Origin of the sequence: Kitasatospora sp. NPDC101235 (assembly GCF_044767505.1) — a bacterium.
Lineage (GTDB): Bacteria > Actinomycetota > Actinomycetes > Streptomycetales > Streptomycetaceae > Kitasatospora.
Window position 1 is genome coordinate 1 of the sequence record NZ_JBIWNZ010000009.1, and the last position, 57,217, is coordinate 57,217.

General features: G+C 73.0%; 48 protein-coding genes, 1 rRNA gene, 1 pseudogene and 2 riboswitches (1 of these 52 cut by a window edge). Of the genes and pseudogenes, 29 read left to right on the forward strand and 21 right to left on the reverse strand.

Annotated elements, in window-relative coordinates:
• The 12 genes from rrf to ACIRRH_RS17010 form a co-directional block, all read left to right on the forward strand.
• Positions 1–87: ribosomal RNA gene (gene rrf, locus ACIRRH_RS16955) — 5S ribosomal RNA — on the forward strand; the annotation flags it as partial.
• 100 nt (positions 88–187) lie between these two features.
• Positions 188–808, forward strand: a complete 621-nt coding sequence (locus tag ACIRRH_RS16960) for a CDP-alcohol phosphatidyltransferase family protein (protein WP_403067441.1) — start codon at positions 188–190, stop codon at positions 806–808.
• A 124-nt stretch (positions 809–932) separates the two neighbouring features.
• Positions 933–3,428 carry a mannose-1-phosphate guanyltransferase gene (locus ACIRRH_RS16965; RefSeq protein WP_224276616.1) on the forward strand — a complete coding sequence of 832 codons (2,496 nt, stop codon included), beginning with the start codon at positions 933–935 and terminating at the stop codon, positions 3,426–3,428.
• Between the two features lie 273 nt (positions 3,429–3,701).
• Positions 3,702–4,730, forward strand: coding sequence for a DUF881 domain-containing protein (locus ACIRRH_RS16970; protein WP_403067444.1), 1,029 nt, complete (start codon positions 3,702–3,704; stop codon positions 4,728–4,730).
• Positions 4,727–5,059, forward strand: a complete 333-nt coding sequence (locus ACIRRH_RS16975) for a small basic family protein (RefSeq protein WP_030062488.1) — start codon at positions 4,727–4,729, stop codon at positions 5,057–5,059. Before ACIRRH_RS16970 ends, ACIRRH_RS16975 begins: the two co-directional genes overlap by 4 nt.
• Positions 5,052–6,245 carry a DUF881 domain-containing protein gene (locus ACIRRH_RS16980; protein ID WP_403067446.1) on the forward strand — a complete coding sequence of 398 codons (1,194 nt, stop codon included), beginning with the start codon at positions 5,052–5,054 and terminating at the stop codon, positions 6,243–6,245. The genes ACIRRH_RS16975 and ACIRRH_RS16980 overlap by 8 nt, the downstream gene beginning before the upstream one ends.
• Positions 6,246–6,813: 568 nt before the next feature.
• Positions 6,814–7,356 carry an FHA domain-containing protein gene (locus tag ACIRRH_RS16985; protein WP_403067448.1) on the forward strand — a complete coding sequence of 181 codons (543 nt, stop codon included), beginning with the start codon at positions 6,814–6,816 and terminating at the stop codon, positions 7,354–7,356.
• A 179-nt stretch (positions 7,357–7,535) separates the two neighbouring features.
• Complete coding sequence (locus ACIRRH_RS16990; protein ID WP_403067927.1) at positions 7,536–8,231, forward strand: MerR family transcriptional regulator; 696 nt, start codon at positions 7,536–7,538, stop codon at positions 8,229–8,231.
• A gap of 97 nt (positions 8,232–8,328) precedes the next feature.
• Complete coding sequence (locus ACIRRH_RS16995) at positions 8,329–8,805, forward strand: bifunctional nuclease family protein (RefSeq protein ID WP_224276619.1); 477 nt, start codon at positions 8,329–8,331, stop codon at positions 8,803–8,805.
• A 223-nt stretch (positions 8,806–9,028) separates the two neighbouring features.
• On the forward strand, positions 9,029–9,673 hold the full coding sequence (locus tag ACIRRH_RS17000) for a MerR family transcriptional regulator (protein ID WP_403067450.1): 645 nt from the start codon (positions 9,029–9,031) through the stop codon (positions 9,671–9,673).
• 94 nt (positions 9,674–9,767) lie between these two features.
• The gene (locus tag ACIRRH_RS17005) at positions 9,768–10,490 is read left to right on the forward strand and encodes a vancomycin high temperature exclusion protein (protein ID WP_403067452.1); all 723 of its coding nucleotides are present in this window, start codon (positions 9,768–9,770) and stop codon (positions 10,488–10,490) included.
• Between the two features lie 73 nt (positions 10,491–10,563).
• Positions 10,564–11,985 carry a DNA polymerase IV gene (locus ACIRRH_RS17010; protein WP_403067454.1) on the forward strand — a complete coding sequence of 474 codons (1,422 nt, stop codon included), beginning with the start codon at positions 10,564–10,566 and terminating at the stop codon, positions 11,983–11,985.
• A gap of 141 nt (positions 11,986–12,126) precedes the next feature.
• On the opposite strand, the gene ACIRRH_RS17015 is transcribed toward ACIRRH_RS17010, so the two are convergent.
• The 3 genes and pseudogenes from ACIRRH_RS17015 to ACIRRH_RS17025 form a co-directional block, all read right to left on the reverse strand.
• Positions 12,127–13,623 carry an MFS transporter gene (locus ACIRRH_RS17015; protein WP_403067456.1) on the reverse strand — a complete coding sequence of 499 codons (1,497 nt, stop codon included), beginning with the start codon at positions 13,621–13,623 and terminating at the stop codon, positions 12,127–12,129.
• Between the two features lie 220 nt (positions 13,624–13,843).
• On the reverse strand, positions 13,844–14,758 hold the full coding sequence (locus ACIRRH_RS17020; RefSeq protein ID WP_403067930.1) for a YsnF/AvaK domain-containing protein: 915 nt from the start codon (positions 14,756–14,758) through the stop codon (positions 13,844–13,846).
• Positions 14,759–14,905: 147 nt separating this feature from the next.
• Positions 14,906–15,289, reverse strand: a pseudogene (locus tag ACIRRH_RS17025) (PRC-barrel domain-containing protein); the annotation flags it as partial.
• A gap of 223 nt (positions 15,290–15,512) precedes the next feature.
• A riboswitch (glycine riboswitch) is annotated at positions 15,513–15,616 on the forward strand.
• 238 nt (positions 15,617–15,854) lie between these two features.
• On the opposite strand from ACIRRH_RS17025, the gene gcvP reads away from it, so the two are divergent.
• Positions 15,855–18,755 (forward strand): aminomethyl-transferring glycine dehydrogenase, encoded by a 2,901-nt coding sequence (gene gcvP / locus ACIRRH_RS17030; RefSeq protein WP_403067458.1) that lies wholly within the window; start codon positions 15,855–15,857, stop codon positions 18,753–18,755.
• A gap of 120 nt (positions 18,756–18,875) precedes the next feature.
• Here gcvP and ACIRRH_RS17035 read toward each other — a convergent pair whose 3' ends face one another.
• Both ACIRRH_RS17035 and ACIRRH_RS17040 read right to left on the reverse strand, forming a co-directional pair.
• A complete protein-coding gene (locus ACIRRH_RS17035) occupies positions 18,876–19,067 on the reverse strand; it encodes a DUF5999 family protein (protein ID WP_188300053.1) in 192 nt (63 codons plus the stop codon).
• A 416-nt stretch (positions 19,068–19,483) separates the two neighbouring features.
• On the reverse strand, positions 19,484–20,056 hold the full coding sequence (locus ACIRRH_RS17040) for a hypothetical protein (protein ID WP_403067460.1): 573 nt from the start codon (positions 20,054–20,056) through the stop codon (positions 19,484–19,486).
• A 378-nt stretch (positions 20,057–20,434) separates the two neighbouring features.
• On the opposite strand from ACIRRH_RS17040, the gene ACIRRH_RS17045 reads away from it, so the two are divergent.
• Both ACIRRH_RS17045 and ACIRRH_RS17050 read left to right on the forward strand, forming a co-directional pair.
• Positions 20,435–21,940 (forward strand): glutamate--cysteine ligase, encoded by a 1,506-nt coding sequence (locus tag ACIRRH_RS17045; protein WP_403067933.1) that lies wholly within the window; start codon positions 20,435–20,437, stop codon positions 21,938–21,940.
• A gap of 94 nt (positions 21,941–22,034) precedes the next feature.
• Positions 22,035–22,823: a CPBP family intramembrane glutamic endopeptidase gene (locus ACIRRH_RS17050; RefSeq protein WP_403067462.1), complete on the forward strand. Its 789-nt coding sequence runs from the start codon at positions 22,035–22,037 to the stop codon at positions 22,821–22,823.
• Here the strand turns inward: ACIRRH_RS17050 and ACIRRH_RS17055 are convergent.
• From ACIRRH_RS17055 to ACIRRH_RS17080, 6 genes are all read right to left on the reverse strand, one after another.
• Positions 22,801–23,328 carry an HAD domain-containing protein gene (locus ACIRRH_RS17055; protein ID WP_403067464.1) on the reverse strand — a complete coding sequence of 176 codons (528 nt, stop codon included), beginning with the start codon at positions 23,326–23,328 and terminating at the stop codon, positions 22,801–22,803. The genes ACIRRH_RS17050 and ACIRRH_RS17055 overlap by 23 nt on opposite strands.
• Positions 23,329–23,428: 100 nt before the next feature.
• Positions 23,429–24,691, reverse strand: a complete 1,263-nt coding sequence (locus tag ACIRRH_RS17060) for an MFS transporter (protein ID WP_403067466.1) — start codon at positions 24,689–24,691, stop codon at positions 23,429–23,431.
• Positions 24,692–24,761: 70 nt separating this feature from the next.
• Complete coding sequence (locus ACIRRH_RS17065) at positions 24,762–25,463, reverse strand: dienelactone hydrolase family protein (protein WP_403067468.1); 702 nt, start codon at positions 25,461–25,463, stop codon at positions 24,762–24,764.
• Between the two features lie 57 nt (positions 25,464–25,520).
• Positions 25,521–26,933, reverse strand: a complete 1,413-nt coding sequence (locus ACIRRH_RS17070; protein ID WP_403067470.1) for a sugar porter family MFS transporter — start codon at positions 26,931–26,933, stop codon at positions 25,521–25,523.
• Positions 26,934–27,049: 116 nt separating this feature from the next.
• Complete coding sequence (locus tag ACIRRH_RS17075; protein WP_403067472.1) at positions 27,050–27,799, reverse strand: FMN-binding negative transcriptional regulator; 750 nt, start codon at positions 27,797–27,799, stop codon at positions 27,050–27,052.
• Positions 27,800–27,813: 14 nt separating this feature from the next.
• Positions 27,814–28,485: a pyridoxamine 5'-phosphate oxidase family protein gene (locus ACIRRH_RS17080; RefSeq protein ID WP_403067474.1), complete on the reverse strand. Its 672-nt coding sequence runs from the start codon at positions 28,483–28,485 to the stop codon at positions 27,814–27,816.
• Positions 28,486–28,519: 34 nt separating this feature from the next.
• Here ACIRRH_RS17080 and ACIRRH_RS17085 point away from each other — a divergent pair, with 34 nt between their 5' ends.
• Both ACIRRH_RS17085 and ACIRRH_RS17090 read left to right on the forward strand, forming a co-directional pair.
• Complete coding sequence (locus tag ACIRRH_RS17085) at positions 28,520–29,857, forward strand: aminotransferase class I/II-fold pyridoxal phosphate-dependent enzyme (protein WP_403067476.1); 1,338 nt, start codon at positions 28,520–28,522, stop codon at positions 29,855–29,857.
• Between the two features lie 284 nt (positions 29,858–30,141).
• The gene (locus tag ACIRRH_RS17090) at positions 30,142–31,344 is read left to right on the forward strand and encodes a GDSL-type esterase/lipase family protein (RefSeq protein ID WP_403067478.1); all 1,203 of its coding nucleotides are present in this window, start codon (positions 30,142–30,144) and stop codon (positions 31,342–31,344) included.
• Between the two features lie 57 nt (positions 31,345–31,401).
• On the opposite strand, the gene ACIRRH_RS17095 is transcribed toward ACIRRH_RS17090, so the two are convergent.
• Positions 31,402–32,760, reverse strand: coding sequence for an NAD(P)/FAD-dependent oxidoreductase (locus ACIRRH_RS17095; RefSeq protein WP_403067480.1), 1,359 nt, complete (start codon positions 32,758–32,760; stop codon positions 31,402–31,404).
• A gap of 192 nt (positions 32,761–32,952) precedes the next feature.
• On the opposite strand from ACIRRH_RS17095, the gene ACIRRH_RS17100 reads away from it, so the two are divergent.
• The 3 genes from ACIRRH_RS17100 (at position 32,953) to ACIRRH_RS17110 (ending at position 34,663) form a co-directional block, all read left to right on the forward strand.
• Entirely contained in the window at positions 32,953–33,708 is a 756-nt protein-coding gene (locus ACIRRH_RS17100; protein ID WP_403067482.1) for a HipA family kinase, read from the forward strand.
• On the forward strand, positions 33,705–34,121 hold the full coding sequence (locus ACIRRH_RS17105; RefSeq protein ID WP_403067484.1) for a DUF3037 domain-containing protein: 417 nt from the start codon (positions 33,705–33,707) through the stop codon (positions 34,119–34,121). The genes ACIRRH_RS17100 and ACIRRH_RS17105 overlap by 4 nt, the downstream gene beginning before the upstream one ends.
• 86 nt (positions 34,122–34,207) lie before the next feature.
• Positions 34,208–34,663 carry a MarR family winged helix-turn-helix transcriptional regulator gene (locus ACIRRH_RS17110; RefSeq protein WP_403067486.1) on the forward strand — a complete coding sequence of 152 codons (456 nt, stop codon included), beginning with the start codon at positions 34,208–34,210 and terminating at the stop codon, positions 34,661–34,663.
• Between the two features lie 44 nt (positions 34,664–34,707).
• Here ACIRRH_RS17110 and ACIRRH_RS17115 read toward each other — a convergent pair whose 3' ends face one another.
• Entirely contained in the window at positions 34,708–36,837 is a 2,130-nt protein-coding gene (locus ACIRRH_RS17115) for a HelD family protein (protein ID WP_403067488.1), read from the reverse strand.
• 109 nt (positions 36,838–36,946) lie between these two features.
• On the opposite strand from ACIRRH_RS17115, the gene purB reads away from it, so the two are divergent.
• The gene (gene purB, locus ACIRRH_RS17120; RefSeq protein WP_403067490.1) at positions 36,947–38,386 is read left to right on the forward strand and encodes an adenylosuccinate lyase; all 1,440 of its coding nucleotides are present in this window, start codon (positions 36,947–36,949) and stop codon (positions 38,384–38,386) included.
• Between the two features lie 7 nt (positions 38,387–38,393).
• Here the strand turns inward: purB and ACIRRH_RS17125 are convergent, their stop codons facing one another.
• On the reverse strand, positions 38,394–39,935 hold the full coding sequence (locus tag ACIRRH_RS17125; protein WP_403067492.1) for an MFS transporter: 1,542 nt from the start codon (positions 39,933–39,935) through the stop codon (positions 38,394–38,396).
• 354 nt (positions 39,936–40,289) lie between these two features.
• A riboswitch (cyclic di-AMP (ydaO/yuaA leader) is annotated at positions 40,290–40,425 on the forward strand.
• A 4-nt stretch (positions 40,426–40,429) separates the two neighbouring features.
• On the opposite strand from ACIRRH_RS17125, the gene ACIRRH_RS17130 reads away from it, so the two are divergent.
• A complete protein-coding gene (locus ACIRRH_RS17130; protein WP_403067494.1) occupies positions 40,430–41,404 on the forward strand; it encodes a peptidoglycan DD-metalloendopeptidase family protein in 975 nt (324 codons plus the stop codon).
• A 218-nt stretch (positions 41,405–41,622) separates the two neighbouring features.
• Here ACIRRH_RS17130 and ACIRRH_RS17135 read toward each other — a convergent pair whose 3' ends face one another.
• The 4 genes from ACIRRH_RS17135 to ACIRRH_RS17150 all read right to left on the reverse strand — a co-directional run bounded on the left by ACIRRH_RS17135 (position 41,623) and on the right by ACIRRH_RS17150 (position 44,849).
• Positions 41,623–42,342: a DUF2470 domain-containing protein gene (locus ACIRRH_RS17135; protein WP_403067496.1), complete on the reverse strand. Its 720-nt coding sequence runs from the start codon at positions 42,340–42,342 to the stop codon at positions 41,623–41,625.
• Positions 42,343–42,471: 129 nt separating this feature from the next.
• Positions 42,472–42,900: a RidA family protein gene (locus ACIRRH_RS17140; protein ID WP_403067498.1), complete on the reverse strand. Its 429-nt coding sequence runs from the start codon at positions 42,898–42,900 to the stop codon at positions 42,472–42,474.
• Between the two features lie 28 nt (positions 42,901–42,928).
• Positions 42,929–43,678, reverse strand: coding sequence for an IclR family transcriptional regulator (locus ACIRRH_RS17145; protein ID WP_224283450.1), 750 nt, complete (start codon positions 43,676–43,678; stop codon positions 42,929–42,931).
• Between the two features lie 31 nt (positions 43,679–43,709).
• Positions 43,710–44,849, reverse strand: a complete 1,140-nt coding sequence (locus ACIRRH_RS17150; protein WP_403067500.1) for a sugar kinase — start codon at positions 44,847–44,849, stop codon at positions 43,710–43,712.
• A gap of 206 nt (positions 44,850–45,055) precedes the next feature.
• Here ACIRRH_RS17150 and ACIRRH_RS17155 point away from each other — a divergent pair, with 206 nt between their 5' ends.
• From ACIRRH_RS17155 to ACIRRH_RS17175, 5 genes are all read left to right on the forward strand, one after another.
• Complete coding sequence (locus ACIRRH_RS17155; RefSeq protein ID WP_403067502.1) at positions 45,056–46,360, forward strand: alanine racemase; 1,305 nt, start codon at positions 45,056–45,058, stop codon at positions 46,358–46,360.
• Positions 46,360–47,970, forward strand: a complete 1,611-nt coding sequence (locus ACIRRH_RS17160; protein WP_403067504.1) for an amidohydrolase family protein — start codon at positions 46,360–46,362, stop codon at positions 47,968–47,970. The genes ACIRRH_RS17155 and ACIRRH_RS17160 overlap by 1 nt, the downstream gene beginning before the upstream one ends.
• Positions 47,967–48,611 (forward strand): bifunctional 4-hydroxy-2-oxoglutarate aldolase/2-dehydro-3-deoxy-phosphogluconate aldolase, encoded by a 645-nt coding sequence (locus tag ACIRRH_RS17165; protein ID WP_403067506.1) that lies wholly within the window; start codon positions 47,967–47,969, stop codon positions 48,609–48,611. Before ACIRRH_RS17160 ends, ACIRRH_RS17165 begins: the two co-directional genes overlap by 4 nt.
• Before the next feature lie 188 nt (positions 48,612–48,799).
• Positions 48,800–50,404 (forward strand): alpha-amylase family glycosyl hydrolase, encoded by a 1,605-nt coding sequence (locus ACIRRH_RS17170; protein WP_403067508.1) that lies wholly within the window; start codon positions 48,800–48,802, stop codon positions 50,402–50,404.
• A gap of 169 nt (positions 50,405–50,573) precedes the next feature.
• Entirely contained in the window at positions 50,574–51,626 is a 1,053-nt protein-coding gene (locus ACIRRH_RS17175; RefSeq protein WP_403067510.1) for a hypothetical protein, read from the forward strand.
• 115 nt (positions 51,627–51,741) lie between these two features.
• Here ACIRRH_RS17175 and ACIRRH_RS17180 read toward each other — a convergent pair whose 3' ends face one another.
• Genes ACIRRH_RS17180 through ACIRRH_RS17190 form a run of 3 tightly spaced genes read right to left on the reverse strand, consistent with a single transcriptional unit; the run spans position 51,742 to position 55,624 of the window.
• Positions 51,742–52,932 carry an acyl-CoA dehydrogenase family protein gene (locus ACIRRH_RS17180; protein ID WP_403067512.1) on the reverse strand — a complete coding sequence of 397 codons (1,191 nt, stop codon included), beginning with the start codon at positions 52,930–52,932 and terminating at the stop codon, positions 51,742–51,744.
• Positions 52,929–54,104 (reverse strand): CaiB/BaiF CoA transferase family protein, encoded by a 1,176-nt coding sequence (locus ACIRRH_RS17185; RefSeq protein WP_403067514.1) that lies wholly within the window; start codon positions 54,102–54,104, stop codon positions 52,929–52,931. The genes ACIRRH_RS17180 and ACIRRH_RS17185 overlap by 4 nt, the downstream gene beginning before the upstream one ends.
• Positions 54,101–55,624 carry an APC family permease gene (locus ACIRRH_RS17190; protein WP_403067516.1) on the reverse strand — a complete coding sequence of 508 codons (1,524 nt, stop codon included), beginning with the start codon at positions 55,622–55,624 and terminating at the stop codon, positions 54,101–54,103. Before ACIRRH_RS17190 ends, ACIRRH_RS17185 begins: the two co-directional genes overlap by 4 nt.
• 185 nt (positions 55,625–55,809) lie before the next feature.
• Here ACIRRH_RS17190 and ACIRRH_RS17195 point away from each other — a divergent pair, with 185 nt between their 5' ends.
• Together ACIRRH_RS17195 and ACIRRH_RS17200 are read left to right on the forward strand one after the other, a co-directional pair.
• Positions 55,810–56,562, forward strand: coding sequence for an FCD domain-containing protein (locus tag ACIRRH_RS17195; protein ID WP_363393413.1), 753 nt, complete (start codon positions 55,810–55,812; stop codon positions 56,560–56,562).
• A 51-nt stretch (positions 56,563–56,613) separates the two neighbouring features.
• Positions 56,614–57,217, forward strand: partial view of a hypothetical protein gene (locus ACIRRH_RS17200; protein ID WP_403067518.1) — the 5' portion only. It continues 149 nt past the right edge of the window; 604 of the gene's 753 nt are visible here — the first part of the coding sequence; its start codon is at positions 56,614–56,616; the stop codon falls past the right edge of the window.

The window sequence follows — 57,217 nt, forward strand, 5'->3', positions numbered from 1 at the left end:
GGTTACATTCCGAACCCGGAAGCTAAGCCTTACAGCGCCGATGGTACTGCAGGGGGGACCCTGTGGGAGAGTAGGACGCCGCCGAACAATTATTCTAGAGAAGCCCCCGCCGGGTGAACCGGTCGGGGGCTTCTCTGTTGTAAGGTCAACATGCAATTGTCGTCACACGGGACAGGAGGCCCCCCGGGTGGAGGTCCAGGAGACGCGGGTCCAGACCGATCGCGTCCTCACCATCCCCAACATGCTGAGCATGGGCCGGCTGGTCGGTGTTCCGCTCTTCCTCTGGCTCATCCTGTGGCCGGTCTTCGACGGTCCCAACAATGACGGTTGGGCGCTGTTGATCCTGATGTTGAGCGGGATCAGCGACTACCTGGACGGGAAGCTCGCCCGGCGGTGGGGGCAGATCAGCCGGGTGGGGCAGCTGCTCGACCCGCTGGCTGACCGGCTCTATGTGCTTTCCACGCTGGTCGGATTGACCTGGCGTGAGATTCTGCCATGGTGGCTCACTGCGATCCTGTTGGCCCGTGAGGCATTCATCGCCACGCTGCTGCCGATTCTGAACCGGCACGGCTACGGCCCGCTCCAGACGAGTTTCCTGGGGAAGGCCGCGACCTTCAATCTGATGTACGCGTTTCCGCTTCTGCTGCTCGGCAGCGTGGACAGTTGGATCGCCCGGCCGGCCGAGGTGGTGAGCTGGGCGTTCATCTGGTGGGGGACGACCCTGTACTGGTGGGCCGCGATTCTTTACGCGGTCCAGGCGCGGCAGATCATCCGGGGGAGCACCGCGGGCTCGGCGTCCACGATCTGAGACCTGATCTGAGAGAAGCCCCACGCCTCATCGGTGCGTCGGACGATACCTTCCGGGTAGACAACCCTCTGGAACGGTTTGATGGACCTGCTGGTCCACCACCGCGAAGGAGGACGCACCCGTAATGAAAGCCGTTGTAATGGCAGGGGGCGAGGGAACCCGACTCCGCCCGATGACCTCCAGCATGCCGAAGCCGCTGCTTCCGGTCGCCAACAGGCCGATCATGGAGCACGTGCTTCGGCTGCTGAAGCGGCACGGCCTCTCCGACACAGTCGTCACCGTGCAGTTTCTGGCGTCACTGGTCAAGAACTACTTCGGTGACGGCGAAGAGCTGGGCATGCACCTGACCTATGCCCACGAGGAGACGCCACTGGGCACTGCGGGGAGTGTCAAGAACGCCGAGGACGCGCTCAAGGACGATTCCTTCCTGGTGATCTCCGGTGACGCGCTGACCGACTTCGACCTCTCGGAATTGATCGACTTTCACCGCAGCAAGGACGCTCTGGTCACCGTCTGTCTCACGAGGGTGCCGAATCCACTGGAGTTCGGCATCACGATCACGGACGACGAGGGGAGGGTCGAGCGATTCCTGGAGAAGCCGACCTGGGGGCAGGTCTTCTCCGACACGGTGAACACCGGTATCTACGTGATGGAGCCCGAGGTCTTCGACTACGTGGCGGCGGGCGAGTCCGTCGACTGGTCGAGTGACGTCTTCCCGCAGCTGTTGAAGGAGGGCAAGCGGGTCTACGGCTATGTCGCCGAGGGCTACTGGGAGGACGTGGGCACCCACGAGAGCTACGGCAAGGCCCAGGCGGACGTCCTGGAGGGCAAGGTCGACGTCGAGCTCGACGGGTTCGAGATCTCCCCGGGGGTCTGGGTCGCCGAGGGTGCCGAGGTGGACCCGGAGGCGGTGCTGCGCGGGCCGCTGTACATCGGGGACTACGCCAAGGTCGAGGCCGGCGTGGAGATCCGTGAGCACACCGTGCTGGGCAGCAACGTGGTCGTCAAGCGCGGCGCGTTCCTGCACAAGGCGGTGGTGCACGACAACGTGTACGTCGGGCCGCAGAGCAATCTGCGGGGCTGCGTGGTCGGCAAGAACACCGACGTGATGCGGGCCGCGCGGATCGAGGACGGTGCGGTGATCGGGGACGAGTGCCTGGTCGGCGAGGAGTCGATCATCGGGGCGAACGTCCGGGTCTACCCGTTCAAGACCATCGAGGCCGGCGCCGTCGTCAACACCTCGGTGATCTGGGAGTCGCGCGGCCAGGAGCACCTCTTCGGGGTCCGCGGCGTCTCGGGCATCCTGAACGTCGAGATCACCCCGGAGCTGGCCGTACGGCTGGCGGGGGCGTACGCGACGACGCTGAAGAAGGGCGCCACCGTCACCATCGCGCGTGACCACTCGCGTGGTGCGCGTGCGCTCAAACGGGCGATGATCTCGGCGCTCCAGACCTCAGCGATCGACGTCCGCGACCTCGAGAACGTGCCCATGCCGGTGGCCCGGCAGCACACGGCGCGGGGGAGCGCGGGCGGGATCTTCCTGCGGACCACGCCGGGTGTGCCGGATTCGCTGGACATCCTCTTCTTCGACGAGCGCGGGGCGGACCTCTCGCAGGCCGGCCAGCGCAAGCTGGACCGCGTCTACGCGCGCCAGGAGTACCGGCGGGCCTTCCCCGGTGAGATCGGGGACCTGACCTTCCCGTCCAGCGTCTTCGACTCCTACGCGGGCAACCTGCTGCGGACGGTGGACACCACCGGGGTCCGGGAGGCCGGGCTGAAGGTGGTCGTGGACACCGCGCACGGCAGCGCGGGCCTTGTTCTGCCGAGCATCCTCGGCCGGCTCGGGGTCGAGGCGCTCACCGTCTCCAGCGGGCTGGACGAGGCGCGGCCGACCGAGGACGCGGAGGAGCGCCGGGCCGGTCTGGCCAGGCTCGGCGAGCTGGTCGCCTCCTCGCGGGCTGCCTTCGGCGTGCGGTTCGACCCGGTGGGCGAGCGCGTCGCGTTCGTGGACGAGCTCGGCCGGGTGATCGACGACGACCGGGCGCTGCTGGTGCTGCTGGACCTGGTCGCGGCCGAGCGGCGCAGCGGACAGGTGGCACTGCCGGTGACCACCACCCGGATCGCCGAGCAGGTCGCCGCGTACCACGGCACCCAGGTCATCTGGACCACGACGACGCCGGACGACCTCGCGAAGGCGGCCTCCGCCGAGGGAACGGTGTTCGGCGGGGACGGGCGCGGGGGCTTCGTGGTGCCCGAGTTCAGCGGGGTGCTGGACGGCGCCGCGGCGTTCGTCCGGCTGGTCGGTCTGGTGGCGCGGACCCAGCTCACGCTGAGTCAGATCGACGCGCGGATTCCGCAGGCGCACATCCGGCGCCGGGACATCGCGACGCCGTGGGCGGCCAAGGGCATGGTCATGCGCTCCGTGGTGGAGGCGGCCGGCAGCCGTCGGCTGGACACCACCGACGGCGTCCGGGTGGTCGAGGCGGACGGGCGCTGGACGCTGGTCCTGCCGGATCCGGCCGAGGCGGTCACCCACCTGTGGGCGGAGGGCCCCGATGACGAGGCCACCGAGGCGCTGCTGGACGAGTGGGCGGCCGTGGTCGACGGAGCGGGGCGGTGACGGCCCGGGGCTGAGCACGGTCCGCGCCTGAGCGCGGTCGGGAGCCGGGCTCGGGACTGCTTCGAACGGCGGGGCGCGCGGTGTGATCCGCGCGCCCCGCTGTCCGTTTTCACATCATTCGGAACAGTCCGTCACTTTCCGTCATGTGTGCAGCGTGTGTGCAGCTCAGGGGCCGTGCACGGGCCAGCCCGGCGACATGGGACGATGGTCTCCATGCCAGCGACGCCGACGCCGAGTGCCCCGAACGGACGGTACAACCGTCCGGATGCCTCGATGTCCTTGCTGACCAACGTGATGGACCACGGCCTGGACGAGGGCTACGCGGAGGCGGCCGCCGCGCGCGGTGGTGCCCGCGACAGCCGGATACCCGGCACCGTGCAGGGGCTGCTCACGCTGGGCGCCGGGCTGGCGCTGGTGGGAGCGGTGGTGACGGTGGGCGCGGTGAACGCGCACAAGGCCGAGCCGTCGCTGGCCAAGGAGCGGGACGCGTTGATCCACCGGATCAACGACAGCAACACCTCGGCCGACAGGCTTCAGAAGCAGGTGCAGGAGCTGCGGCTCAAGGTCGACAGCACGCAGCAGCAGGCGCTCGCCTCGGGAGACGGCGATCCCGGCGGGGTGACCGGGGCCGTGGGCCTGGGCCAGGTCACCGGGCCGGGCGTGAAGCTGGTCCTGGAGGACGCCTCTGGCACGGGCCTCGGCGGAAACGTCGACCCGCGGGCCGGGCAGGGCTTCTCCAACAGCGGCCGGCTGCGGGACCGCGACCTGCAGCTGGTGGTGAACGGCCTCTGGGGATCCGGGGCCGAGGCGATCGCGATCAACGGCCAGCGGCTGACCGCGCTGTCCGCGATCCGGGCCGCGGGTGAGGCGGTGCTGGTGGACAACCGGCCGCTGGTGCCGCCGTACAGCATCCAGGCGATCGGGGACGGCTCGAAGCTCCTCACCGCCTTCGAGAAGGACATGGCCGGGCAGTACCTGCGGCTGCTCCAGGAGCAGTACGGCATCAAGTCGACGCTCTCCGTGCAGAAGAACCTGACGCTGCCGGCGGCCGTGGGGGTGACGCTGCGGACCGCGCAGCCGGTGACGCCCGAGGCCTCGCCCGCGGTGACCCCGACGGCGCCGAGCGGCTCGCCGTCGGCCGGGGCCGGAACCCAGGAGAGCCCCGGCGCGTCCGTCTCACCGTCGGCCTCGCCTTCCCCACCCGGCTCGCCGGCCGCGTCCAGCGGTAGTTCCACCGCCAAGCGGCGTCCGCCCACCGGAACCGCCAAGACCACGACAGGGACAGGAGCAGCCAGACCGTGATTGCCGTACTGGGTCTTGTGATCGGGGTGGTCGTCGGCCTCTTCGTCCAACCCGAGGTGCCGGACGCCGTCGTGCCGTACCTGCCGATCGCGGTGGTGGCGGCGCTGGACGCCGTGTTCGGCGGCGTCCGGGCGATGCTCGACGGGATCTTCAACGACAAGGTGTTCATCGTCTCGTTCCTGTCGAACGTGGTGGTCGCGGCGCTGATCGTCTTCCTCGGTGACCAGCTGGGCGTCGGCTCGCAGCTGTCCACCGGTGTGGTCGTTGTCCTCGGCATCCGCATCTTCTCCAACGCGGCCGCGATCCGGCGCCATGTCTTCCGTGCCTGAGTCGGGCCGCGAGACGGCGGAGGAGAAGCAGGAGGCAGCGGCGACCGAGCCGGCCGCAGGGAAGCCGGGTGCGAAGCCGGTCGAGAAGGCGGCTGCGAAGCCCGTCGAGAAGGCCGTTGGCGCGCCCGAGCCGAAGTCGGACGGGGAGCCCGGGCCGGAGGGTGCGGCGGGCACGGCCGAGGCGGCTGAAGTGGCCGGAGAGACCGCCGAGGCCGAGGAGGCGTCGGAGGAGAAGTCCGACGCCAGGGCTGAGCTCGGGGCCGGTTCGGTGACCGAGCCGACGCTGCGGCTCACGAAGATCACCGAGTCGGCACCCGGGGCCGAGTCGGAGGCCGAGCCCAAGGCCGACTCCGAGACCGATTCCAAGCCCGAGGCCGAGGCGGGCCCCGCGCCGGAGCCCGCGCCTGCCGCTGAGGCCGAGCCGGAGGCGGCCGCCGAACCCGAACCTGCCCCGGACCGGAACGCGGGCCGGCGGCGCCTGAAGGCGGCGCTCTGGCCGCCGCGGCTGTCGCGCGGCCAGTTGGTGGTGGCGCTGCTGCTGTTCTCGCTCGGTCTGGGCCTGGCGATCCAGGTGCGGTCGACCAACGACCACCACAGTCAGCTGCGCGGGGCCCGCCAGGAGGACCTGGTGCGGATCCTCGACGAACTGGACAGCCGTCAGCAACGTCTTCAACAGGAGAAGGCCGAGCTGGAGCAGTCCCTGGCGAAGTTGGAGAACAGCTCCAACCAGGCCAAGGAAGCCCAGGAGCAGACCAGGAAGAAGGTGACGGAGCTCGGCGTGCTCGCCGGTACCGTCAAGGCCACCGGTCCGGGCATCGTCCTCACGGTCGATGATCCCCAAGGGCAGGTGAAGGCAGATATGCTGCTGGACACCCTGCAAGAACTTCGAGCGGCGGGGGCGGAGGCGATTCAGATCAACGATGTGCGCGTGGTGGTCAACACCTACTTCACCGACCTGTCGGCCGGTGGGGTGCAGATCGACGGGAAGAAGGTCTCGCAGCCCTACCGCTTCACGGTCGTGGGGAACCCGCAGGATCTGACACCCGCGCTGAACATCCCGGGAGGTGTCGTCCGCACGCTGGAGAGCCACCAGGCGCGGGCGACGATCACCCAGCAGCAGAAGGTGGTCGTCGACGCCCTCGTGGACCCGAAGTCGCCGCAGTACGCCAAGCCGGCTTCGAAGTGACGGGGCACCCGACGAACGGCCCGTCAAGGGCGGGCGGCACCCGCTGCGGGGCGCCGCCGTCACATGGGCGAGACTGGTTCGCACCAGTACGCTCCGGAGCAACAACCGCAGCACCAACCGTCGGAGTACCACTCCAGCGGGCCCGAGCCGCAACGACAGGGCTCGCAGCAAGTCCGAGGTTCTCACCCTGCCCCGCGGGCGGGTCTGTCACACGCAAGGGGATTCGCCCGTGAGTTTCTTCTCGAAGTTGTTCGGTCGCAACAAGGGCCGCGACGCGGCCGCCGTCGAGGCGCCCACCGCGCGTCACCGCCGGCCGGAGGACGAGCCCGCCGTACCGGGCATGCGACCGGCCCCCGAGGCCGCGCCGTACGCAGGTCAGCAGCTGTACCGGGACGGCGCCGCCGCCCAGTTCGCGGGGAATCCGGCGGGCTACGGCGCGTCGGTTGACCCCTCCGGCGAGCCGCGCATAGGTTTCCCGTCAGCACCCTCAACCTCTGGTGGAGGGTTTGCCCCGGATCCGTACGCCGGGCACAACCCGTCGGGTGTGCCGCGCCAGGAGGCTGTGAACATGGCTGGCCCCACTCCGTGCCCCAGGTGCGGCAACCAGAACCCGGCCGCGGCCCGGTTCTGTTCCAACTGCGGTACGGCGCTGCGCGGCGGCCTGCTCCCGGAGGGGGCGGCGGAGACCACGTCGACCATCTCCATCTCCGGCCTGGAGTCGTACGACCCCACCACCACGACCGGCACCGGTGCCACGCCGGCCCTGTCGGCCGAGGTGCTGTCGGCGATCGACGCGCTGCCGCCGGGCTCGGCCCTGCTGATCGTGCAGCGCGGCCCGAACTCCGGCAGCCGCTTCCTGCTGGACTCGGACGTCACCACGGCGGGACGTCACCCGCAGGGTGACATCTTCCTCGACGACGTCACGGTCTCGCGCCGCCACGTGGAGTTCCGCCGCACCCCGGCCGGCTTCAGCGTCGCGGACGTGGGCAGCCTCAACGGCACCTACGTGAACCGGGAGCGGATCGACGAGGTGTCGCTGAACAACGGCGACGAGGTGCAGATCGGGAAGTACCGGCTGGTGTTCTTCGCCGGCCACAACCGGGGGTACTGAAAACGACGTCGGCAGGAGCCCGAGTGAATACGAATACCCCTTCCTCTTCTCTCGGGGCGGCCCCCCCTACCCCGTCCGGTCCGCAGGCGGACCGCGGCGGGCGCGGGGTGGTCGCGGGCCCGCGGCAGCCGGTCCGGGGGGAGCGGCCCGCCGGGCGCCGGCGCGGCGGTGACGATCTGCTGAGCATCGGCGCGGTGCTGGCCTTCCTGCGCGACGACTTCCCCGAGGTCACCATCTCCAAGATCCGCTTCCTGGAGGCGGAGGGGCTGGTGGAGCCGCACCGCACGCCCTCGGGGTACCGCAAGTTCAGCCCGGCCGACGTGGAGCGGCTGGCCTACGTCCTGCGCATGCAGCGGGACCACTACCTGCCGCTGCGGGTGATCCGCGAACACCTGGACGCCATCGAGCGCGGTGAGAACCCGCCCGCGCTGCCTTCCGCCGGTGACGCCCGGCCCGGCCCGCTGGAGGAGGCGGACCGGGAGCTGGTGGCCGCCGGCGAGGTACCCTCCGGGGTCCGGCTGGGGCGCGCCGAGCTGTTGGCGGCGGCCGAGGCCGGGGAGCCGGAGCTGGCGGAGTGGGAGTACTACGGGCTGGTCGCCCCGGGCCCGGACGGCGGGTACGACGGCGAGGCGCTCCAGGTGGCCCGGCTGGTCGCGGAGCTCGGCCGGTTCGGGCTGGAGCCCCGCCACCTGCGGGCCATGAAGGCGGCGGCGGACCGCGAGATCGCGCTGGTGGAACAGGTGGTGGCGCCGTTGCGCCGGCACCGCAACCCGCAGACCAGGGCGCACGCGGAGGCCACCGCCCGTGAGCTCGCGACGCTGTCCGTACGGCTGCACGCGGCAATGGTCCAGGCCGGTCTGCGGACCCGCGGATAACGGCCGACGTGCCCTGGCGGCACCGGGTGCACCGCGCTGACCAGCGGCGTCGGCTCTGCGCTTTCATATCCGGGAGCGGAGCCATAGGGTTGCCTGTGTGAATGAGCTCGACGTCGTGGGTGTCCGAGTGGAGATGCCTTCCAACCAGCCGATCGTGCTGCTGCGGGAGGTCGGGGGAGATCGCTACCTGCCGATCTGGATCGGCCCCGGCGAGGCGACCGCGATCGCCTTCGCCCAGCAGGGCATGACGCCGGTGCGCCCGCTGACGCACGACCTGTTCAAGGACGTCCTGGAGGCGCTCGGCCAGCAGCTCACCGAGGTCCGGATCACCGACCTGCGGGAGGGTGTGTTCTACGCCGAGCTGGTGTTCTCCGGCGGGGTCGAGGTGAGCGCCCGGCCGTCCGACGCCATAGCGCTGGCGCTGCGCACCGGCACGCCGATCTACGGGAGCGAGGAGGTGCTCGCCGAGGCGGGCATCGCGATCCCGGACGAGCAGGAGGACGAGGTCGAGAAGTTCCGCGAGTTCCTCGACCAGGTGTCGCCCGAGGACTTCGGGGGCAGCGGCCCGCAGTAGCGGGGCCGGTCGGGCGGCTATGTGAACCGCCCGTTTTGCCAAAAACCGTCCACCTACCCACACTAGGGGCACGAAAAACCACTCTCCTGAGTGATGTGGTTTGTCTGACCCGGCGTGGCGATCGTTGACGGGTCATAGGGGACTGCCTACCGTCAGGAGTGGCTGTCCGGGTGGCCGATGCCCGCAGTCGGGTTGCCCGCAGCACAAGTGGACGGAGGCAGGCATGAGCAGCACCGGCGATGACGCGGCCGTGGGAGGCCGGTGCGCCGTGCACATGCCGCGCACCGCTCGCACCGTCACGGATCTCCCCCGGATGGGCAGGTTCCCGGCCGTACAACCGGGCCAGCCGGCCATCGAGCGGCTGGCCCCGACATCCGAACTGCTCGGCTTCCGCGGCCCGACGGCCTGCGCGGCGGCCGGCATCACCTACCGCCAGCTGGACTACTGGGCCCGCACCGGACTGCTGGAGCCCAGCGTCCGCACCGCGTACCCGTCCACCAGTCAGCGGCTCTACAGCTTCCGCGACATCCTGCTGCTGAAGATCGTGAAGCGGCTGCTCGACGCGGGCGTCTCGCTGCAGAACATCCGGGTGGCGGTCGCCCACCTCCAGGCCGCCGATCATGGCGACCTGGCCGGGATGACGCTGATGTGCGACGGCGCGACGGTGTACGAGTGCACCACGCCGCAGCAGGTGGTGGACCTGCTGAAGAGCGGTCAGGGCGTCTTCGGCATCGCGGTCGGGGCGGTCTGGCAGGAGCTGGAGCTCACCCTCGGGCGGCTGCACGCCGAGCGCACCGACACCGGCGAGACCCTGGTCGGGCACGACCCGGCCGACGAGCTGGCCCAGCGGCGCAACCGGGCGGTCTGAGCAGGCGTTCGACGGGGCCGCGGGCCCGGGCGGGGAACCGTTCGGGCCCGCGGCCTCGTCGTGTTGCCTGGTTGACCTGATCGAGGGAGGGCACGTGGGGGTCGGCACCGGGATAGCGGGGCTGCTGCGGCGCAGGGCCGGGCTGCTGGGGACGCGGCTGCGGCGGCGGCCGACGCAGCGCAGGGTGTTCCAGGTCGGGACGGTGCTCTGCTCGCTGGCGCTGGCGCCGAGCGCCTGGGTGTGGTGCGCCGCGGGGGACCGGGTCGGCACGGTGGAGAGCGCGCCCGCCGCGCCGGTCGCGGTGGTCTTCGGCGCCGGGCTGGACCAGGGGAAGCCCTCGCCCTACCTGGAGCACCGGCTGGTCGCGGCGTTGGACCTGTACCGGGACGGGAAGGTGCAGGCGATCCTGGTGACCGGGGACAACGGGCGGGTCGAGTACGACGAGCCCGACGCGATGTACACCTACCTGACCCAGCACGGGGTGCCCGAGGACCGGGTGGTCCGGGACTACGCGGGCTTCGACACCTGGGACTCCTGCACCCGGGCGCACCGGATCTTCGGGGTGGACCACGCGGTGCTGGTCAGCCAGGACTTCCACGTCCGCCGGGCGCTGGCGCTGTGCGAGGCGGCGGGCATCCGCTCGTACGCGGTCGGGGTGCCGGAGCTGCACGACGCGACCTGGCTGTACGGCGGGCTGCGGGAGATCGCCGGGGCGGGCAAGGCGGCGGCCAACGCCTGGCTGCGGCCGGACCCGGTGTTCCTCGGGCCCAAGGAGGACGGCATTCCGAAGGCGCTGGCGGAGGCGGCGAAGGGGTAGCCACCGGGGGCCGGCCGCGGGGCGTCCGGCCGGGTTCGTACGCACTGTCGGACCCGTACGCGATGATCGGCGGGTGCGATCTCTGCCGAGCATCATCCACCTCGACATGGACGCCTTCTTCGCGGCGGTGGAGCAGGCGGCCAAGCCGAGCCTGCGCGGCAAACCGGTGATCGTCGGCGGGCTCGGCGGGCGCGGGGTGGTCTCCACGGCCTCGTACGAGGCGCGGAGGTTCGGGGTGCACTCGGCGATGCCGATGGCGCAGGCGCGCCGGCTCTGCCCCAACGCAGCCTTCCTGTCGGGGCGGTTCGAGGCCTACCGGCAGAACAGCGAGATCGTGATGGGGCTGCTGCGGCAGCTGTCCCCGCTGGTGCAGCCGCTCAGCCTGGACGAGGCCTTCGTGGACCTGGAGGCCGGTCCGTATGGTCCGGCGCTGCTGGAGGCGGACCACGAGACCGGCGAGCGGCTGGTGCTCGCGCTGGCGGAGGACCTGCGGGCGGACATCCAGCGGCTGACCGGCCTGACCGGCTCGGTCGGGGCGGCCGGGTCCAAGCTGATGGCCAAGATCGCCTCCGAGCAGGCCAAGCCGGACGGGCTGGTCATGATCGAGCCCGGGCAGGAGCGGGCCGTGCTCGGCCCGCTGCCGGTGCGGGCGCTGCCCGGGATCGGGCCGGCCACCGAGCAGGTGCTGCGCCGGGCCGGGCTGAACACGGTGGCCGACCTCGCGGAGGCGGGGGAGGCGGAACTGGTGCAGTTGGTCGGGCGGGCGCACGGCGCCGGGATCTTCCAGATGTCGACAGGGCTGGACGACCGGCCGGTGATCGCTGACCAGGATGCCAAGTCCGTGTCGGTGGAGGACACCTACGAGGTGGACCTGGCCGACCGGGAACGGGTGCTGCGCGAGGTGGAGACGCTGGCCGGCCGGTGCGTGCGGCGGCTGCGGGCGGCCGGGCGCTCGGGGCGGACGGTGGTGCTCAAGGTCCGGCGGTTCGACTTCTCGACGCTGACCCGCTCGGAAACGCTCGGCGGGCCCACCGACGACGAGACGGTGATCACCGCGACGGCGCGCCGGCTGGCCGAACAGGTGGACATCACAGGCGGGGTCCGGCTGCTCGGCGTGGGCGTCGCCCAACTCGCCGACTACACCCAGGAGGACCTGTTCGCGCAGGCGCTGCGGGAGGAAGCTGCGGAGCACGCGGAGGCGGCGGCCGAGGCCGAGGAGGCCGAGGAGGAGCCGGAGGCCGTCGTGGTGCGGCGCTGGATGCCCGGACAGGACGTCCGGCACGAGGAGTTCGGGCCGGGCTGGGTGCAGGGCAGCGGCGTCGGGAGGGTCACCGTACGGTTCGAGACGCCGTGGAGCGAGCCGGGGCGGGTGCGGACCTTCGCGGTGGACGACCCGGCGCTCGAACCGTCCAGGCCGCTGCCGCTGCGCCGGGACGAGGGCGAGGACGGTGTGCCGGACGCGGATGCGGCCGGCGGGCCGGAGGAGGGGGCCTGAAACACGAAGCGGCCCCGCCCGGTGGGGGAGTACCGGGCGGGGCCGATCACCGTACCGGACGCCGTACGGTCGTGATGCCCTCGCGACGTACGGAGACCGGGCCCCGCGCCCTGTCCCTGAGCGCGGGGGCCGGACGCCTCGTCAGGCGTCGGTCTTGACCAGCTCGGGGCTGGAGTCCTGCTGGGCCGAACCGCCGAGGACGGTCGGGGTGGCGGCCGACGTGGCGCCGCGGATCAGGAACGGGACGACACCGGCGACGATGCAGACGACGGCCGCGGTCCAGAACGCGTGCTTGTAGGCGTCCAGAGTGGGCAGGGAGAGCGGGATCTGCGGCGGCAGCTTCATGGTGTCGCCGGTGAGGATGGCGGCCATGACGGCGGTGCCGATCGCGCCACCGACCGTGCGCAGCACGGAGTTCATGCCGTTGGCGATGCCGCTCTGCTCGGCCGGGACGGCGTCGTTGATGTAGGCCGGCATCGCGGCGAAGGCGAGGCCCACACCGAGACCGAAGATCGCCGAGGCGGTGTAGATGTCGCCCTCCTGTCCGTGGCGCACGGCCAGGTAGGCCATCGCCACGGCGCCGAGGACGCCACCGAGGACCAGCGGCAGGCGCGGGCCGCGACGGGCGATCAGCAGGGCGCCGACCGGCGCGGCGACCATCGAGCCGATCGCGGACGGCAGCAGCATGATGCCGGCGTGCAGCACGGTGGCGGTGAAGCCGTAGTGGGTCAGCTTCTCCGGGGTCTGGGCGAAGTTGCTGATGACCATGAAGGAGCCGTACATGCCGAAGCCGATGAGCAGGCCGGCCACGTTGGTGAAGGCGACGGCCGGACGGGCCATCATCTTCATGTCCACCAGCGGGTGCGCGACCTTGGTCTCGATGATCCCCCAGACCAGGGCGACCACGGCGGCGACGGCGAACAGGCCGAGGGTCTTGTTGGAGGTCCAGCCCCAGTGGTTGCCCTGGCTGACCGCGACCAGCAGCGCGGAGAGCCAGCCGGCCAGGGTGAGGGCGCCCAGCGGGTCGGCGCCGCCGTCCTTGTCGGTGACCGGGTCGGACGGGACGCGGAAGGCGACCAGGGCGACCGCGATCAGGCCGAAGACCAGGCCCATCCAGAAGATCGACTTGTAGTCCCAGTGCTCCAGCAGGAGGCCGGTGGCGACCAGGCCGAGGCCGGAGCCGACGCCCATCGAGGCGCTGATGGCGGCGACGCCGCCGGTCACCTTCTGCCTGGGCAGCTCGTCACGGACGATGCTGATCGCCAGCGGCAGGACGCCACCGCCGGCGCCCTGGAGGACACGGGCGACGACCAGCCAGGTGAAGGAGTGGGTGCTGACCGCCAGCGCCGAACCGGCGACCAGGCCGGCCAGCGAGATCAGCAGCATCGGCTTGCGGCCCCGGAGGTCGCCGAAGCGGCCCAGGAGGGGAGTCAGCACGGCTGCGGAGAGCAGGTTGGCGGTCATCAGCCAGGTGATGCTGGAGGCGGAGACGCTCAGTTCCTTGGCCAGCGAGGGCAGGATCGGGACGACCGCGGTCTGCACCACGCTGAACGACAGCATCGCCAGGATGAGGGCCGGCAGGACCCGGGCGCTGCTCTGCTTCTCGGCCGCGGTGGTGGGCTGTGGTGCCTCACTCACGGTTGCTTCCTCCCGTACATAGTGAATGAACTGAAGTAACCATGCAGGGGGATACTTCAGAGTGTCAAATATCGACTGGTTAAGCTTTGGCAAAGGCGAAGGGTCGGGTACGCGACAAGGGGCTGTGGAGGGTGCGTGGAGGGCGCCTGCGGCGGAGGTGAACGGTCGCGTGCGCGACCAGGGCCCCGGACGGTGTCCGGGGCCCTGGTCGTGGGTGCTGTCAGACGAGCGGCCGCAGCGGTGAGGGGCGGGGCGGGGTGGCGGGCGGGGTCGGCCCGGTCGGCGGGGTCGCCGACGACGAGGCAGGGGTCTGGGCGGCGGTGGTGTCGTGGACCTCGACGTGCTCGCGGCGGAGTTCGTCCCGGATCACCTCCTCGGTGGTGTACCGCTCGACGACCAGGCGGACCCGCTCGATGGGGGCGAGGTGCTTGCGGACCACCGCGCGTTCCTCGCGGAGGGTGACCTCTTCGACGGCCTCGGTGATCTCCTTCTCGGTGAGCGTGGCGCGCTCGGCGTCGCTGACCGGCGTCCGCTCGACCCGGACGCGCTCGCGGACCACCGGGACGCGGCGCTCGACCTGTTCGGTCGTCACGTACTTGCGCAGCTTCGCGGTGCCGAGGGTGTGCCACTCGGTGGTGATCTCCAGCCGCTCCTCGCGGCAGGTGATCTCCACCGGGCTGCTGGGGGCGGCGCCGGCCTTCGCGGTGGCGATGGTCGCCGCGCGGGCGGCGGCGGGAGCGGAGGCGGGCTGCGGCTGCGGCTTCCGTCCCGTGGTGGGTGTGGCGGGTGTGTCGGCGGGGGTGGAGAAGGGTTGGGGCCTCGGTCCCGTGGTGGGTGCGGCGGGTGTGGTGGGTGTGTCGGCGGGGGTGGAGAAGGGTTGGGGCCTCGGTCCCGTGGTGGGTGTGGCAGGTGTGGTGGGTGTGTCGGCGGGGGTGGAGAAGGGTTGGGGCCTCGGTCCCGTGGTGGGTGCGGCGGGTGTGGTGGGTGTGTCGGCGGAGGCGGAGAAGGGCTGTGGCCTCGGTCCCGTGGTGGGTGCGGCAGGTGCGGCAGGTGTGGCAGGTGCGTCGGCATGGGCGGAGGTGGGCGCGGCCGCCGGGAAGGTGGTGGCGGCTGTGGGGGCGCCGAGGTTCCGCATGTCGGCCTCCGGGGTGGTCCTGGGTGTGTCGGCGGTTGGGGGTGCGGCGGCAGTGGGGGTTCTGGCCGGGGCGGGCTCGGGGGAGTGCTCGGCGGTGTGGAAGGTGAGCGACTTGGCCGGGGCCGCCGCGGTCGTCGGGGCGGCGGCCGCGGTGGTGCCGAAGTCGAGGTCGGGCTGCTCGGAGTGGCTCACGTCATCGTCGTTCGAGCGGCCGTACGCCGGGGTGTCGAGCCCGTAGTAGCGGTAGAGCTGGAGCTCCTGGGCGGGGGACAGGTGCTGGCCGACGCCGAAGTCCGGCGACTCCTTCACCAGTGACTTGTCGTACGGCACCCGGAGTTCGTCGCCGGAGAACTCGCTCGTGGTCAGCGGGACGAAGGCGTCCCGGCCGAAGATGCCGGTCCGGACCGCGGCCCACTCGGGCCGGCCGGTGGCGTCGTCCAGGTAGACCTCGTCGACCGTGCCGATCTTGTCTCCGTTGCGGTCGACGGCCTTGTGACCGATGAGGTCCCGCGGGTCGATGTCGGTCTGCACTCTTTCCTCCCGTGCGCTGAGCCTGCGGAGCTCCCGCAGGAAGGCGGCCGGAGCGCCCGTTCCGTCCACCACTTCACACCAAAAGCCATGAATCGGACGGGTGCGACCGGGGTGCGCCGGACGGGCTGCGCGCTGGACCGTCCGGGGGACGCGCGTAGACCCCGAGTGACCTGACGCACCCGTGATCGGGGCGCCTCCCGCTGGTACCCTGGGCGGCGACCGCAGAGCCCGCTCGGGAGAGTCTCCGACTGCGAAAACCGCTGGTCGGAGCGCCGAAGGAGCAACTCCTCCCCGGAATCTCTCAGGCATCCGTACCGTGTGGGGTAGGTCACTCTGGAAAGCAGGGCAGGGGCGTCGGCACGGGAGCCGGCGATCACCACCCTCACCGACGGTGCAAGCCGGCGGAGCGCCCACGGCGCCCCGTGCGGGTGAAGCTCTCAGGTCCCGATGACAGAGGGGGAGGCCTGTTGGGTTCGCCCGCCCAGGCTGGTCCGCTGTCCGCAGCGGTGAAGGCCGGCCGGCGTGCGTACCCCCGCCGGTCCGTGACCAGGAGGCCTCGACCACCATGAACGCCCAGCCGAACGCGGGACGCCCCACCGGCGCCCCGACCCTCACCGAGCTTGAGCTGGCCAGCCCCTTCGAGAACCGCCACATCGGCCCCGACGCCTCCGCACAGGAGAAGATGCTGGCGTCCGTCGGCTACGGCTCGCTGGACGAACTCGCCGCCACCGCGGTGCCCGAGGCGATCCGCTCCATCACCGCCCTGGACCTGCCCGCGGGCCGGACCGAGGCCCAGGTCCTCGCCGAGCTGCGCGAGCTGGCCGGCCGCAACCAGGTGCTCCAGCCGATGATCGGCCTGGGATACTACGGCACCTTCACCCCGCCGGTGATCCTGCGCAACGTCATGGAGAACCCGGCCTGGTACACCGCCTACACCCCGTACCAGCCGGAGATCTCGCAGGGCCGCCTGGAGGCGCTGCTCAACTTCCAGACCCTGGTCTCCGACCTGACCGGCCTGCCGACCTCCGGCTCGTCGCTGCTGGACGAGGGCACCGCGGCCGCCGAGGCGATGGCGCTGGCCCGCCGCGTCACCAAGGTCAAGGGCGGCGTCTTCCTGGTCGACGCCGAGACCCTGCCGCAGACCGTCGCGGTGATCAACACCCGTGCCGTGCCGACCGGCGTCGAGGTCGTCGTCGCCGACCTGTCCGAGGGCATCCCGGCCGAGATCGCCGAGCGCGGTGTCTTCGGCGTGCTGCTCCAGTACCCGGGTGCCACCGGCGTGGTCCGCGACCTCGCCCCGGTGATCGAGCAGGCGCACGGCCTGGGCGCGATCGTCGCCGTCGCCGCCGACCTGCTTGCGCTGACCCTGCTCAAGTCCCCGGGCTCGCTGGGCGCCGACATCGCCTGCGGCACCTCGCAGCGCTTCGGCGTGCCGATGGGCTTCGGCGGCCCGCACGCCGGCTACCTGTCGGTGCGCGCCGAGTACGCCCGCTCGCTGCCCGGCCGCCTGGTCGGCGTCTCCGTCGACGTGGACGGCAACCGCGCCTACCGCCTGGCGCTGCAGACCCGCGAGCAGCACATCCGCCGCGAGAAGGCCACCAGCAACATCTGCACCGCCCAGGTGCTGCTCGCCGTGATGGCCTCGATGTACGCCGTCTACCACGGCCCGGACGGCCTGGCCGACATCGCCCGCCGCACCCACCGCTACGCCGCCGCCCTCGCCGAGGGCCTGCGGGCCGGCGGCGTCGAGCTGCTGCACGGCGAGTTCTTCGACACCGTCACCGCCGTCGTCCCGGGCCGCGCCGCCGAGATCGCCGCCGCCGCCCGCGCCAACGGCATCAACGTCCACCAGGACGGCGCGGACCGGATCTCCGTCTCCACCGACGAGACCACCACCCGCGAGCACCTGGCCGGCGTCTGGGCCGCGTTCGGCGTCCCCGCCGTCGAGGTCGCCGAGGCCGCCGAGGCGCTGCCCGCCGCGCTGCTGCGCGAGGACGAGTACCTGACCCACCCGGTCTTCCACAGCCACCGCTCGGAGACCGCCATGCTGCGCTACCTGCGCCGCCTGTCGGACCGGGACTACGCGCTGGACCGCGGCATGATCCCGCTGGGCTCCTGCACCATGAAGCTCAACGCGACCACCGAGATGGAGGCGGTGACCTGGCCGGAGTTCGGCCAGCTGCACCCCTTCGCGCCGATCGACCAGGCCCAGGGCTTCCTGACCCTGATCCGCCAGCTGGAGCAGCAGCTGGTCGAGGTGACCGGCTACGACGCCGTGTCGATCCAGCCGAACGCGGGTTCGCAGGGCGAGCTGGCCGGTCTGCTCGCCGTGCGCGCCTACCACCACGCCAACGGGGACACCCAGCGCGACGTCTGCCTGATCCCGTCCTCGGCGCACGGCACCAACGCGGCCTCCGCGGTGATGGCCGGCATGCGCGTGGTCGTGGTGAAGACCCTGGTCGACGGCGACGTGGACGTCGATGACCTGAAGGCCAAGATCGAGAAGCACCGCGACAACCTTGCCGTGCTGATGGTCACCTACCCGTCCACCCACGGCGTGTACGAGACCCAGATCACCGACATCTGCGCCCTGGTGCACGAGGCCGGCGGCCAGGTGTACGTGGACGGCGCCAACCTGAACGCCCTGGTCGGCCTCGCCAAGCCGGGCAAGTTCGGCGCGGACGTCTCGCACCTGAACCTGCACAAGACCTTCTGCATCCCGCACGGTGGTGGCGGTCCGGGCGTCGGCCCGGTCGCGGTGCGCGCCCACCTGGCGCCGTACCTGCCGAACCACCCGCTCCAGGCGGAGGCCGGCCCGGCCACCGGCGTGGGCCCGATCTCGGCCGCGCCGTGGGGCTCGGCGGCCATCCTGCCGATCTCCTGGGCGTACGTCCGGCTGATGGGCGGCGAGGGTCTCAAGCACGCGACCCAGGTCGCGGTGCTGAACGCCAACTACATCGCCAAGCGCCTGGCGCCGCACTTCCCGGTGCTCTACACCGGTCCGGGCGGGCTGGTCGCGCACGAGTGCATCATCGACCTGCGCCCGCTGACCAAGGAGACGGGCGTGACGGTGGACGACATCGCCAAGCGCCTGATCGACTACGGCTTCCACGCGCCGACGATGTCCTTCCCGGTGGCCGGCACGCTGATGATCGAGCCGACCGAGTCCGAGGACCTGCACGAGATCGACCGGTTCTGCGACGCGATGATCACCATCCGGGCCGAGATCGACAAGGTCGGCTCGGGCGAGTGGGCGGCCGACGACAACCCGCTGCGCAACGCCCCGCACACCGCCGCCACGCTGGCCGGCGACTGGGCGCACGGCTACTCGCGGCAGGAGGCGGTCTTCCCGGCGGGCGTCAACCCGGCGGACAAGTACTGGCCGCCGGTGAGCCGGATCGACGGCGCGTACGGCGACCGCAACCTGGTCTGCTCCTGCCCGCCGCTGGACGAGTACGGCGTCTGACCGGTCCGGGCCCGAGAGGTCCGGGCTGACGGCAGGGCCCCGGCGGAGCTTCCGCCGGGGCCCTGCCCGTTGCGCTGGTCGAGTCGGCGGCTGCCCCCGCCGTACGGCCGGACCGGGTGGTCAGGCCGCGTGGGCGACGGGGCGGCGCGGGGCGATCACCCGGCCGTCGGGCAGCAGTTCTCCGGTGTCCTCGAACAGGACGACGCCGTTGCAGAGCAGGCTCCAGCCCTGCTCCGGGTGGCGGGCCACCGACGCGGCCGCCTCGCGGTCCTCGGACTCGGCCGACGGGCACTCAGGACGGTGCTGGCACATACGCGTACCCTCGATTCGCTCTGCGATCCTCCCCGTGGTGCGGTTGCCGGAGGTTCGTGCCGCCCGGAACCGCCGCGGTGGTCGGATCCTGTCCGCGCGCAGGCCAGGTGTGGACTGGCGCTCAAGTGGGTAGGACAGGTGGTCCTTCCACGCTGGTTCCCAGTGTCGGCATCTGCGGACCCGCGCGCAGGGATTTCGTGACATGCGCCACAACTCCCGGGCACAGATCACCCGTTCAGGTGGGGCCGAGGGGAAAAGGCGCCCCAACGGGCCAGTCGGGGCATGGCCCGATCGGGCCATGCCGGATGCCGCGGATGGGTGGTCCCCGTTCGGGTGACGAGCTTCGGGGCGGACGTGCGGGCGCGGCCGAGGGCCGCCGGGCAGGTGGGCCCGGCGGCCCTCGGGGTGCCGGCGGGTCAGGAGGAGCCGAGCAGCAGTGGCCTGGCGAGCGGGGTGCGGGCGAGCAGCGGCAGCAGTTCGGCGGCCGGGTAGGCACGGTGCGCGGTGACACCGAGCGGGGCCGGGGCCAGGGGGATCAGCAGGTCGGCGGCCGGGCCGGTGTCGGGGCTGTGCAGCCAGAGCGCCGTGGCGTACTGGCCGGGGAAGGTCAGCAGCCGGGGCTGTCGACGGGTCCGGGAGCCCTGGGCGAGCTGCCAGGCCTCGCGCAGCGCCCGGACCGTCGAGTCGAGGTAGGGGCCGGCGGTGAAGTGGGAGAAGCTGTGGCCCTCGGCGCTCTGCACCACCTCGGCGGCGGCGGCCACCTCGGCGCCGTCCTTGATCAGGAAGCGCCAGCCGGTGCGGCGGGCGGCCGGGAGCTCCGGGCGCGGGCCGTTCAGGACGTGCACCGCGAGCGGGTGGGCGGGGAGCAGTGGGCCGGTCGGATGACGCAGCGCTGCGGCGGCGGGCTGGCGCAGCGCGGTCTCCGAGTCGAGCGCGCCCAGGACCGCGCGCAGGGCGCTCGGCGGGGGCTGAGGGGGTTGCAGAGTCATGGCGGGGTCCGCCTCTCCAAGCGAGATCGGCGTGCGAGTGCGGCATACCGGCGTGGCGCGGCGACGCGTCTTCGGTGACGGGGCCCGGCCGTGTCCGGTTGTGCAGGATCGCGGTGCCGGCACGGTTGTCGCCGTCGACGAGGGCTTCGGGGCGAGGCGGACCGGCCGGAGCGCTGTGCAAATTCGAACAGGTGCGCAGGGTGATCTGTTTATCACAGGCCGTGGTGCCGGGCAAGTCCACAGTTCGTCTGATTTTCCGTCAGATGCCTTGCAATGCAAGCCAGTACGCGCGTTCGGGTATCGATCTTCGAGGTGGGCATGATGCTTGCACGGTCGGTCGACCGGGTGCTCGACGGGGTGGCTCTGGAGGAGGGGACCGTGGGCGAGAAGGTCGTGGCGACTCGGGCGGAACTGGCGGACCGGCAGCTGTACCGGCGCAAGCTCCACACGTGTCTCGAAGCGCTCGGACGGATGCTCCGGGAGGACCGCTTCGACCGGCCGCGGGCGGTGATGGGCCTGGAGATCGAGCTCAACCTGGCCGACGAGCAGGGCCTGCCGGCCATGAACAACGCCCAGGTGCTGAGCGCGATCGGATCCAGCGACTTCCAGACCGAACTGGGCCGGTTCAACATCGAGGTCAACATCACGCCGCACCGGCTCTGCGGGCACGTCTTCGAGGAACTGCGCGAGGAGATCGACACCGGTCTGCGCTACGCCGACCGGCAGGCGGCCGAGGCCGGCGCCCGGATCGTCATGGTGGGCATCCTGCCGACCCTGGAGCACTCCCACACCGGGCTGGACGCGATGAGCCACAACCAGCGGTACAGCCTGCTCAGCGACCAGATCCTGGCCGCCCGCGGGGAGGACATCACGCTGGACATCGAGGGGGTCGAGCACCTCCAGCTGGAGTCGATCACCATGGTGGCCGAGGCCGCCGCCACCTCGCTCCAGCTGCACCTCCAGGTGACCCCGGAGCGGTTCTCCTCGGTGTGGAACGCGGCCCAGGCGATCTGCGGGCCGCAGCTCGCGCTCGGCGCCAACTCGCCGTTCCTGTTCGGGCGGGAGCTGTGGCGGGAGACCCGCCCGGTACTCTTCCAGCAGGCCTGTGACACTCGTACGGCGGAACTCAAGGCGCAGGGCGTGCGCCCGATCACGTGGTTCGGCGAGCGCTGGGTGGACTCGGCGTACGACCTGTTCGAGGAGAACCTGCGGTACTTCCCCGCGCTGCTGCCGATCTGCGACGACGAGGACCCGCTGAAGGTGCTGGCCTCCGGCGGGGCGCCCAGGCTCGCCGAGATGCGGCTGCACAACGGCACCATCTACCGCTGGAACCGCCCGGTGTACGACGTCGCGGGCGGGGTGGCGCACCTGCGGGTGGAGAACCGGGCGCTGCCGGCCGGACCGACGGTGGCCGACACGCTGGCCAACGCCGCCTTCTACTACGGGCTGGTACGGGTGCTCGCCGAGCAGCCCAGGCCGGTCTGGACCCGGCTGCCGTTCGAGCGGGCGGACGAGAACTTCCGGCAGGGCGCCCGGTACGGCATCGACGCGGTGTTCCAGTGGCCGCGCCCCGGGCGGGCCGGGCGCGGCGGCGGGCTGCAGACCGTGTCCGCGGTCGACCTGGTGCTGAACGACCTGCTGCCGATGGCCTACCAGGGCCTCGACGAGTGGGGCGTGGAGCCCGCCGACCGGGACCGCTACCTGGGCATCATCGAGCAGCGCTGCCTGCGCCACACCAACGGCGCGTCCTGGCAGAGCGCGACCTTCCACCGGCTGCGCGAGCAGTACGGGATGGACCGGCCGGCCGCGCTCGCCGCGATGACCAGGCGCTACGCCGAACACATGCGCGGCGGCGAGCCGGTGCACACCTGGCCGGTGGGCTGAGACCTCCTCACCGGGCGGTCAGGCGGTTGTGTCAGGATGATCGCTCCGGCGGTCGGCCGACGGCCGGAGCGACCGCCCGTCCGCTGGAGCCCCCGTGACCACCGTCCCGACCGCGCCGGAGACCGCGAAGCCCACCCGTCGGCTGTTCGGCGTGGAGCTGCTGATCGTCCTCGGCCTCTCCCTCGGGGCCAGCGGGATCAGCGCGCTGATCAGCTTCACCGGCTCGCTCACCGAACCGCTCAAGCTCGGCCAGCAGGTAGCCACGCTGAACGGCTCGCGGGCGCCCGGGCGGCCCTGGCTGGACCTGGTGTGGCAGCTGTACTACATCGGGCGCGGGCTGATGCCGGTGGTGCTGGTCGGCTACCTGCTCGTGCGCGAGGGCGTCGCGCTACGGGTGCTGGGCTTCGACCTCGGGCAGAAGCTGCGCGACCTGGGGCGGGGCGCCGCCGTCGCGGCCGCGATCGGCGGGTCGGGGCTGGCGCTCTACCTGGCCTCGCAGGCGGCCGGGTACAACCTGACGGTGGCGCCGTCCGGGCTGCCGGACGTCTGGTGGCGGCTGCCGGTGCTGGTGCTGTCTGCCTGGCAGAACGCCATCCTGGAGGAGGTCGTCGTCCTCGGCTACCTGCTGCGCCGGGTGGGGCAGCTGGGGTGGTCCTGGCCGGCGGCGGTGGCGGCGAGTTCGGTGCTGCGCGGCTCGTACCACCTGTACCAGGGGGTCGGCGGGCTGGTCGGCAACATGGTGATGGGCGTGGTGTTCTGCCTGCTGTACCGGCGGTGGGGGCGGGTGATGCCGCTGGTGGCGGCGCACGCGCTGATCGACACGGTGGCCTTCGCCGGGTACGCGCTGCTGGCCGGGCACGTCAGCTGGCTGCCGACCCCCTGAGCGACAGCGCCCGGCCGCGCGGCGGGCGGGCGAGCAGCCGGTCGACGTGCCGGCGTTCCAGGCCCTGGCCGGGGTCGACGCGCAGCAACAGGCGGTCCCGGCGCCACCGGGAGCGGCGGACCAGCCGGGGTGGGATGACGTCGTCCACCCAGGCGAACGGCCGGCCCTCGGCGTAGCGCAGCAGCGGGGCCCACTTGGCCGCGGAGAACAGCTCCATCAGCGGGACGCGCGGGTCGCCGGGCTGGGGGACGTAGCCGGTGAAGGTGACCACCGGGAGCGGGTCCAGGCCGATTGCCGGGGCGATGTGGGCATTGGCGTGCTCCTCCCAGGTGGTGGCCCAGACCAGGTCGTACGTTCCGGCGAGTTCGCGCAGCCAGGCGCCGTGCCGGGTGGACAGCAGGACGGTGTGGCCGAACAGGGTGTGGGTGTCGAATTCGGCGTCCGGGTACGGGCAGAGCGGGTTCAGGACGCCGTCGACGTCCAGGAACAGCAGTGGCTTCGGCACCGGTGGCCCCTCGGAGACGGTGGTGTTTCCCGACTGTTCGGACGACCCTCGCGCACCTCCGGTTTCCCACGGGTGGGCGCACGCGGGGCGCACAGGGCGCTCACGGGGCGGGCGCGGGCTCGCTGACGGGCATCGGTGCGTCCGTCGTGCTTCGGCGGCTCAGCCGACGCACCTGTGGGTCCACGAGGACGACCGCGCTGAGCACCAGACAGATGACGGCGCACGCCCAGAGCGCGCCGGACAGGCCGAGCGCCACGGCGGCGGGGCCGGCCAGCGCGGTGCCGACCGGGGCCAGCGAGTAGGAGCCGAGTTCGTCGTACGCGGAGACCCGGGAGAACATCTCCTCGGGTATCTCCTGCTGGAGCGCGACCATCCAGTTGACGCCGAAGACGGTGACGCCGACGCCGGACAGGAACATCGCGACGACCAGCAGCGGTAGCGGCACCCCAGTGGCGAGGGCCAGCGCGGGCACGCCGAACAGGAAGACCCCCCAGTTGCCGACCAGCAGGATCCGGCGGGGCCGCCAGCGCGTCATCAGGACGCCTGTGGCCACCAGGCCCACGCCGTAGGCGGACATTGCCAGGCCCCAGGCACCCGCGCCGCCGAGCCGCTGCTCGGCGGCGGTCGGCCCGTACACCGACTCGACCGCGTTGATGCAGGCGACCAGGACGGAGAACTGGAGCACGATCACCCAGAGCCAGCGGCGGGAGGCGAACTCCCGCCAGCCCTCGCGCAGATCGCGAAGCATGCTGCTGCCGGAGGGGGCCGGGTCCTTCTCCGGCTCCAGGAGGAAGCGGAGGGCGCCGGCGATCAGGAAGCAGAGGGCGTCCAGGGCGAGCACCCAGCCGGGGCCGACGACGGCGGTGAGCGCGCCACCGAGGGCGGCGCCGCCGATCTGGGAGGCGTTGAGGCCCATCCGGAAGACCGCGAAGGCGCGGGCGGCGTGCTCCTGGGGGACGGCCTGCATGATCATGCCGCCGGAGGCGGGGGAGTAGAGGGCGTAGCCGGCCCCGCCGGCCGCGGAGAGCGCCAGCATCTGCCAGAGCCGGACGTCCCCGCTCAGGACCAGGGCGGCCAGGACGGCCTGGGAGACCCCGCTGAACACGTTGGCGGCGACCATGATCAGGTGGCGCGGCAGCCGGTCGGCGAGGGTGCCGCCGACCACCATGAGCAGCACGGTGGGCACCAGCCGGGCGGCGGTGACGTAGCCGAGGTCGGTGGTGGTGCCGCCGGTGCCGAGCACGGCGAAGGCGGTGGCGATGGGGGCGCCGGCGTTGCCGAGGCCGCTGATCACGGTGGCGGCGGTCTGGATGCGGAAGTTGCGGCTCGCCCAGGCGAAGCGACGTGAGGGTGGGGTCGGCACCCGGTGACTATGCCGTGGGGCCGTACGGGTGTCCATCGTTTTTATGCCGGGCCCGCCGGAGCGTGGGGTTTCAGCCGAGGTGGCCCCAGAGGAAGGTGAGGGTGCGGCGCCAGGCGATCCGGGCCTGGAGCGGGTCGTAGGTGCCGATCAGGTTCTCGTCGTTCATGAAGGCGTGACCGGCCGGGTAGAAGTGGATCTCCGGGCGGACGTCGGTGGCCTCGCCGATCCGGATCGCGGCCTCGTCCACGGTGGCCATCGGGATCGAGCCGTCCAGCTCGCCGAAGTGGCCGAGCACATGGGCGGTCAGCCCGCGGTAGTCGAAGTCCGGGTCGGGCGGCAGGCCGTAGAACGGGACCACGGCGGCCACTTTGTCGCCGGCCCGGGCGGCCAGCAGCAGGGCGAAGCCGCCGCCCATGCAGAAGCCGACCACCCCGACCGCGTCGCCGACCACGCCGTCCAGCGCGAGCAGGTGGTCGACGGCCCCGGCCAGGTCCTCCACCGCCCGGTCGACCGGGAGCTCGCGCATGAACCGGGCCGCCTCGGCGCCGTCGTGGGTGGTGGCGCCGCCGAACAGGTCGGGGGCGAGGACGGTGAAGCCCTCGGCGGCGAAGCGGTCGGCCACGTCGGCGACGTGCGAGGTGAGCCCCCACCACTCCTGGACCACCACCAGGCCCGGCCCGAAGCCCTGCGGCGGGCGGGCCAGGTAGCCGTGCGCGGTACGGCCGTTGCTCGGGAAGGTGACGTTCTGCCGGGAGCCGCCCTGGTCAGGCATGGTTTCCTCTCGGTGGGTCGGGCCGCGAGCGGCGGGGTTCGGCGGGGCGGGCCCTGGTCAGCCCATCTCCTCCAGGGCGCGGCCCTTGGTCTCCTTGATGCAGAAGGCCACGAACGGGATGGAGAGCAGTGCGAAGGCCGCGTAGATGGCGTACGTCGCGGAGAGGTTCCAGTCGGCGAGGTCCGGGAAGCTGACGGTGATCGCCCAGTTGGCGATCCACTGCGCCGAGGCGGCGACGGACAGCGCCAGTGCGCGGATCCGGTTGGGGAACATCTCGCCGAGCAGGACCCAGACCACCACGCCCCAGGAGAAGGCGAAGCAGAGCACGAAGACGTGCGCGGCGATCAGCGCGACGACGGCGTGGGTGTTGTCCAGCGTGGCGGTGTTGCCGGTGCCGTGCCGGTAGGAGAACGCCCAGGCGGCGGTGCCCAGCGCGGCCGCCATGCCGATCGAGCCGGCCATGGCCAGCGGCTTGCGGCCGATCCGGTCCACCAGGGCCATCGCGATCACCGTGCCGATCACGTTGATGATCGAGGTGGAGAGGCTGATCAGCAGCGAGTTGGACTCGTTGATGCCGACCGACTGCCACAGGAAGGACGAGTAGTAGAAGATCACGTTGATGCCGACGAACTGCTGGAACACCGAGGCGCCGATGCCGACCCAGACGATCGGCAGCAGGCCGAAACGGCCGCCCATCAGGTCCTTGAGCCGGGGCTTGTGAGCGGACTCCAGCACCGCGCGGATCTCGGCCACCCGGGCGTCCAGGTCCACCCCCTCGCCCTCGACCTCGACCAGCACCTTGCGGGCCTGCGCCTCGCGGTGGTCGGCGATCAGGAAGCGCGGCGACTCCGGGATGGCGAGCGCCATCAGCCCGTACACCAGGGCCGGGATGGCCTCGACGCCGAGCATCCACTGCCAGGCCTGGATGCCGCCGAGGTGGTTGGTGGACTCGCCGCCGGCGGCCTGGTTGAGGGCCCAGTTGGCGAGCTGGGAGACGGTGATGCCGAGCACGATCGCCATCTGCTGGAAGGAGGCGAGCCGGCCGCGGTAGGCGGTCGGGGCGACCTCGGCGATGTAGGTGGGGGCGATCACCGAGGCGATGCCGATCGCGATGCCGCCGACCACCCGCCAGGTGGCGAGGGCCTCGATGTTCGGCGGGAACATGGAGCCGATGCCGCTGGCCGCGAACAGTACGGCGGCCAGCAGCATCGTGCGGACCCGGCCGAGGTGGTCGGCGAGCCGGCCGGCGATCACCGCGCCCACCGCCGAGCCGAGCAGCGCGATGGCCACCACGAAGGCGGTGGTGCCGTGGCCGACCCCGAAGTGCTTCTGGATGCCCGTCACGGCGCCGTTGATCACCGCGCTGTCGTAGCCGAACAGGAAGCCGCCCATGGCGGCGGCCGCCGAGATGAACACCACGTGGCCGAGGTGGGCCTCGCCGGCTGCCCGTTGGCTGTTGACTGAGGACACGCGCGCTCCCGGAGTGGACGGGCCCGCCCTGACGCCGAGTGGGCAGGGCTCGTCTCACATTCGAGCAGCGCCGCGGCCGCCCTGCGCGAGTTGGAAGCCGACCGGGTGATCCCCGGTCAGCCGGTGGCGCGCGGTCGGTCGGTGCGCAGGGTCGGGCCGTACGAGCGGTCGGTGCGCGGGGCGTTGTCCAAGGGGCCGGTGGTGCCCTCCGGGGCGGTTCGCGGTACGGCGGCGCGTCGCCGGTGACGGCGGAGCAACTGGGTACGGGCGGCGGCGTACTGGTCGCGGCCGCGCCCCCGGCCGTCGGCGCGCTCGGCGAGCCGGCCGGCGATCGCGTACTGCGTCTCGGCGGGCTTCTTGTCGTCGTACTTGAACTTGGCCCGCACCTCGTTGACGGTCAGCCGGAGCCCGCGCAGCCCGGGCAGCTGCCGGGCCAACTCGCCCTCGCCGGGCACCACCCGGACCTCCGGCGTCTCGGGCTGGAAGTGCGCCAGCTGGCGGTTGAGGATCTCCGCCTTGGCGGCCGCGGACTCCACCACCTCGGCGGTGCAGTGGAAGTGGACCGAGGCGTAGTAGCTGGTGGGCGTGCCCGGCGCGCCGCGCCAGTGGCCCGGGGCGAAGGCGTATCCGTCGGTGACCGCGAGGGTGACCTGCGGGTCGGCCCGGACGGCGGCCAGCAGCGGGTTGGGCGCGGCGAGATGGAGCAGGACCTCGCCGCGTTCGGCGTCCAGCAGGAAGTGCGTGGGGACGAGCACCGGGCCCTCGCCGGGGCCGCCGTTGGCCGCGAGCAGGCCGAAGTCGCGGCCCTCGGCCAGCCAGGCGCGCCACTCCTCCTCGTCGCCGCGGTCCCAGGATCTGATCAGCACGGGTGGGCCTCCCGTCAGCGGGGGTAGCCGCGCAGGTGCGCGGGGAGCGGGACGGTGGTGCCGGGGTGCGGCTCGGGGGTGCCGTGCACGGTGGTGACCGGGATCAGGCCGGACCAGTACGGCAGGCCGGTGTCCTCCGGGTCGTCGTCGGCGCCGTCCTCGCGGGTCTTGGCCGAGACCTCGTCCAGCTCCAGCCGGAGGACGGCGGTGGCGGCGAGCTCCTTGGCGTTGGCCGGACGGACCTCGGCGGAGCGCCCCGGTATCGCGTGGTCGACCAGGGCGGCGAGCGCGACGTCCAGCTCCTCGGGGTCGGTGACCTGGTGCGCGGTGCCGTGGGCGACCACCGAGCGGAAGTTCACCGAGTGGTTGAACGCGGACTTGGTCAGCACCAGCGCGTCGACCTGGGTGACGGTGATGCAGACCGGCATGCCCTGCTCGCCGGAGGCGTTGCGCAGCGGACGGCTGCCGGTGGAGCCGTGGACGTAGAGCCGGCCGCCGACCCGGGCGAAGATCGTCGGAAGGACCACGGGGGCGCCGTCGACCACGAAGCCGAGGTGGCAGATGTAGGCGCTGTCGAGGATGGCGTGGATCTCCTCCTGCTCCCAGGTGGCCCGGTCCCGGTAACGGGTGGGGGTGGTCCTGGGGGTGCGGGAGTAGCTGGGCGAGCCTTCCGGGCTGGCTGACATGACATCCTCTATGTACTAGTGCATAATTTGCTTTGTGCTAGGAGACTATCCGCTGAAAGGGCGACGCGCCAGCGAAATCGCGGCCCACATCGAGCAGGGCGTGAGCAGCGGGCAGCTCGCCCCCGGGACGGCGCTGCCCCCGCTGCGCGACCTCGCCGCCGAACTGGGCGTCAACCCCAACACCGTCGCCGCCGCCTACCGGCTGCTGCGCGACCGCGGCGTGATCGAGACCGCCGGCCGCAAGGGCAGCCGCATCCTGCCCAGGCCCGCGCTCACCCCGCGCGACCGGATCCGCATCCCCGTCCCGCCGCACGCCCGCGACCTGTCCACCGGCAACCCCGACCCGGCCCTGCTGCCCGACCTCGCCCAGGCCCTCGCGGCCGCTGCCGAGGCCGCGCGCACCGACCCGGTGCTGTACGGGCACGAGGCCGTCGACCCGCAGCTGCTCGCGCTCGCCCGCGCCTCCTTCGAGGCCGACGGCCTGCCCGGCGGCCCGATCGCCGTCGCCTCCGGTTCGCTGGACACCATCGAACGGATCCTCGGCGCCCGGCTGCGCCCCGGCGACGCGGTGGCCGTCGAGGACCCGGGCTGGGGCAGCCTGCTCGACCTGCTGCCCGCGCTGGGGCTGAGGCACGTGCCCGTCCGGCTGGACGACGAGGGCCCGCTGCCGGACGCACTGGCCGCTGCGCTGGCCGAGGGTGTCCGGGCCGTGGTGGTCACCAGCCGGGCGCAGAACCCGACCGGGGCGGCGCTCACCGCCTGGCGGGCCGAGGCGCTGAAGGCCGTCCTGGCCGAGCACCCCGGCGTGCTGCTGATCGAGGACGACCACGGGCACGGCATGGTCGACCAGCCGTACCACCCGCTGGTCGGCGCCGGCACCCGGCACTGGGCGGTGGTGCGCTCGGCGGCCAAGGCGTACGGGCCGGACCTGCGGGTCTCGGTGGCGGTCGGCGACCAGGAGACGATCGGGCGGGTGGCCGGCCGGCTGCGGCTGGGCGCCGGCTGGGTCAGCCACCTGCTGCAGCGCACCGTCGCGGAGCTGTGGCGCAGTGACGCCGCGCCGGCCGACCGGGTGGCCGCCGCGTACCGGGCCCGGCGGGACGCACTGCTGGGCGAGCTGGCGGCTCGCGGGATCACCGCGCACGGGCAGAGCGGGCTGAACGTCTGGGTGCCGGTGCCGGACGAGACCTCGGTGCTGGCGGCGCTGGTGCAGCGCGGCTGGGTCGCGGCGCCCGGCGCGCGGTACCGGATCCAGTCGCCGCCCGGGCTGCGGTTCACCACTTCGCGGCTGGAGGCGGCGCAGGCGCGGGAGCTGGCGGAGGACCTGGCGGCGGTGCTGGAGGCGGACAGGGGCGGGTCGCGGCTGGTGTGAGCCCCGGGCGGGGTGGGTCCCGGTGCGGGATGGGGCCCGTCGTAGATGGGTCCCGTCGCGGGTGGGGCAGGTGTGGCGGGTGTGAACCGAGGGCGGCATCCGGTTGTCGGCTGCCCTCCTGGTCTGAACCCGGCGGTAACAAAAGCGGAAACCTCGCGCAGATGCCTAGCGGTAGGCGGCGCGGGCATGTCATCTTCTTCGCGCCACCGGCCGGCGGCCCACCCTCACCCAGGCGTCTTCCCGTTCCCCATACCTCGGGAAGACCGAGCCGCAGGAGTCTCGCAGTGCCCGAGAACCATTCGAGCATCACCCGCAGCACCGCTCGCCCCGGCCGACGGCTGCTCACCGCAGCCCTCGCCCTCCCGCTCGCCGTCGCGGGCCTGGCCGTCGCCTCGCCGGCCTCGGCCGCACCGGCCACGCCGGCCGCCGTGCCGTCCGGGCCCACCGCCAGCGTCACGCTCGGCGACAGCTACATCTCCGGGGAGGCCGGCCGCTGGAAGGGCAACTCGGCCGGTACCAGCGGCAGCCGCAACGGCACCGACCGGGCCTGGACCGGCAGTTCGTACGACCCCTCGCGGGTCTACGGTGCCACCGCCGCGAGCGGGTGCGACCGCTCGGACGTCGCCGAGGTGCTCAGCGCCTCGACCGGGGCCCAGAACGAGATCAACCTGGCCTGCTCGGGCGCCGTCACCTCGAACATCTTCCGCGCGGCCAACGGCGGGAAGTCGTTCAAGGGCGAGGCCCCGCAGGCCGACCAACTCGCCACCGTGGCACGGCAGAACAACGTGAAGCTGATCACCCTGTCGATCGGCGGCAACGACCTGGGCTTCGCGGACGTCATCTCCAACTGCGTGCAGGACTACCTGATCTGGTACTCGTACTGCCACGACTCCGCGCAGTCCTCGATCGACTCGAAGATGCCCACGGCGATGGCCGGGGTCGGCAAGGCGGTCGACGAGATCCGCGCGGTGATGGCCGACGCCGGTTACGCGTCGTCGGACTACCGCCTGGTGCTGCAGTCCTACCCGTCGCCGATCCCGCGCAGCGCCGAGATGCGGTACCCGGAAAGCGGGTGGACCCGCTCCGACACCGGCGGCTGCCCGTTCTGGGACGGGGACGCCGACTGGGCCCGCGACTCGATGGTGCCGCAGATCTCCCGGGCGCTGGCGGGCGTCGCCGCCGCCAAGGGCGCGCAGTTCCTGGACCTGTCGGACATGCTGCAGGGCCGCGAGGTCTGCTCGACGGCCGCCCGGCAGCCGACCGCGAGCTCCGGCCCGTCCGCGACCACCAGCGAGTGGGCGCGCTTCCTGGACGGCGGGCTCAACTCCACGCAGGGCGCGCTGCAGGAGTCGATGCACCCCAACTACTACGGCCAGCAGGCGGTCGGGCGCTGCCTGACGCTGCTGTGGGGGCGCCCGAGCGGCGACTACGCGTGCCGCAACACGGCCGGGCAGGACGCGAGCGGGATGTACCTGACCGCACGGTGACCGAGTGATCCGGCGCCCCCGCAGCCAGGCCGCGGGGGCGCCGTTCGGCTGTGCTGCTCAGCCCTTGGCGAGCAGGGACTGGGCGTGCGCTCGGACCTGATCCTTCGTCAAGTATGCGTCGGTGTACTCGAAATCCCGCAACCTGGCGGGCTGGCGGGAGAGGAAGCCGATGCGGACGAAGTCGTCGCCGGCGGTCGCGTTGAGCAGCCAGTTGGTGCCCACCCGGAACTTGGCCACGTTGGTGCGCATCGCCATCAGGTGGTAGCCGCGCGCCACCACCTGGGCGGGCACCCCGCGCAGCTCCACGCCGATCGGCTTGGAGACCGCGTCCTTGCCGCCGAGGTCGACCACCAGGCCGAGGTCCTTGTGGTAGTACGGCTCCAGGGGCTGGTTGCGGAGCGAGGCGATCACGTTGTTCGCGACCGTGCGACCCTGGCGGGCGGCGTGCTGGGCGGTCGGCGGGCAGACCGCGCCGTCGCCCTTGGCGAGGTCGGGGACGGCGGCGGCGTCGCCGAGCGCGAACACGCCCTCGAACTGCGGCACCCGCATCTCCGCCGTCACGGCGAGCCGGCCGCGGACCGTCTCGGCGTCCAGGGTGCCGATCAGCGGGCTCGCCGCCACACCGGCGGTCCAGATCAGGGTCCGGCAGGGGAGCACCCGGCCGTCGGTGAACTTGACCGTCTCGGCGCCGACTTCGGCCACCGAGACGCCCAGCGACACCTCGATCCCGCGGTCGCGCAGCACCTCCAGGGCGGCCTCTCCGAGCGGGTCGCCGAGCTCCGGCATCAGCTTCGGGGCGATGTCGATCAGGTGCCACTTGATCTGCCGGGCGTCCAGGCGCGGGTAGCGGTGGGCGGCGGCGGTGGTCAGGCGCTGGAGGCAGGCGGCCGTCTCGGTGCCCGCGTAGCCGCCGCCGACCACCACGAACTGGAGCCGGGACTCGCGCTCCTTCTGGTCCAGGGTGGCGGAGGCGAGGTCGAGTTGGGCGATCACGTGGTCGCGGACGTAGGCCGCCTCGGCGAGCGACTTCATGCCGCGGGCGTAGTCGGTGAGGCCGGGGATGTCGAAGGTGCGGGTGACGCTCCCGGGGGTGAGCACCAGGAAGTCGTACTTCTGCGCGACCACCTCGTCGGTGATCTTGCGGACGACGCACACCTTGGAGGCCGGGTCCACACCGATGGCGCCGCCGGGGAGGATGTGGGTGCGGCGCAGCGAGCGGCGCAGGGAGACGGCCACGGACTGCGGGGTGAGGACGCCGGCCGCGACGTGGGGGAGGAGGGGGAGGTAGAGCTGGTAGCTGAACGGCGTGACCAGCGAGATCTCGGCCTCCGACGGTGACAGCTTGCGTTCGAGACGGCGGGCGCACTCCAGGCCGGCGAAGCCACCGCCCACGATCAGGATCCGAGGTCGTTCCATCGCTCATCCCTTTGCCGTGAAGGTCCCCATGTCTGTCCGCCACACTCGCACGGAGCAGCGGGGGCTGCCACTGGGGCGGGGCGGATGAGGGAGGGTGGGTCCGGGGCCGTGGAGCGGGGAGGTGAGGTGGGGCGTGCGGGGTGGCGGCGGGCGGAGGAGAGAAGTGGCGGTGACACCGATAGGCTGTCGGCCGTGCTACCCGAGGTGACGGCGATCCGGTACGTGACGCCACTGCGAGAAGGCGGCTCGATGCCGGGCCTGGTCGAGGCCGACGATCGGCGGCTCTACGCGCTGAAATGGGTCGGTGCGGCGCAGGGCCGTAAGGCGCTGGTCGCGGAGGTGCTGGCCGGGGAGCTCGGCCGGCGGCTCGGGCTGCCGGTGCCGGAGCTGGTGACGGTCGACCTGGACCCGGTGCTCGCGCGCAGCGAGCCGGACCACCAGATCCAGGATCAGATGCGCGCCAGCGGCGGGACCAACCTCGGGATGGCCTTCGTCAGCGGTGCGCTCAACTTCGACCCGCTCTGCTTCGAGGTGGACCCGGAGCTCGCCGGGCAGGTGCTCTGGTTCGACGCGCTGATCGGCAACGTCGACCGGTCCTGGCGCAACCCCAACCTGCTGGTGGCGACCGGCGGGCTGCGGCTGATCGACCACGGCGCGAGCCTGATCTTCCACCACAACTGGTCGGGCGCCGCCGCCTGGATCCGACGTCCGTACGACGCCTTGGACCACGCGCTGCTGCGGGCCCAGCCGGACCTGGCGGCGGCCGACAAGGCGCTCGCGCCGCTCGCCGAGGCGGCGATCGAGGGCGCGGTGGCGCAGATTCCGGAGGTCTGGCTGGTGGACGAGTTCGGCTTCGACTCGCCCGACGAGGTGCGCGCCGCGTACCGTGCCCAGCTGACCGAGCGACTGGCCGGTCCGCGTGACTGGCTGCCGGAGGTGCCCGCATGACCGGGTCCGTGCCGTCCGCGTTGCCGGCCACCATCGAGCTGCACGACTACGAGTACGCCGTGATCCGCGCGGTGCCGAGGGTCGAGCGCGGCGAGTGCGTCAACGTCGGGGTGCTGCTGTACTGCCGGCAGAGCTCGCACCTGGCCGCCCGTACCCACCTGGACCAGGCCCGGCTTCTGGCGCTGGATCCGGTGGCGGACGTGCAGGGCGTGCGGCGGGCGCTGCACGGGATCGAGGCGGTCTGCCACGGCGGGCCGGAGGCCGGTCCGGCGGCGGGGGACAACGCCGGGCAGCGGTTCCGCTGGCTGACCGCGCCGCGCAGCGCGATCGTCCAGCCGGGGCCGGTGCACACCGGGCTGACCGCGGACCCGGAGGCGGAGCTGCGGCGACTGTTCGACCAGCTGGTGTTGTAGGGCCCCGGGCGGGTGTGAGGTGTCTCGCTGACGGTTGCCCCGGTCAAAGCTTGAGTTGCTGAAGCACCTGGTCGTACGCTGACCCCATGGGTTCGACAGCGACGACGACCGTACCGACCAACGCCGAGTTGATGGAGGCGTTGGCCGCCGTCGGTGCCGCGTACTTCCAGGACTTCGCGGCGGCCGCGGCCCGGCACGGGCTCTCCTCCTCGCAGGCCAAGGCGCTGGGTGCGGTGCAGGAGCCGGTGCCGATGCGGGCGCTGGCCGGGCGGCTGGGCTGCGACGCGTCGAACGTCACCGGGATCGTGGACCGGCTGGAGTCGCTGGGCCTGGCCAACCGTGAGGCGGCGGCGGGTGACCGGCGGGTCAAGATCGTGGTGATCACTGCCGAGGGCCGGGAGATCCTGAACCGCATCCGCGGCGAGATGGCCCGGACCCACCAGGCCTTCGAGGCGATGACCGACGAGCAGCGGATCGCCCTGCACTCGATCTGCGCCCAGGTGCTGCCGGTGCTGGCCGGCCGTACGGGCGGCGCGCAGTAGCACCCGCGCCGCCCGCCCCTCGCGGGCCGTCCGTGCCGTTCCGGTCAGAGCAGGCCGGCGAGCTCCGGCGGCAGCGGCCGGTGGTGGAGCAGGGTGAGTGAGCGGGTGGCCCGGGTCAGGGCGACGTAGAGGTCGCGCGGGGCGAGCGCGGCCGGCTCGACCACCACGACCGCGTCGAACTCCAGCCCCTTGGCATCCGCCACGGTGAGCGCGTCCAGTGGTCCGGCCAGGGCGTCCGGTGCGATCACGCCCAGGGTGCCCGGGCCACCGGGCCACCGGGCGAGCGCGGCGGCGAAGTCGCCGTCCGGGACGGGGACCGCGCGCGGCTGCTCGGTGCCCGGGCGGATGGACTCGGGCGGCCGGTGGCCGGGTACGGCGGTGCGCAGCACGGCGGAGGCGAGGGCCATGACGGGTGCCGGCGTGCGGTAGTTGACGGTCAGGCGCTCCTCGCGCCAGCGGCCGGGCAGGTGCGGGTCGAGCATCTCGGCCCAACTGCGGGCTCCGGCGGGCGATCCGGTCTGGGCGAGGTCGCCGACGATGGTGAGCGAGTTGGTCGGGACGCGCCGCAGGACGGCGCGCCAGGCCATCGCGGACAGCTCCTGCGCCTCGTCCACGACGACGTGGCCGTACGCCCAGGTGCGGTCGGCGGCGGCGCGTTCGGCGGTGGAGCGGTACGGGCCGTCGTCGCGGAAGCGCTCGGCCAGGGCGGCGGAGTCCAGCAGGGCGTCGTCGGTCTGCCCGGTGATGGTCAGCACGCCCTGGGCGTAGGCGAGTTCGTCCGGATCCTGGTCGGCGGGAGCGGGTGCCCGTTCCGCGCCCAGGAGTTCGGCGGCCTCGTCGAGCAGCGGGACGTCGTCGACCGTCCAGCGGGAGCCGGGCGGGCGGAGCAGGGCGGCCGCGTGCTCGGGGGCCGCCTCGGTGAGCAACTCCCGGTCGGTGAGCAGCCGTTCGATCAGCTGCTGAGGGGTGAACCGGGGCCAGAGCGGGTCGAGCACGGCGCGGACGTCCGCCCGCTCCCAGAGCTCGCGCGGGGCGTAGTGCGCCTCCTCGTCGTCGTACGGGCGGCCGAGGGCGAGCGCCTGGGAGATGGCGAGTGCGTCGAGCAGGGTGCCCAGGTAGAAACCCCGGGCCCGGTTGTGCGGCAGCCGCAGGCCGCGGGCGGCGTCCCGGGCCTGGGCGCAGGCCCGGGCGGAGACCTGTAACCCGTCGCCGAGGTCCAGGCCTTCGGCGGGGGCGGTCTGGTGGGCGGCCAGCGCGCGGCGGAGCACCCCGGCCATCCAGGGGCCGCCCTTGGCGAAGGCGGTGGCGGGAGTGTCGGTGCCGGTGGTGGCGACGCCGGGGAAGAGTTCGCCGACGGTGCGCAGCACCACCTCGGTCTCGCCGAGGGCGGGCAGCACCTCGTCGATGTACCGCAGGAAGCCGGGGTTGGGGCCGATCACCAGCACGCCCCGGCGCTCCAGCGCGGCGCGGTGGGTGAACAGCAGGTAGGCGGCGCGGTGCAGGGCGGCCAGCGTCTTGCCGGTGCCGGGGCCGCCCTGGACCACCAGCGCGCCGCGCAGCGGGGAGCGGATCACCCGGTCCTGCTCGGCCTGGATGGTGGCGACGGCGGTGCCCATCCGGCCGGTGCGCTCGCGGTCGAGGGCGGCCAGCAGCGCGGCCTCGCCGACCAGCGCGCGTCGACCGGACTCGTCCAGCCCGGCGAGGTCGAGCGCCTCGTCGTCCAGGCCGGTGAGGACGCGGCCCCGGGTGTGCAGGTGGCGGCGGCGCACCACGGGGCCGGGGTGGGCGGGGGTCGCGGTGTAGAACGGGCGGGCGGCCGGGGTGCGCCAGTCGAGCAGCAGCGGTTCGTACGCCTCGTCGGTGAGGCCGGTGCGGCCGATGTAGTGGACGGTGCCGTCGCGTTCGTCGAGCCGGCCGAAGCACAGGCCGCGCTCGACCGCGTCCAGCCGGGCGACGTGGCGGGCGGCCTCGCGCGCGCGCACCTCGCGTTCCAGCCGGGCCTGGTGGGTGCCGCCGGGCGCGGCGCCGTCGTGGGCGCCGTCGGCGGTGCGGCGGGCCCGTTCGCGCACGGCGTCCAGCCGGGCGTAGAGCCGGGTGAGGCGGGCCTGCTCGGTGCGCAGGGCCGTGGCGAGGGCGCCGCTGGAGTTCCGTGCGGTCGCTGGAGGTTCGCTCATCAATGTGGTATCCTTGCGGCGAGGAAGCTGTGGGGCGTCATCTGAAAGGCGCTCAATTGACCCAGCCTAGCCCATCCGCCGACGCCCGGCGTGACCTCGGCTGTTACTCTTGCGAAGCGTGAGCGCGAAGCCCCAGATCCCCAATGTCCTGGCCTCCCGGTACGCCTCGGCGACCCTGGCCCAGCTGTGGTCCCCCGAGCACAAGGTGGTCCTTGAGCGCCACCTGTGGCTCGCCGTCCTGAAGGCCCAGCAGGACCTCGGCGTCGAGGTGCCGGTGAACGCCGTCGCCGACTACGAGCGAGTGATCGACCAGGTCGACCTCGGCTCGATCGCCGCCCGTGAGCGGGTCACCCGTCACGACGTGAAGGCCCGGATCGAGGAGTTCAGCGAGCTCGCCGGGCACGAGCAGATCCACAAGGGCATGACCTCCCGGGATCTGACCGAGAACGTCGAGCAGCTGCAGATCCGCCAGTCCCTCGAACACGTGCGGGACCGCACGGTGGCCGTGCTGGTGCGCCTGGCCAAGCTGGCCGCCCAGCACTCCGAGCTGGTCATGGCCGGCCGCTCGCACAACGTGGCCGCGCAGGCCACCACCCTGGGCAAGCGGTTCGCGTCGATCACCGACGAGCTGCTGGTCGCCTTCCGCCGTCTGGAGGAGCTGATCGCCCGCTACCCGCTGCGCGGGATCAAGGGCCCGGTCGGCACCGCCCAGGACATGCTGGACCTGCTCGGCGGTGACACCGGGAAGCTGGCCGAGCTGGAGCGCCGGGTCGCCGGGCACCTCGGCTTCGACCACGTGCTGACCAGCGTCGGCCAGGTCTACCCGCGCTCGCTGGACTTCGAGGTGCTCACCGCCCTCGTCCAGCTGGCCGCCGCGCCGTCCAGCCTGGCCAAGACCATCCGCCTGATGGCCGGCCACGAGCTGGTCACGGAGGGCTTCAAGGAGGGCCAGGTCGGCTCCTCCGCGATGCCCCACAAGATGAACACCCGCTCCTGCGAGCGCGTCAACGGTCTGGCCGTCATCCTGCGCGGCTACGCCTCGATGACCGGCGAGCTGGCCGGTGACCAGTGGAACGAGGGCGACGTCTCCTGCTCGGTGGTGCGCCGGGTCGCGCTGCCGGACGCGTTCTTCGCCTTCGACGGCCTGCTGGAGACCTTCCTCACCGTCCTCGACGAGTTCGGCGCCTTCCCCGCCGTGATCGAGGCCGAGCTGGACCGCTACCTGCCGTTCCTCGCCACCACCAAGGTGCTGATGGGCGCGGTGCGCGCGGGCGTCGGCCGGGAGACCGGGCACGAGGTCATCAAGGAGCACGCCGTCGCCTCCGCGCTGGCGATGCGCGCGGGCGCCCGGGAGAACGAGCTGCTGGACCGGCTGGCCGCCGACGAGCGGATCCCGCTGGACCGGGCCGCGCTGGACGCGCTGCTGGCCGACCGGCTGTCCTTCACCGGTGCGGCCGGTGCCCAGGTCGCCGAGGTGGTCCGCCAGGTGGAGGCCGTCGCGGCCGCCTACCCGGAGGCCGCCAAGTACGCGCCTGCCGACATTCTCTGACGTCTGGTCAGTTCTGAGTCGTGGGCCCTGCCGCCGGACCGGTGGCGGGGCCCTCGCGCGTCGTGGGGACGTGGCCCGGGTCGAACGGCGGGGTGGTGGTGCCGCACGGCCAGTCGCAGTTCGGCTCGGCCACCGCTTGCTCCTCGGGGGCGAGCACATTGCCCCGTACGGTCGCGAAGGCGATCAGCCCGCCGGCGACCAGCAGGCCCGCGCAGATCAGCATCGCGGTGTGGAAGGCGGAGTCGACCGAGGCGGGCACCCGGTAGGCGTCGCCGCTCAGCCCGGCCAGCGTCGGCAGGGCGGCCACCGCGAGCAGGCCGGCCGCGCGGGCGGCGGCGTTGTTGACCCCGCTGGCGATGCCCGCGTGCCGGACCTCGACGGCGGCCAGCACGGTCGCCGTCAGCGGTGCGACCAGCAGGGTCATTCCGCAGCCCAGCACCGTGACGGCGGGCAGCACGTCCACCCAGTACGAGGAGTCGGGGCCGATGCGCAGCATCAGCAGGACCCCGGCGGCGCACAGCACGGGACCGACGGTGAGCGGGATGCGCGGGCCGATCCGTTTGCCGAGTCGTCCGGCGCGCGCGGACAGCAGCAGCATCAGCACGGTGATCGGCACCAGCGCGAAGCCCGAGACCAGCGGTGAGAACCCGGACACGATCTGGAGCTGCACCACCAGCAGGAAGAAGACGCCGCTGAACGCCGCGTACACGCACAGGGTGACCAGGTTCACCGCGGTGAACAGCCGTGAGGAGAACAGCCCGAGCGGCAGCATCGGCTCGGGCGCGCGGCGCTCGACGGCCACGAAGGCGACGCCGAGCGCCACCCCGATCACCCCGCTGACCCAGACGGCGGGGGACAGGCCCTCGCCGGCCGCGGTCAGTGCGTAGGTGATCGCGCCGAGGGCGAGGGCGGCGAGCACGGCACCGAGCACGTCGAAGCGGCCGGAGGCGTCCTTGTCCCGGCTCTCCGGCACCGAGCGGGTGGTGACCGCGATGACGGCGGCGGCGAGCGGCAGGTTCAGCAGGAAGATCCAGCGCCAGCCGGGACCGTCCACCAGCCAGCCGCCGAGGAAGGGGCCGACCGCGGCCGACACCCCGCCGAAGCCGGACCAGAGGCCGACCGCCGTCGAGCGGTCGTCAGGGTGGAAGACCGCCTGGAGCATGGCGAGCGAGCCGGGGGTGAGCAGTGCCCCGCCGATGCCCTGGACGGCGCGGGCGGCGATCAGCACGTGGATGTCCGGTGCGACGGCGCAGGCCGCGGAGGCGACGGCGAACCAGACCACGCCGATCAGGAAGACCTTGCGCCGCCCGTACCGGTCGCCGAGCGCGCCGCCGAGCAGGATCAGGCCCGCCAGGGTGAGCAGATAGGCGTTCAGCGTCCATTGCAGGGACGCCAGGGAGGCGCCGAGGTCGGCGCCGATCCGGGGCAGGGCGACGTTCACCACGGTGCCGTCGAGCATCGCCATGCTGGAGCCGAGCACCGTCGCCAGTAGTACCCAGCGTCCCTGCGCGGTGCCCAGGCGCAGGGTGCCGGCCTCGGAGGTGGCCACGGGCGAATCCTGCGCTGCGGGGGCGCACGTGACAAGGGTCACCGGTGGGTGTGTTGGCCGAGGGCGGTGCGTGAACGGGCGGGTGCGCTGCGTCGCGGATCTCGGCGCAGGGTCGTGGATCAGTGGCGGGGGGTGAATGGGTTGTGTACGTACCGTGGGGTGCGGCCTGCGGAGTGTCACCGCGTCCGGGGGGATCGTTGCCGTTTCAAGAGATCGACATTGCTTCACCCGAACGGATGGGTTTTAGTTCAGCGACCGCCCGGCCAGTCCGGACGGATCCACCGGGTGGAACGCCGAGTCCTGCCGCTGCCCGGTGGTTCGAGACGAACTCTGTACGGCAGGAGTGGGGGACCCACAGGTAAGTCGCCGGACCGGAGTTCGCGCCTCAGGGCGCGGGTGTCCAGGACCGGCTCGGGGTGAAGCCGCGCATGCGGCCGGGCAACTCCAGCCCGAACCCGACAGCTCACCTCGCAGGCGTCGGAGAGGAAAACCCCATGCCTGCTCAGGCCCGTCGTATCGCCCTGCCCCGCGCTGCCCGCATCGGCATCGCCACCGCCGTCACCGGCGTCTCCTTCGTCCTCCCGCTCGTGACCGCGGTCAGCGCCCAGGCCCACATCGTTCCGGCCGCCCCGGTCGCGCAGGCCGCCGCCTCCACCGACGCCAAGCAGGCCGCTGATCCGGCCGCCCAGGCCGCGCAGGAGAGCTACCGCGTCGTCAGCGGCGACACCCTGTCCAAGATCGCCGACGCCAAGAACGTCGAGGGCGGCTGGCACGCGCTGTACGAGCAGAACCGCTCGGTCCTCGGTGCCAACCCGAACCTGATCTTCCCGGGTCAGCAGCTCGCGCTGCCGGGCCACGCCGCCGCGCCGTCCGCCGACGCTGCTCCGGCGAAGCCCGCCGCCCCGGCCAAGCCGGCGGCCCCGGCGACCCAGGCCGCCACGCCGCAGGCCCAGGTCCAGGTGAAGACCGAGGCCGCCAAGCCGTCCGCGCAGCTCCAGACCCAGCTGCAGGTCGCCACCCCGGCCCAGGTCGTGACCGCCACTCCGGTCGCCGCGGCCACCTCCGGCTTCGTCGCCCCGCTGGCCAGCCCGAAGCTGGGCACCGCCTACGGCGTGGCCGGTTCGATGTGGGCCTCCGGCCACCACACCGGCCAGGACTTCATCGCCTCCACCGGCACCCCGCTGCGCGCCGTCGCCAACGGTGTCGTGGTCAAGGCCGGCAACGGCGGCGCCTACGGCAACCAGGTCGAGATCAAGCTCGCCGACGGCCACTACGCCGAGTACGCGCACCTCTCCTCGATCGGTGTGAAGATCGGTCAGGCCGTCACCGTCGGCCAGCAGATCGGCCTCTCCGGCGCCACGGGCAACGTGACCGGCCCGCACCTGCACTTCGAGATCCGCAACGGCTCGGAGTACGGCTCGGACATCAACCCGGTCGCCTACCTGCGCGCGCACGGCGTCGCGCTCTGAGCCCGAGGCACTCCGACTTCGCGGGGCCCTGAGCCCCGAAGGTTTCAGGAACCACCGCTGCTGCGGGGCGAATCGATCCTCCGGGATGGTCATGTCGGGTGACCGCTCGACCGGGTGATCGCCGCACAGTGGACATGGGCGCGGGACACGCCCAGGCCGGCCCGGCTTCATGAGGACCTCCTCGTGGAGCCGGGCCGGCTGCTTCGTTCGAGCGGGAGTCAGTGCCGGTGGACCGGCAGGCCGTGCTGGGCGGCGGCCAGCAGCTCGTGCATCCGGTGGCCGAAGTCGTCGGTGTCCCGGGCCGGTTCGGGAAAGACCAGGCGGACGTCGCGGTGGCCGTGCGGGTGGTCCAGGCGCAGCACCAGGCCGTGGCGGTCCAGCGCGAGCGGGCGGACCTCCGGCTCGTGGGCGAGCACGGCCGGGTCGAGCAGCCGGGTGAGGACGTCGAGCGCCTCGGCGTGGTCGTCGGCGAGGTGGGTGAGCAGCGCGGCCTCGTGCCGGGCCAGCGGGTCGGGGGCGGCGAGGGCGAGGTCGTCGGCGGTGACCGCGCCGGTGCCGTACGGGGTGGCGAGGACGGCGTGGGCGACGTCCACCCGCAGGTGTACGCCGAGGCCGTCGTCGGCGAGGTGGGCCAGGTGCAGCCGGCCGGCCAGGGTGAGGCGGGCGCGGACCCGGTCGCGGACGGCGACGGGGGAGACGTCGGTGACGTCGATGACGACGGCGAGGCCGTCGGTGGCACCGGCGGCGGCCGCGGTGAGCGGATCGTCCAGGGCGGTGCGCAGCCGCAGCCGGGAGCCGTGCACGGAGACCGGGGTGTCCAGGTGGTGGTGCTCGCCCAGGGCGCGGACGGTGAGCGAGGAGGTCGTGCCGAGCAGGCTGTGGGTCCGTTCGGCGGTGGTGGGCTCGGGGACCTCGGTGTCGCCGGTGGGCAGGCTCATGGGCGGACCTCCAGTAAGTTAGGTGAGCCTAACCTAATGCGGGGGTGGGGGCGTGGCAAGCAGGCGTCCGGACGGGCGGAAGGGCCCGGACGCGCGAGTGGCGTCCGGGCCCTTCGGTGCGGCGGTGCGTCAGCCGATGACGGCCTGCGCGTCGATCTCGACCAGCATCGGCTCCTGCGGCAGCTCGACGAAGACGGTGGTGCGGCACGGCTTCACGCCGCCGGGCTTGATGTTCTCCTCGATGAACTCGGCGTAGACCTCGTTCATCAGGGGGAAGTCGGCGCGCTTGGTGAGGTAGACGCGGAACATCACCACGTCCTCGATGGTGGCGCCGCCGGCCTCGACGATGGCCTTGACGTTCTCCAGGGTGCGGCGGGTCTGCGCCTTCACGTCGCCGTGGTGCAGGTACTCGCCGGTGTCCGGGTCCTGCGGGCCCTGGCCGGAGACCTGGAGGATCGGGCCCTTGCGGACGCCCTGGGAGAACATCCAGGCGGGGGCGGGGGCGCCGTCGGTGCGGATCTCGGCCTTCTCGCCGGCCTGGGGATGCTCGGAGGACATGGGGCTCCTTGGTGTCTTCGACGGTTCGTCAGTTGTGGTCGGGGCGGCCGCAGTCGGCCGACACGGCGCGGGTGGTGGCGAGCAGCTGCGGGAGCAGGTCCAGCACCTGCTCGTAGGGCAGGACCACGTCGGGGACGGAGATCGACGCGGCGGCGACCACGCGGCCGCTGGCGTCCCGGACGGGCGCGGCCACACAGTTGATGAAGGCCTCGTGCTCGGCGTGGTCCTGTGCCCAGCCCTGGACGGCGACCTTCTCCAGCTCGGCGAGCAGCGCCTCGGGGGTGGTCAGGGTGCGTTCGGTGTGCGGGGTGAAGTCGATCCCGGCCACCACCCGGCGCCGTTCGGGCAGTGGCAGGTCGGCCAGCAGCACCTTGGAGACGGCGGCGCTGTGCAGGGCGGCGCGCAGGCCGATCCGGGAGTACATCCGCACCGGATGGCGGGAGTCGAACTTGTCGATGTAGACCACCTCGCCGCCCTCGTACGCGGCCAGGTGCACGGTCTGACCGGTCGTGGCGTTCAGCTCGGCCAGGTGCGGGGCGGCGATCCGGCGCACGCCGCGCTGCTCCAGGGCCAGGCCGGAGAGCGCGAAGAGGCCGGCGCCCAGGTGGTAGCGGTAGGTCGCGTCGCGATAGACGAATCGTTCCTCTTCGAGGCTCTGGAGCAGGCGGAGCACGGTGGTCTTGTGGACGCCGAGTACCTCGGCGAGCTGGTCGAGGGAGCGCTCGCCCTCGCCGAGCTCGGCGAGGATGCGCAGGGCGCGGGTGACGGTCTGACTCATCGTGCTCCGCTTCGAGGGCTGGGGTTCCTGCTCATTGTGCCCGGGCCCGGTCGGCGGACGGCGCCCGGTCGGCGGACGGGGCCCGGTCGGCCGGGCGTACGCGGCCGGTGGGCAGGGTCGGGCCGGTGATGCCCTCCGCGGTGACCCGGGTCGCGGCCCACTCGGCGGGGGAGGCGTCGAGCAGGGCGGCCACCACGGCGGCGTCCGGCAGCTCGGCCTGGTCGCCGTGGGCAGTCAGCGCGCAGGCGGCGCTCAGGTGGCCGAGCCGCAGCCGGCGCCGCTGGTCCAGGCCCCGGACGGTGCCGGCCAGGTAACCGGCCGCGAAGGCGTCGCCCGCGCCGGTGGCCTCGACCACCTCGACCGCAAGGGCCGGCTCGGTGACCGCCGTACCGTCCCGGTCCAGAGCGGTCACCTGCCTGGCGGCGTCCTTGACCACGACGGTGGCCGGGGCGGGGAAGCGGCGGCGCAGGGTGGCAGGGTCGCCGGTGCCGAAGGCGGCCTCGGCCTCGTCGGCGCCGAGCAGCAGCAGGTCGGCGGTGTCCAGCAGGGGTGGCAGCACGGCCGGGTCGCGGTCGCGCCAGAGCGAGGGGCGCCAGTTGAGGTCGAAGCTGACGAGCCGGTTCGGTCGGCGGTCGGTGAGCAGGGCGCGCAGCAGGGCCAGGCAGTCATCGGAGAGTGCGGCGGTGATGCCGGACAGGTGCAGCAGCCGGGCGCCGGACAGCAGTGCGGCGGCGGTCGGGTCGGCGAGCAGGTCGGGGGAGAGCGCGGCGGCCGCGGAGCCGCGCCGGTGGTAGTGCAGCCGGCTGCGGCCGGGGCCGAGGTCGTGGCGGTCGCCGGTGGTGCCGCCGACCTCCTTGAGGTAGAGGCCGGTCGGTCGGTGCGGGTCGACCGCGACCGCCGAGACGTCCACGCCGCGGGCGGCGACCTCGGCGAGCAGCCGGCGGCCGAAGCCGTCGTCGCCGACCCGGCTGATCCAGGCGGTCGGCACGCCGTGGGCGGCCAGTGCGCCCGCCACGTTGGACTCCGCGCCGCCGACGGAGAGCCGGAAGCTCTCCACCGATTCCAGCGGCCCCGGACGGTCCGGCAGCAGGACGGCCATCGACTCGCCCACGCACACGGCCGTCGGGGGAGGGCCGGGGCGGGTCGGGCCCTGGGTGTCCTGTCGCGGCATGTGTGGGGCTCCTCGTCTGCGGCCGTTCCGTCGAGAGCGGGCCCACCGGGTCGGCACCGTTGCGCATGAGCGTTTGCGCACGAGCCGACCCCGTTGACCGGGAGTCAGGTCCGTTGACCGTGATCCGGCGCCGATGCTAGAACCGTGTTGCCAGCATGTGCAACCCGCGTTGCACATGTTGCAACCTGTGCGGATGGAGGGACACGGTGGTGGAGCAGACCTTCGCAAGCAGTGGCACCGGGCCGGGCATCGCCCGCGGCGCGGTGGCCGCCCTGGCCGACGAGCCGCTCGACTGGCGGTTCAAAGCCGCTCCGCCGCAGTCGTGGGGCCGCAGCACCCGGGAGTGGCTCGCCACCGGCCCCACCCTCTCCTCGCTCGGCACCCCGCTGCTCACCCTCGACGGCGCCGCCCTCGAGCACAACGTCCGCACCATGGCCGACTGGTGTGCCAAGGCCGGCGTCGCGCTCGCCCCGCACGGCAAGACCACCATGGCGCCCGCCCTCTGGCAGGCACAGCTCGACGCCGGCAGCCACGGCATCACCCTCGCCAACCTGCCCCAGGTGCGGGTCGCCCGGGCCTTCGGGGTCCAGCGCATCCTGCTCGCCAACACCCTGCTCGACCCGGCCGGACTGGCCTGGCTCGCCGACGAACTCGCCGCCGACCCGGACTTCGCCTTCCTCTCCTGGGTCGACTCCACCGAGAGCGTGCGGCTGATGGACGAGGCGCTGCGCGCCGCCGGGGCCGAACGGCCGGTCGAGGTGCTGGTCGAACTCGGAGGCCCCGGCGGACGGACCGGCGCCCGCGGCGTGGACGCCGCCGTCGAGGTCGCCGCCGCCGTGCTGCGCGCCCCCACCCTGCGCCTGGCCGGCGTCGGCGGGTACGAGGGCGCGCTCGCGCACGACGCCTCGGCCGAGGCGCTGGCCTCCGTCCGCGGCTACCTTCGGGCGCTCGGTGACCTGCACGGCCGGCTGGCGGGCGCCTACCCGGACGGCACCCGGCCGGTGGTCTCGGCCGGCGGCAGCGCCTACTTCGACCTGGTGGCCGAGGAGCTGGCGAACCTGCCGGAGGCGTTCGTGGTGCTGCGCTCGGGTGCGTACATCGCCCACGACGACGGCTTCTACCGGGGCATCTCGCCGCTCGCCCGGGACGGCGGACAGACGCCGTTCCGGGGCGCGCTGCACGGCTGGGCCCGGGTGGTCTCCCGGCCCGAGCCGCAGCTCGCGCTGCTGGACGCGGGCAAGCGCGACCTGCCCTTCGACGAGGGCCTTCCCGAACCGCAACAGGTGCGCGGCGGAGCAGAGTTGACTGGAACGGCGGCCCGGATCACCGCGCTCAACGACCAGCACGCCTTCCTGCGCGACGCGGGCGACCTGGCGCCGATCGGCGCCGTGCTGCGGCTGGGGGTCTCGCACCCGTGCACGGCCTTCGACAAGTGGACGGCGATCCCGGTGCTGGACTGCGCGGACGCGGCCGAGCCGAAGGTCACCGGCCTGGTCAGGACGTTCTTCTGATGCCCGGGGAGAGAACGGTCTTCAAGGGCGCGACGGTCGTCGACGGCACGGGCGCGGAGCGCTACCGGGCGGACGTCCGGATCGCCGACGGCCTGATCGCCGAGATCGGTGAGGGCCTCGACGCGCCCGAGACGGTGGACGCCGACGGGCTGGTGCTGACCCCCGGCTTCATCGACATGCACGCCCACTCCGACCTCGCCCTGCTGCTCGAACCCGAGCACCCGGCCAAGGTCACCCAGGGCGTCACCTGTGAGGTCCTCGGCCAGGACGGCCTGTCCTACGCCCCGGTGGACGATGTCACGCTGCCCGCGCTGCGCCGCCAACTCGCGGGCTGGAACGGTGATCCGGGCGACTTCGACTGGGACTGGCGGGACGTCGCCGGCTACCTGGACCGGATCGACCGCAGCGGTGTCGCCGTCAACGCCTGCTACCTCGTCCCGCACGGCACGCTGCGGATGCTCGCCATGGGCTGGGCCAACCGTCCGCCCACCCCGGCCGAACTCGACCGGATGCGGCAGGTGCTGGCGAGGAGCCTGCTGGACGGCGCGGTCGGCATGTCCAGCGGCCTCAGCTACACCCCCGGGATGTACGCGGACACCGCCGAGCTGGTCGAGCTGTGCACCGTCGTCGCGGCCTACGGCGGCTTCCACGCGCCGCACCAGCGCTCGTACGGCGCGGGGGCGTTGGAGGGCTACGCGGAGATGGTGGAGATCTCCCGGCAGAGCGGCTGCGCGCTGCACCTGACCCACGCCACGATGAACTTCGGCGTCAACCGGGGCCGGGCCGGCGAGCTGCTGGAGCTTCTCGACCGGGCGCTCGCCGACGGCGTCGACCTCACCCTGGACAGCTACCCCTACCTGCCCGGCTCCACCACCCTGGCCGCCCTGCTGCCGAGTTGGGCCACCGAGGGCGGCCCGGCCGCGACGCTGGCGCGGCTCGCCGACCCCGCGCAGTGCGCGAAGATCCGGTACGAGGTGGAGGAGAAGGGCAGCGACGGCTGCCACGGCGTGGTCACCGACTGGGCGACGATCCAGATCTCGGGCGTCCGCTCGGCCCCGCTCGCCGGGACGGTCGGCCGCACCGTCGCCGAGCTGGCCGTCGAGGAGCAGCGGACCGGCACCGAGGTGTTCCTGGACCTGCTGCGCCGGGACGAGCTGGCCACCACGATCCTCCAGCACGTGGGGCACGAGGAGAACGTCCGGGCGATCATGCGCCACCGCGCGCACACCGTCGGCAGTGACGGACTGCTGGTCGGCGCCCGGCCGCACCCGCGGGCCTGGGGCACCTTCCCGCGCTACCTCGGGCACTACAGCCGGGAGTTGGGTGTGCTGACGCTGGAGGAGACGATCGCCCGGATGACCGGCCGCCCCGCCGCCCGGCTGGGGCTGGACCGGCGCGGCCGGATCGCCCCCGGCCACCACGCCGACCTGGTGCTCCTCGACCCCGAGAAGGTCCGGGACGCCGCCACCTTCGAGCACCCCCGGCTGCCCGCCGAGGGCATCGAGTACGTGTACGTCAACGGCACCGCCGTCGTCCGGCAGGGTCGCACCACCGGCGCCCGGCCCGGGCGCGCCCTGCGTCGAACCGACCGAGGGACCCTGGCCCCATGACCGAGCTCTCCGCCACGACCGACCTCTCCGTCCTGCGCGACGAACCGGTGATCGCGGTGGTCCGCGCCCCCCGGATCCCGGACGCCGCCGCGCTCTGCGCCGCACTCGCCGAGGGCGGCATCAACCTGACCGAATTCACCTACACCACACCCGATGTGACGGGACATCTGCTCAAGGCCTCGAAGTCCGGCCGGCGGGTCGGGGTCGGGACGGTGCTGACCGCCGAGCAGGCGCGGCGCGCAGTCGAGGCGGGGGCCTCCTTCCTGGTCACCCCCGGCTGCCGTCCCGAGGTCGCCGAGGCGGCGGCCGCCGACGGGGTGCCGGTGGTGCTCGGGGCGCTCACCCCGACCGAGGTGGCACACGCGGTGGACCTCGGCGCCGCCGCCGTCAAGATCTTCCCGGCCCGGGCGTTCGGCCCCGGCTACTTCAAGGACCTGCGCGGCCCGTACCCCGACGTGCCGCTGGTGGCCTCCGGCGGGGTGAACGCGGGCAACGCCGCCGAGTTCCTGGCGCACGGTGCGCTCGCGGTCTGCGCGGGGACGGACGTGGTGCCGCCGGACGTGGTCGCGGCGGGGGACTGGGCGGAGATCACCCGGCGGGCCCGGGTGTTCACGGCGGCCTGTGCGGCGCCGACCGCGTAGGGACCTGCGCTGCGGCGCCGCGGGTGCGGGCTCCGTGAAGAACGCGGCGGCGGGGCGAGGTGGGCTGTCGGGACGGCCGGGATTGGACGAGAATCGGGGGCATCCGGCTCGGCCCCGGCCGAGCCCGTCCCGGCTCAGCCCCGCCCGGCCGGGCCCGGGCCTGTGGACCCCGGCAGGAGGAACCGCCCATGACCTCGACCCGCCCCGGCCCCGACTGGCTCGCCGACGCCGTGCTGTACCAGATCTACCCGCAGACCTTCGCCGACTCCGACGGCGACGGCATCGGCGACTTCGCCGGCATCGCCGAGCACCTGGACCACCTCGCCTGGCTCGGCGTCGACACCGTCTGGCTCAACCCCTGCTTCGCCTCGCCGTTCCGCGACGCCGGGTACGACGTCACCGACTACCTCACCCCCGCCCCGCGCTACGGCAGCACCGGGGACCTCGCAGTCCTGGTCGAGGCCGCCCGCCGCAAGGGCATCCGGGTCCTGCTGGACCTGGTGGCCGGGCACACCTCCGACCGCCACCCCTGGTTCCTGGCCTCCGCCGAGGACCCGTCCGACCACCGGTACATCTGGTCCGACCGCGCGGTGGACGGCTTCGTCGCCTCGCCCGGCAACCGCCCCGGCTGGTACCGGCCGAACTTCTTCGACTTCCAGCCGGCGCTCAACTTCGGCTACGCGCGCGGCAGTTCGGAGGAGCCATGGCGGCAGGCGGTGGACGCGGAGGGCCCGCGCGCCAACCGGGCGGCACTGCGCGCGATCATGGCGCACTGGCTCGGCCTCGGGGTGTCCGGCTTCCGGGTGGACATGGCGTACTCGCTGGTCAAGGACGACCCGGGCAAGGTGGAGACCGCCAAGCTCTGGACCGAGCTGCGCGACTGGCTGGACCGCACCCACCCCGAGGCCGTCCTGCTCGCCGAGTGGGGCGACCCGGCGGCGGCCGTCGCGGCCGGCTTCCACGCCGACTTCTTCCTGCACTTCGGAGGCGAGGACGACGGCCTTGCGCTGCGCTCACTCTGGAACAACAACGGCGGGACGGTCGAGGAGTTCTGGCACCAGGAGGCCTGCTACTTCGAGGCCGAGGGCCGGGGCGCCCCGCAGCCCTTCCTGGACGCCTGGCGCTCCGCCGCCGAACTCACCGAGGGCAGCGGGCACATCGTGCTGCCCACTGCCAACCACGACTTCTCCCGCCTGGCCACCGGCCCGCGCACCGCGGAGCAACTCGCCCCCGCCTTCGCCTTCCTGCTCACCTGGCCGACCCTCCCGGCCGTCTACTACGGCGACGAGATCGGCATGCGCTACCTGCCGGGCCTGCCCGACACCGAGGGCAGCGTGCTCGGCCCGCGGTTCAACCGGGCCGGCTCGCGCACCCCGATGCAGTGGACGCCCGGGCCCACCGCCGGCTTCTCCGGCGCCCCGCCCGAGCGGCTGTACCTGCCGGTGGACCCGGACCCGCACCGCCCGGACGTGCTCTCCCAGCGCGCCGACCCGACCTCGCTGCTGCACACCGTCCGGCGGCTGATCGCGCTGCGCCGGGCGCACCCCGGGCTGGGCGCGGTCGGCGAGGTGGAGGTCCGGAACGCCGGCTACCCGCTGGTGTACACCCGGGCCGGGCGGTACCTGGTGGCGGTCAACCCGCGTCGGGAGCCGGCGGTCGTACGGCTCGCGGGCCTGCCGGAGGGTGTCCGGCGGGCGCAGGGCGTCCGGCCGCTGGAGGCACAGGGCGTGCGGGTGGCGGACGGGGAGCTGCGGGCGGACGGGTTCTCGTACGGGGTGTTCGAGCTGGGCTGACGGCCGGTCCGGTCGAAGCCGGGCCGCCGGCCGGTGGGGCCCGGCTTTCGATCGGTGTCGGATAGTTGTAAGCTACATCGATAGAAGGTTGCATTCACCATCCATATTGGTTGCATTTCCCACCTTCTTTGATCATGGAGAGACACCACCGGAGGACGGTACGAACACCATGAGCACACCCCGGAACCCCGCCGCGGCGCCCACCCTGGGGCACTCGCTCAAGCACCTGGCCGCCCACCTGATCACCCCGCTGCTGATGTGCCTGGGCATGGCGCTCGCCTACCAGGGCGCGTTCCACCAGCCCGAGCCGCACCACCTCAAGGTGGCCGTGGTCGGCACCACGCCGCAGGCGCAGCGCCTGGCGCAGGCGATCCAGGGCAAGGCTGGCGACGCGCTCGACGTCCGCACCGTGGACGACCGGGCCGCCGCCGAGCAGCAGCTGCGTGACCGGGACCTCGTGGGCGCCTTCGTTCCGGACGCCAGGAGCCCCGAGCTGATCGTCGCCAAGGGGAACTCGGACACCTCGGTGGTGGCCGCCACGGCGGTGTTCACCAACGTCACCGACCGACAGGGCGTGCCGCTGCACGTCACCGACCTGACCACCCCGGCCGAGGGCGACCCGACCGGGCAGGGCCTGTTCTTCCTTCTGGTCGCGCTGAGCATCGGCTCCTACGCCAGCGTCGCGGCGATCGGTGCCGCCGGCGCGGCGCTGAGCCTGAAGGTGCGGGCGCTGGCCGGGGTGGCGGTCTCGCTGGTGGTCAGCGTGATCGGGATCGTCACCGCCGGGCCGGTCTTCCACGTGGTCGACCACGACCACGCCGCGATCTGGGCGCTCGGCTGGCTCTACTCGGCGGGCATCGTGCTGATCGGCATCGGCCTGCACAGCTTCCTGAAGAAGTGGACCACGCTGGCCCTGATGGTGCTGTTCGTGATGCTGAACTTCACCTCCTCCGGGGGGATCTACCGGCCCGAGCTGCAGAACGGGTTCTTCGGCGGCCTGCACGGCTTCTGGACCGGCGCCGGCTTCCTGGAGGGCGCGCGCAGCGTCATGTACTTCGACGGCGGCGCGGGCCTCGGCGGGCACGTCGTGACCCTGCTGGTCTGGCTGCTGCTCGGCGGGGCGGCCCTGGTGGCCGCGGCGGTGTACGAGGGCCGCGGGCGTCGCCCGGTGGAGACGCCGCGGGAGGCCGAGGAGGAGATGGAGGAGGCGGTCGCGGTCTGACCGCACCCCTCGGAGAGGCTCCACCCGGTGCCACGGGCATCGGCACCGGGTTGGGGAACGGAGGGCCCGCGCCCGGCTCTGGACAAGCCGGACGCGGGCCTCGGCGCGTGCCGTCCTACCGGTACGCCGCCTGCCCGGTGAGCGCCTGGCCGACCACCAGCGTGTGGATCTCGCTGGTGCCCTCGTAGGTCAGCACCGACTCCAGGTTGTTGGCGTGCCGGATCGGCGAGTACTCCAGCGAGATGCCGTTGGCCCCGAGGACGGTGCGGCACTCGCGGGCGATCGCCAGCGCCTCGCGCACGTTGTTGAGCTTGCCGACGCTGACCTGCTCGGGGCGCAGCCGCCCGCCGTCCTTGAGCCGGCCGAGGTGGACGGCCAGCAGCGCGGAGTTGCCGAGCGCGAGCGCCATGTCGGCGAACTTGCGCTGGGTCAGCTGGAAACCGCTGATCGGCCGGTCGAACTGGATTCGCGCGTCCGCGTACCGCAGGGCCGCCTGGAGCGAGTCCCGGGCGGCGCCGACCGCGCCGAACAGGATGCCGAACCGCGCCTCGTTCAGGCAGGACAGCGGCCCGCGCAGCCCCTTCGCCCCCGGCAGCTGCGCCTCGGCGGGCAGCCGGACGCCGTCCAGGTGCAGCTCGGAGGTGACCGAGGCGCGCAGCGACAGCTTCTGCCGGATGTCGTGGGTGGTGAAGCCGGGCGTGCCGCGCGGCACCAGGAAGCCGCGCACGCCGTCCTCGGTGTTCGCCCAGACGGTGGCGACGTCCGCGATGCCGCCGTTGGTGATCCACGTCTTGGTGCCGTCGAGGATCCAGTCCGAGCCGTCGCGCACCGCGCGGGTGCGCATCCCGGCCGGGTTGCTGCCGAAGTCCGGCTCGGTGAGCCCGAAGCAGCCGATCGCGGTTCCGGCGGCGAGCCTCGGCAGCCACTCCTGCCTCTGCTCCTTTGAGCCCCACCGGTGGATCGAGTACATCGAGAGCGAGCCCTGGACCGAGACGAAGCTGCGGAAGCCGGAGTCGGCGGCCTCCAGCTCGAGGCAGGCCAGGCCGTAGGAGACGGCGTTGGTGCCGGCGCAGCCGTAGCCCTCCAGGTGCATCCCGAGCAGGCCCAAGGCGCCGAGTTCGGGGGCGAGTTCGCGGGCGAAGTGGGCGCTGTCGAACCACTCGGGCAGGTGCGGGCGGACCCGGTCGGCGAGGAACCTGGCGACGGTGGCCTGGATCTCGCGCTCCTCGTCGGTGAGGAGGGTGGCGAAGTCGATCAGGTCGAGCGGGTCGGACATGGCGGTGCCGGTGCTCTGCGGGGTGCTCATGGGTGGTCCTCGGGGTCCTTGTCGTACGGGGCGTCCAGCCAGGCGGTCAGTTCGGCGGTGTGCTCGCCGAGCCGGGGCGGGGGCAGGTGGTAGCGGGGCGGGGTGCGGGAGAGGCCGATCGGGTTGGCGACCAGGTCCAGCGGGCGGCCGTCCGGGCCGGGCAGTGGCGCCCGGGGGTGCAGGCCGAGCGAGTCGGCGAGGCCGAAGGCCTCGGCCAGGTCGTTGACCGGACCGCAGGGCACGCCGAGCGGGGTGAGCACCGCGAACCACTCGGCGGCGGTGCGGCGTTCGAGCCGGGCGGTGAGCTCGCGGGCCAGCGCGGTCACGTGCGCGACCCGGTCGGAGTTGGTGGCGAAGCGCGGGTCGCCGGCCAGCTCGGGGGCGCCCACGCCCCGGCAGAGCGCGGCGAACTGCCGGTCATTGCCGACCGCGAGGACCAGCGGGCGGTCGGCGGCGGTGAACACCTCGTACGGGGCGATGGACGGGTGGCGGTTGCCGAGGATGCCCGGTACGGCCCCGGCCAGGGTGTAGCCGGCGGATTGGTTGACCAGGCCGGAGAGCAGCGTGGAGAGCAGGTTCAGCTCCACCAGCTGGCCCCGGCCGGTGGCCTCCCGCTCGCGCAGCGCGGCCAGTACGCCGACCGCCGCGTGCAGCCCGGTCAGCACGTCCACCAGCGCGACGCCGGTCTTCACCGGTTCGCCGGGGGCCGGGCCGGTCACCGACATCAGGCCGCCGACGGCCTGTACCAGCAGGTCGTAGCCGGGCAGTTCGGCGCCCCGGCCGGAGCCGAAGCCGGTGATCGAGCAGTAGACCAGCCGCGGGTTGAGGGCCTGGGCGCGGTCCGGGCCCAGGCCGTGGCGGGCCATCGTGCCGGGGCGGAAGTTCTCCACCAGCACGTCGGCGCGGCGGACGAGTTCGACGGCGCGGGCGTGGTCGGCCGGGTCGCGAAGATCGAGGGTGAGGGAGCGCTTGTTGCGATTGACGGAGAGGAAGTAGGTGGCTTCGCCCTGGGCGTACGGCGGGCCCCAGGCGCGGGTGTCGTCGCCGGTGCCGGGCTGCTCGACCTTGACCACGTCGGCGCCGAGGTCGGCCAGCAGCATGGTCAGGTAGGGCGCGGCGAGGACCCGGCCGAAGTCGGCGACCAGGACGCCGTCCAGCGGGAGCCCGGTCATGCCCGTTCCCCGGTCGCCTCGGCCACGGTCGCCTCGGCCACGGTGGTCGCGTCGCCCGAGGGGGCGTCGCCGCGCAGGTGCGGGCGGGCCAGCAGGAGGTAGAGGCCGCCGGCCGCGAGCACCACCACCGCGGAGAGCAGCACCAGGTAGTTGTCGTACCAGGCGGCGTCCGGGGTGCGGCCCCAGCAGATGTTGACGATCGCGGCGACGCCGTAGACCAGCGCGCCGGTGTTCACCGCCAGGCCCCAGCGGCCGAGCCGGAAGTCCCCGCTCGGGCGCCAGCCGCGCAGCCGGGCCCGCAGGGCGGCCAGCACCACCATCTGGAAGGCCAGGTAGATGCCGATGCTGGAGAAGGAGATGATCTTCGTGAGGGCGCCCTCGGAGAGCGCCGAGGCGCCCACGATGATCACGCCGGGCAGCGCCGCGGCGAGCAGCAGCGCGTACGGCGGCACCCACAGCCGGTCCGAGACGGTGGCCAGCAGCCGGCTGCCCGCGATCATCCGGTCCCGGGCGAAGGAGTACGCGAGCCGGCTCGCCGCCGCCTGGAGGCTCAGCACGCAGGACAGGAAGGAGATCAGCACCACGCCGATCACCACCCGGGCGCCGGCCGCGCCGAAGGCGTCGTGCAGCACCTTGGCCACCGGGTCCCTGTCGTCGCCGGAGACCACCGCGCCGATGTCCTGGATCGACATCACCAGGGCCAGGCTGACCCCGATCGCCGCCGCGCCGCCGACGTAGATGGTGCGCCGCATCGATTTGGGGATCTGCCGGCCCGGGTCGGGCACCTCCTCGGCGACGTCGCCGCAGGCCTCGAAGCCGAAGAACAGGAAGACCGCGATCAGCCCGGCGGCCAGGAAGGCGTCGGTGTAGTCGCCGTCGCCGCCCGCGCCGAACCGGTCGAAGAGCACGCCGAGGCCGTGGTAGCGGTGCGTCAGCAGCAGCCAGGCGCCGACCGCCAGGGCGCCGAGCAGCTCGGCGGCGAAGCCGAACACGGCCGCCGCCGACAGCACCCGGGTGCCGCCGAGGTTGATCACGGTGGCGAGCGCCAGCAGGCCGAGGGCGCACCAGACGGTCGTCGCGGTGCTCGGCTCGACGCCCAGCAGGGCGGCCACGTACGGGCCCGCGCCGTAGGAGACGGCCGCGATGGTGGACATCAGCGCCAGCAGGTAGACCCAGCCGGTCATCCAGCCCCAGGTGCGGCCCCAGAGCCGGCGCGCCCACGGGTACACCCCGCCGGCCACCGGGAACTGGGCGACCACCTCGCTGAACACCAGGGCCACCAGCAGCTGGCCGAGGCCCGCGATCAGGAAGCTCCAGACCATCGGCGGTCCGGCGGTCTGGAGCGAGGAGGCGAAGAGTGTGTACACGCCAACGACGGGGGAGAGATAGGTGAAGCCGAGCGAGAAGTTCGCCCAGGGGCTCATGTCGCGCTTGAACTCGGAGGTGTAGCCGAGGGCGGCCAGCCGCTCGGTGTCCGGGTCTTGGAAGTGGACGGTGGCACGTGCACTGGCATCGGTCATGACCTGCTCCTGGGAACGTGTCGTGATGCGTGGGGAGCGCTGCGGGGTGATGCTCGGGCCGAGGTTGCGGGAAAACATACGAGATTGAGTTTCTAGCGGCAAGAGTGCGCGCTCGACCGGGAGGTACCCTGCGGGAAACATCCGGCCGGACGGTGATCCGGCGACGGCGATCGAGGAGGGGCACCGTGACGACCATCGGCAGTGCGACCCCGCTGCTCAGCGCCGTCCTCGCGCCGCTCGCCGACCTCGGGCGCGCCGACGCGGTGGCCCGCCGGATCACCGAGGCGATCGCCCTCGGACTGGTCGCCGACGGGGACCAGCTGCCCAGCGAGAACGACCTGGCCGACCAGCTCGGCGTCGCCAACGGCACCGTCCGCGAGGCCCTCGCACTGCTCCGGGAGGCCGGGCTGATCGAGACCCGGCGCGGCCGCAACGGCGGCAGCTTCGTCCGCACCCCCGCCGAGGGCTCCGAACACCTCCAGCTCGCCCGGCTGCGCGACCTCGCCACCGTCGACCTGCGCGACCTCGGCGACGAGGAACTGGCCGTCTTCGGCACCGCCGCCCGGCTCGCCGCCGAACGCGCCCCGGCCGACCTCGGACCCCGGCTCACCCGGCTGGTGCACGACCTGCGCGACGCCGCCGGGCCCGCCGAGCAGCGCCGTGCCGACGCCCGCTTCCACATCGAACTCGCCGTCGCCGCGCAGTCGGTGCGGCTCACCCAGCTCGCCGTCCGGCTCCAGGCCGAACTCGGCCCGCTGCTCTGGCTGCCCGCCCCGCACGGGCCGGACCAGGAGCGCTTCGCCGAGCAGCACCGGGAGATCCTGGTCGCCGTGCTGGCCGGCGACGCGGCCGGCGCCCGGGCCGCCGCCGAGGCGCATGCGGTGGCCTGCGTGCACCATCTGGTGCGGCGGCACCTGGAGTTGGCGGACGACGGCTGAGCCGGGGCCGTGCCGCCGTTCCCGGAACCCTCCCTCGCCGCCGGAGCCGTCATGACCAGCGCGTCCAGCCTCACCCTGCCCGTTGCTCGCGAGCCGGCCGCCGTCGAGCGGTGCGCCCGGCACCTCGCCGTCGCCGTCGACTCGGTGCTCGCCGAACTGGACGGCCTGCGGGCGGCTGCGGCCGGCTGCTGGACCCGGGCGGCCGCCGAGGGACGCCGGCCCGCCGCCGCCGAACTCGCCGTGGTGCACGGAGCGGTGGGTGAGCTACTGGCGCGGCCCGGCTCGCTCTGGTTCGGCTGTGGAGCGGTCGTGGCGCCCGGTGCGCTCGCCGACGCCGACCTGCACGTGGAGTGGTGGTGCCGCGGCGCGCGGGGAACGGGGGAGCGGCGGCTGCGGCTCGCGCTCGACCCGGCGGATGCCGAGTTCTACGACTACCGGGTGCTGCCCTGGTTCGCCCGGCCCCGGGACGAGGGTCGGGCCGCGGTGGCCGGGCCGCAGGTCGACCTGCTCTGTGCCGACCGGTACGTGCTGTGCTGCGCCCGGCCGGTGGTCGTCCCGGGCGCGGGCTTCGTCGGGGTGGCGGCCGGGGACGTCCCGCTGGCCGCGCTGGAGCGGCTGCTGGTGCCGCCGCTGCGGGCGCTGCCCGGCGAGGCGG

Coding starts and splice junctions, on each gene's coding strand:
- ACIRRH_RS16965 (WP_224276616.1), top strand. CDS start 933: ATGAAAGCCGTTGTAATGGCAGGGGGCGAGGGAACCCGACTCCGCCCG.
- ACIRRH_RS16970 (WP_403067444.1), top strand. CDS start 3,702: ATGTCCTTGCTGACCAACGTGATGGACCACGGCCTGGACGAGGGCTAC.
- ACIRRH_RS16985 (WP_403067448.1), top strand. CDS start 6,814: ATGGCTGGCCCCACTCCGTGCCCCAGGTGCGGCAACCAGAACCCGGCC.
- ACIRRH_RS17000 (WP_403067450.1), top strand. CDS start 9,029: ATGAGCAGCACCGGCGATGACGCGGCCGTGGGAGGCCGGTGCGCCGTG.
- ACIRRH_RS17020 (WP_403067930.1), bottom strand. CDS start 14,758: ATGCGGAACCTCGGCGCCCCCACAGCCGCCACCACCTTCCCGGCGGCC.
- gcvP (WP_403067458.1), top strand. CDS start 15,855: ATGAACGCCCAGCCGAACGCGGGACGCCCCACCGGCGCCCCGACCCTC.
- ACIRRH_RS17035 (WP_188300053.1), bottom strand. CDS start 19,067: ATGTGCCAGCACCGTCCTGAGTGCCCGTCGGCCGAGTCCGAGGACCGC.
- ACIRRH_RS17040 (WP_403067460.1), bottom strand. CDS start 20,056: ATGACTCTGCAACCCCCTCAGCCCCCGCCGAGCGCCCTGCGCGCGGTC.
- ACIRRH_RS17065 (WP_403067468.1), bottom strand. CDS start 25,463: ATGCCTGACCAGGGCGGCTCCCGGCAGAACGTCACCTTCCCGAGCAAC.
- ACIRRH_RS17080 (WP_403067474.1), bottom strand. CDS start 28,485: ATGTCAGCCAGCCCGGAAGGCTCGCCCAGCTACTCCCGCACCCCCAGG.
- ACIRRH_RS17095 (WP_403067480.1), bottom strand. CDS start 32,760: ATGGAACGACCTCGGATCCTGATCGTGGGCGGTGGCTTCGCCGGCCTG.
- ACIRRH_RS17105 (WP_403067484.1), top strand. CDS start 33,705: ATGACCGGGTCCGTGCCGTCCGCGTTGCCGGCCACCATCGAGCTGCAC.
- ACIRRH_RS17110 (WP_403067486.1), top strand. CDS start 34,208: ATGGGTTCGACAGCGACGACGACCGTACCGACCAACGCCGAGTTGATG.
- ACIRRH_RS17115 (WP_403067488.1), bottom strand. CDS start 36,837: ATGAGCGAACCTCCAGCGACCGCACGGAACTCCAGCGGCGCCCTCGCC.
- ACIRRH_RS17130 (WP_403067494.1), top strand. CDS start 40,430: ATGCCTGCTCAGGCCCGTCGTATCGCCCTGCCCCGCGCTGCCCGCATC.
- ACIRRH_RS17135 (WP_403067496.1), bottom strand. CDS start 42,342: ATGAGCCTGCCCACCGGCGACACCGAGGTCCCCGAGCCCACCACCGCC.
- ACIRRH_RS17140 (WP_403067498.1), bottom strand. CDS start 42,900: ATGTCCTCCGAGCATCCCCAGGCCGGCGAGAAGGCCGAGATCCGCACC.
- ACIRRH_RS17145 (WP_224283450.1), bottom strand. CDS start 43,678: ATGAGTCAGACCGTCACCCGCGCCCTGCGCATCCTCGCCGAGCTCGGC.
- ACIRRH_RS17150 (WP_403067500.1), bottom strand. CDS start 44,849: ATGCCGCGACAGGACACCCAGGGCCCGACCCGCCCCGGCCCTCCCCCG.
- ACIRRH_RS17160 (WP_403067504.1), top strand. CDS start 46,360: ATGCCCGGGGAGAGAACGGTCTTCAAGGGCGCGACGGTCGTCGACGGC.
- ACIRRH_RS17165 (WP_403067506.1), top strand. CDS start 47,967: ATGACCGAGCTCTCCGCCACGACCGACCTCTCCGTCCTGCGCGACGAA.
- ACIRRH_RS17170 (WP_403067508.1), top strand. CDS start 48,800: ATGACCTCGACCCGCCCCGGCCCCGACTGGCTCGCCGACGCCGTGCTG.
- ACIRRH_RS17175 (WP_403067510.1), top strand. CDS start 50,574: ATGAGCACACCCCGGAACCCCGCCGCGGCGCCCACCCTGGGGCACTCG.
- ACIRRH_RS17180 (WP_403067512.1), bottom strand. CDS start 52,932: ATGAGCACCCCGCAGAGCACCGGCACCGCCATGTCCGACCCGCTCGAC.
- ACIRRH_RS17185 (WP_403067514.1), bottom strand. CDS start 54,104: ATGACCGGGCTCCCGCTGGACGGCGTCCTGGTCGCCGACTTCGGCCGG.
- ACIRRH_RS17190 (WP_403067516.1), bottom strand. CDS start 55,624: ATGACCGATGCCAGTGCACGTGCCACCGTCCACTTCCAAGACCCGGAC.